Origin of the sequence: Allochromatium palmeri (assembly GCF_009720725.1) — a bacterium.
Classification (GTDB): Bacteria; Pseudomonadota; Gammaproteobacteria; order Chromatiales; family Chromatiaceae; genus Thermochromatium; species Thermochromatium palmeri.
Genome location: NZ_WNKT01000020.1, coordinates 1 through 57,671, shown reverse-complemented (window position 1 = coordinate 57,671; position 57,671 = coordinate 1). Strand labels below are relative to the sequence as shown.

The following is a 57,671-nucleotide window of genomic DNA, read 5'->3' as shown; positions in this document are numbered from 1 at the left end:
CTCATGTCCTTTCGCCGTGGCGGCCTCGACGAGGCGGCGCGTTGAATATAGCTTTGGGTTTCTAGATAAGATCGCGATCTTCATGAATAACCTCTGTCTCGGTAAATGCACACGCCGTTACTCAACCTTGATGGCGAAGGGCTGAGCGCGGGCTGTCTGTTGGCGGGTTGGCGGCATCAGCTGAGAACCCAGCTCGGGATGCGGCGGGGTTGATGCGGCCTAAGCGGGCGACCTTGGTGCGCACCGAGGTAAGAGTAAGGAGCCGTGCTGCTCCGCGCCTAGCTGAGTATGGTAGCAGCAGACGACCTCAAAGGCCGAACAGCGGCGGTTATATCGGCGCACAGCCGCCACTATGCGTCGGCAAAGTGGGCGTATAAAAAAAGCCCCGCCGAAGCGGGGCTTGGTCACGCTGGGCCGGGACGCGAACGTCCCGGAGCGCTCGGGCTTACATCATGCCCATGCCGCCCATGTCGCCCATGCCGCCGCCCGGCATCGCCGGCGCGTCGTCCTTGGGCTCGTCGGCGATCATGGCTTCGGTGGTGATCATCAGACCAGCAACCGAGCAGGCGTTCTGCAGGGCCGAACGGGTGACCTTGGTCGGATCCAGGATGCCCATCTCGACCATGTCGCCATAGTCGCCATTGGCGGCGTTGTAACCGAAGTTACCCGTGCCCTCAGCAACCTTGTGCATGATGACCGACGGCTCTTCACCGGCGTTGGCAACGATCTGACGCAGCGGCTCTTCCATCGCGCGACGGGCGATGGCGATACCAACGTCCTGATCGTGGTTAATGCCCGTGAGATCCTTGACCGCGGCAATCGCACGCACCAGCGCGACACCACCGCCAGGCACGATGCCTTCCTCGACGGCGGCGCGGGTGGCGTGCAGCGCATCTTCGACGCGCGCCTTCTTCTCCTTCATCTCGATCTCGGTGGCGGCGCCAACCTTGATCACGGCCACACCGCCAGCCAGCTTGGCCAGACGCTCCTGGAGCTTCTCGCGATCGTAGTCGGAGCTGGTCTCCTCGACCTGGGCGCGGATCTGCTCGCAACGGGTCTTGATGTCGATCTCGGAACCAGCACCGTCGATGATGGTGGTCTCGTCCTTGCCGACCTGGACGCGCTTGGCGGTGCCCAGATCGTTCAGGGTGGCCTTCTCCAGCGACAGACCGACCTCTTCCGAGATTACGGTCGCGCCGGTCAGGACAGCGATGTCCTGCAGCATGGCCTTGCGACGATCACCGAAGCCGGGCGCCTTGACCGCGCAGACCTTGACGATGCCGCGCAGGGTGTTGACGACCAGGGTCGCCAGGGCTTCGCCCTCGACGTCCTCGGCGATGATCAGCAGCGGCTTGCCGGCCTTAGCGACACCTTCGAGCACGGGCAGCAGATCACGGATGTTGGAGATCTTCTTGTCGTGCAGCAGGATGTAGGGCGCGTCGAGTTCGGCGCTCTGGCTCTGCTGGTTGTTGATGAAGTAAGGCGACAGATAGCCGCGATCGAACTGCATGCCCTCGACCACGTCGAGCTCGTTCTGCAGCGAGGTGCCGTCTTCGACGGTGATGACGCCTTCCTTGCCGACCTTCTCCATCGCCTCGGCGATGATGTTGCCGATCGAATCGTCAGAGTTGGCCGAGATGGTGCCGACCTGAGCGATGGCGCGGCTCTCGGTGCAGGGCTTGGAGAGCTTTCTGAGCTCTTCGGTGGCGGCCTCGACGGCCTTGTCCATGCCGCGCTTCAGATCCATCGGGTTCATGCCGGCGGCAACCGCCTTCAGACCCTCGCGAACCATGGCCTGAGCCAGCACGGTCGCGGTGGTGGTGCCGTCACCGGCGATGTCGGAGGTCTTGGAAGCGACTTCCTTGACCATCTGCGCGCCCATGTTCTCGAACTTGTCCTTGAGCTCGATTTCCTTGGCCACGGACACGCCGTCCTTAGTGACGGTCGGCGCGCCGAAGGACTTCTCCAGCACCACGTTGCGGCCCTTCGGACCCAGGGTGACCTTGACGGCGTTGGCGAGGATGTTGACACCCTCCATCATACGGACACGGGCATCACCGCCGAACTTCACGTCTTTTGCGCTCATGCTGCTAAATTCCTCGATTCAATAGATTTCTGTTGTGATTTGGACAGGCGTGGAGACTCAAGGAGCGGAAGGCGTTCAGCCCTCGACGACCGCCATGATGTCTTCTTCGCGCATCACCAGGAATTCCTTGCCGTCGAGCTTGACCTCGGTGCCGGAATACTTGCCGAACAGGACGCGGTCGCCGACCTTGACGTCGAGTGCGCGCACGTTGCCGTTGTCGAGGATCTTGCCGTGACCGACGGCGATGATCTCGCCCTGGATCGGCTTCTCGGTGGCGGAATCCGGAATCAGGATGCCGCCGGCGGTCGTGCGCTCCTCTTCCATGCGACGGACGACGACGCGGTCATGCAGGGGACGGATGTTCATGGATGGCTCCTCGATCAGGTTGAGAAGTGGATGATGGAGTAGCCGCGAGGCCGGTGTTGAGATCGACCTGTTAGCACTCACTGGAAACGAGTGCTAATGGTAGAGCTAAATTGTCGGCTGTCAAGTTCCAAACCGATTCCAAACGGCGTTTAGCGTCACGGTCGTGATCCAATCAGGAGCATCAGGGAGGTGAGCGTCCGCCACGGCGATCCCTGCACGGAGGCAGGCCCGGCCACATATAGCGTATGCTGTGTCTATAACGCAGAGGATCAACAGCTGTTACTCAACCGTCGAAAGAAGACTTCCAGCCCCCCGCTCGGCCGCTTCGGCGGGCTGCGCCCGTTCCGGCTGCCCGCTGTGATCCTGGCCATCGGACTCATGGTGACCGCTGGGCTTTGGTCGATCGCTCAGGCGCATGTGCGCCAGGACCGGGAGGAAGAACTCGGTGAGTTGGCGAGCAAGATCGCCGGCTTGATCGACGAGCGGCTCCGGGACAACGCCCAGTTGCTGCGTGGGGCGGCTGGTCTGTTCGATGTCCCCGAGTGGATCACGCACGAGCGATTCCGTCGCTATTTCGAGACGCTCCAGTTGAAGGATCAGTATCCCGGCATCCAGGGGATCGGCTTCTTGCTCCTGATCCCTGATGACGAGAAGGACGCCCGGGTCGCCGCCGTGCATCGGGAAGGTTTTCCGCAGTTCAAAATCCATCCGGCGGGAGAGCGGCCTTTCTATGCGGCGGTGCTCTATATCGAACGCTTCTCCGGTCGCAATCTGCGCGACTTTGGCTATGACATGGCCCCGGAACCGCTGCGCTGGGAGGCGGCGACCCGTGCTCGGGATCAGGCGACGGAGGCTCTGTCGGCTCGGGTGACCTTGATGCAGGAGGGTGCCACCGATATCCAACCGGGCTTCGTCTTGTTCCTGCCGGTCTATCGGGCCGTGGCTCCCCATGACAGCCTGGCCGAGCGGCGCGCAAATCTGCTCGGCTGGGTCTATTCGCCGCTGCGGATGCGTGACCTGATGCAAGACGTGCTGCGGCCTGTACAGTCAGACCTCGCGCGGCCCGGACTGCGGTTGGATGTCTACGACGGTGAGCGCCCGGTGCCCGAGCAGCGGCTGTTCACCTCAGGGCCAGCGGGGATCAGCCCGGAGGCCAATGGGAGCTTGCGCAAGATCCAGTTGGTGACCTTTGGTGGGCGTCAATGGTCGGTCGCGGTCACGGCCGCGCCCTCATTCGAGTACGCCCTAACCAGCGACATCGCGACATGGATCGGCCTGAGCGGACTCACACTCAGTCTGCTGCTGGCACTGATCTTCGTGGTGCAGACACAAGCGCAGCGGCGCGTTGCCACCGTCGTGGGCGCGTTGGAGCACACAAATCAGCACCTCGCCGAGCAGGAGCGGCTGCTGCTGTGGGCACAGCGAACCGCCCAGCTCGGAAGTTGGACCTTTGATCCGCGCACCAAACAGGCGAGCTGGTCGGAGGGCATGTTTCCGATCTGGGGCCTGGACCCCAAGGATGGCGCACCGAGCTACGAGGCGCATCGTCGCTATATCCATCCCGAGGATTGGGGCGCATTCGACCAGGCCGTCAGCCGGGCTGCGCAGCGGGGAGAGCCCTACCGGCTCAGGTTGCGCATCCGCCGCCCCGACGGTCAGGAGCGCCGGATGATCAGCCTCTGCACACCCCACCTGGACGCCCAGGGCAAGGTCGTCCGGCTCTCCGGCACCGTTCAAGACGTGACCGAGCACGAGCAAGAGGAAGCCGAACGGCGTCACCTGCAAACCATGCTCGCCCGCACCGAACAGCTCGCCCATATCGGCAGTTGGGAAATGGAGATCGAGACGAACAGTGTCACCTGGTCCGAGGAACTGTTTCGCATCTTCCAGATGGACCCGGCCGTGGGCGTACCGCCATTCACCGAGCATCACCGGCTCTTCTGTCCCGAAGACTTCGCGCGCCTCAAGACGGCGATGGACGCGGTGATCAACGAAGGCACCCCCTACGCCCTGGAGTTGTGCGCTCGACGCCGCGACGGCAGCACGCGCCAGTGTTTCGCGCGGGGGTATCCCGAGACTCGCTGGAGCCACAAGGTCACCCATGTCTACGGCACCTTCGAAGACCTCACCGAGCGCAAGCAGGCTGAGCGCGACTTGCGCCTCGCCGCCAGCGTCTTCGCGCACAGCTTTGAGGGCATCATCATCACCGATGCCGAGAACCGCATCGTCGACGCCAATCCCGCCTTCAGCGCCATCACCGGCTACGAGCGGGCGAGCGTGCTGGGCAAGGATCCGAACATCCTCGCCTCCGGTCGCCAGGATGAAGCCTTCTATCGCGAGATGTGGGAGGCGATCAGGCACCAGGGGTGTTGGCGGGGTGAGCTTTGGAATCGTCGCCAGGATGGCCAGCTCTACGCCGAGCTGTTGTCGATCTCGGCCGTCCTCGATGCCGAAGGCTTGGTCCAGAACTATATCGGCGTCTTCTCCGATATCAGCGATCTCAAGGCCCACGAGGGGGAACTGGACCATCTCGCTAACTATGATGCGCTGACCGAGCTGCCCAACCGGCGGCTCTTGGAGGACCGACTGAAACAGGCGCTGGCCAGAACCCGACGTTCGGGCCGGCCCATGGCGCTGTGCTATCTCGACCTCGACGACTTCAAACCGATCAACGATCACTATGGGCACGAGGTGGGCGATGAGGTGCTGATCAGCATTGCCGATCGGCTGCGCGAGCTGATACGGGCACAGGATACCGTGGCTCGACTGGGCGGCGACGAGTTCGTCCTGCTCTTCAACGACCTGGCGCGAGCGGAAGACTGCCACCTGCTCCTGGAGCGCGTCCTGGCCGCAGCCACGACGCCGATCCTCTTGCACGGCGTGACCCACCGCGTCTCAGCCAGTATCGGGGTGGTCCTGAGTCCGCCGGATGTCGCGAGCGCCGACACCCTGCTGCGCCACGCCGATCAGGCCATGTACCGCGCCAAGGCGGCCGGCGGGAATTGCTATCACCTGCACGACGCGGAGCAAGACCGCTGATGTAAGACCAGCAACTGAAGCTGGAGAAGGCGGCGGTCTGAGGCTCGCCGCCGGGAGATGGATCGGCGAGAATAGCGCCGGAGGCCCACTGTCCGGGGGTCCGAGAATTCGAGGGAGAGGCCGGCCATGAGCCCCACCGCCGCCAACAAAACCGTACTCATCGTCGAGGACGAGACCCCGCTCGCCGATGTGCTTGAGGAGTACCTGCGCGCTTCGGCCCTGGAGGTCGAACGCATCGAGGACGGTGCCGCCGTGGTGCCTCGGGTTCGCGCGGCCCCGCCCGATCTCATCCTGCTGGACCTGATGCTGCCGGGGCTTGACGGACTGGCGATCTGTCGTGAGCTTCGCACCTTCTCGTCGGTCCCGATCATCATGGTGACGGCCCGGGTGGAGGAGATCGATCGCCTGCTGGGCCTGGAGCTGGGTGCGGATGACTACATCTGCAAACCCTTTGCCCCGAGGGAAGTCGTGGCGCGGGTCAAGGCCCAGCTGCGCCGCGTCGAGATGCTGACCCGGCCGGCCGGCGAGGTTGATACGGACGGTAGCGGCGGGCTCGTGCTGGACGAGGACCGCTACGAGGCCCGCCTGGAAGGTCGCGCGCTGCGGCTCACCGTCGGCGAGTTCCGCCTGCTCGCCGCACTCCACCGACACCCCGGGCGCATCATGTCCCGGGCGCGTTTGCTCGAGGAGCTGTACGACGACCACCGCGTGGTGACTGATCGCTCGGTGGACACTCATGTGAAAAATCTACGCCGCAAGCTGGCGTCGGAATTCGATGGGCGCCAGTTCATCGAGTCGGTCTACGGCGTCGGGTATCGCTACGAGCCCGATTGAATCGGTTTAGGGCGGCGGGTGTCTCACGCACAGCTCACCAGTACCCCGACGAGCATAGGCGCCGGACCGTTCGATCACGCCGTGAAGCTAAACAGTCCGCCTTCTGGGGCACCCTTGGCAAGAATGTCCTTGATCTCGGTGAGCATTGATTCCCGCTCGCTGCCTTCAAGCGTACCGCTGCTGTACTCTTCCAAGAGGTCGTTGAGGCTGCTCATCATCTCGTCGCTCAGGTTCAACTGACCGACTTGTCCCCCTCCTCCGTGCCTCCCTCCACCCGGCGGTGGCCCCATCGGTCTAGATTGCTCCACGCCGGCCATCTCGCCCACCGCTTTCGCGTCGAACCCGAGATCCTTCATCGCCGACTCCATGGCAGTGCCCGGCCGAATGCCCGCTTCACTGAAGGACTTGGCGATGGAGGTGGCATCGGATGCGCTGAGGTTGTCGGCATCGAAGTTTGCCAAAGTGTCCTTGATGGTCTGTTGCTGCGCCTCAGACAGCGACTGCGACTTATCCATCCTCGGAGCTTGTTGCATGGCCGAAGCAACGTTGCTGTTGATCGAGTTGATCATTGTTCTCTCCAAGACTGCGTCAAAGCAAAAGGCTTCGTAATCAAATAAAACGCGCGGCTTCATGTGCGCCCGTCACGGATTGCAGATTCTTTATCGGCCTCCGATCATCGAACCATAGAGGCGAAATGCGAGGAGAATGTGAGGATGCATCGGCCACTACACACACGGGTGCAACACGGTGACGTCATCTTGTTAATGTATGCACAATAATCCTTGAATCGGTTTATTTTTGTACATACACTAATATCTATGAATATCACCTTTGATCTCGCCAAAGACCGCTTGAACATCGCCGCGCATGGCGTGTCCTTGGCCTTAGCTGAGAACTTGGAGTGGGATCAGATGGTGTGCCGTGAAGATGATCGGGAAGCGTATGGCGAGCTGCGCTTGCAATGCTTTGCTCCGATCGCCGACCGGCTCTATTGCGCGATCTGCATCGAAGAGGACGACCACTACCGAATCGTCAGTCTGCGAGAAGCGACGCCCAGAGAGGTCAGAAACTATGTACGTCACAGACAAGAATGGTAGGAAATACCACATTCCGACCGAGGAAGAGACCAAGCGCATTCGCGCAGGCATCGCGGCGGACCCAGACACCCATGAACTGACCGACACGGAGATGGCCGAGCTGCGTCCACTCGCGCGTCGGCCCGGACGCCCCAAAGCCGAGCACCCTAAAGAGCGCATCACGATTCGATTTGATCAGGATGTCATGGCAGCCTTTCGAGCGACCGGCCCTGGCTGGCAGACGCGCATGAATGACGTGCTGCGCGAGTACATTGAGCGGCAGATGTAGCCACCACTCGCTCAGGTTGTAATTGTTGCGTTGAGGTAGCTCCAGTCTAAGAGCCGACTGAGGCGTCGCTTTGAGCGAATCGTGAGACCTGGAATTCAGTCGTCCGACGCCGGTAGACGGATATCGATGGCCAAGCCCCCGGCGTCTGCGGCCCTGGCGAGGATGCGGCCGCGATGGGCCTCGATGATGTTGCGGCAGATCGCCAGGCCGAGCCCCGCGCCGCCCTTGGCGCGCGAGCGCGAGGCCTCGACGCGGTAGAAGCGGTCGAACAGGCGCTCCAGCGCCTCGGGCTCCACGCCGGGGGCCGTGTCCTCGACGCTCACCCGAATCCAGGCTCCCTCACGGCTCGCCACGACCCGCGTCTGCGCATCTATTTCGAGTCCCTCCATCGGGCCAGCCCTAGCCGCTGGTATCGAGCGTGGAAACCAGTTGTTCCGCCATCTGCGATGGATCGGGGCACGGCCGGTTGGCCATCGCCCCCATGCCCTGCATCATCGATGACAGACCGCCGAGACCGCTGAGCGCACCACTCATGGCCACCTCCGATCATCGCGCACCAGACGCACCGTATTGTAGATACGGATCGCATCACCCTGAGGACCGCGACCGGCGGGGAAGTTAGCTGGATCACCGGCTTTCGGATCACTGCGTTGTGCGCCCGCGCCGTGAATGTCGACCCATTGACCATCGATGAACCCCAGCGCGCGACCGAAGGCGACATAGGCGCCCGCCGAGCCGGGGTTTTCCGTCCAGTTGGCGTGGGTGGTGCTGCTCCAGTAGAAGGGGAAGTCGGTCTGGCCCGCTTCGTTGATGATGGCGGTGGCGTTGAAGCGCGGATCGATGGCGGCGCTCGCGGTGGTCTCAGGCGAGCGGCTATAGTCCACCAGACCTTGCAGCTCCTTGACGTTGGGCAGGCGCCAATCGCTGTAGCCCAGATACCGCGCTGTGTTCTGCGACTCGACCCAGGCCAGGGCTTGCTCCCAGTTGAGTCCGCTGGGGACGTCGCTGCCACTGTCGTCGCGTGCCCACATGAGACCGGTGGCGCGATCACTGATGGTGCCGTCGCCATGGTCGACGAAGTCGTTGTATCCGTAGGCTTCATGGCCACGCACGCAGAGGACCGGGAAGGTTTTTTCACGCCCAAACAGACTGAGGCCATAGCCCTTGATCCGCCCGTCGGCGAAATTGACGCCGAACAGGAGGTCGCCGCCGACATACAGGGTGCTGGAGGCATATTGGGCGTCGATGATGCGCTCCCCGGCACTGGTATCGCCATAGGCGAAATCGAAATAGGTCGTATCGATGAAGGGGATCAGGCCGGAGGTATCGGTCTCCTCGTAGCCGCTTGGATCCCGACCGCGGAAGTCGATCAGCGAATAGAGCGTTTTGATGTCAGGCAGTCGCCAGTCGTCCTGACCGGCCAGGCTCAAGTCTTCGCAATAGCTGAGTGCCTGGGTATAGCTGAGCTTGTCGGCGACGTTCAGTAAGCCGTCGCCATTGGTATCCGTGCTCTGCTGCCAGATGAGGCCGGTGACTCTGTCGAGAATGGTGCCGTCGCCGTTGTCGGCGAAATTGGGCGTGTTGCCCTGGTGCTGAGCATCCTGCCCGGAAAAGGTGCGTCCCTGGGCTGGACAGGCGATCGCATCGCCGCTGTCGGCATAGCAGGCGCTTTGCCCGGTGTCGACGATGGCATAGGGATCGGCGCTCCTCTGTGTCGAAAAGTTGGGCGCACAGACCAAGGACTCGTCTCCGTTTGGCGGCAGGATGCAGAGTCCTTCCACGGTGCCTCGTGGGCTGTTGAATTGACAGGCCTCCTGTGCATTCAGCTCGGCGCAGGCCTCAATGGCTTCAGGGGGCGGTGGCGGCCTGCGGTGCATACCGCCCGGCTCCCCGCCATGACGACCATTGGGCTGGGCGCTCACGCTGGTGACAGAAGCGCTGATGATGCAGAAGAGCGCGATGGTGGCGGTTTGAGAGGGTCGACTGATGGGCACCCGTATATCCTCGATCATTGTGACGTGCCACAGAGTTTGGCAAACAAACGAGGGGGAACCTGGTTGGAATCGTGTGGAATTTGTGACGTTTCTGTGGCGCCGGCTGTCGAGGTGGCCGCTGTACCGCGAGCGCCGACACCCTGCTACGCCACACCGATCAGGCCATGTAGGCGGGAATCGCTATCACCTGCACGACGCTGAGCAAGACCAGCGACTGAAGCTGGAGAAGGCGGCGGTATGAAGCTCGCCGCAGAGATATGGATCGGCGAGAATAGAGCCGGAGGCTCCACTGTCCGGGGGGCCGAAAATTCGAGGGAGATTCAGGCTGTCATGCGCCCCGCGACCAAGACCGTACTCATCGTCGAGGACGAAACCCCGCTCGCCGATGTGCTCGAGGAGTATCTGCGCGCCTCGGCCCTGGAGGTCGAGCGCATCGAGGACGGCGCGGCGGTGGTCGCTCGGGTTCGCGCGGCCCCGCCCGACCTCATCCTGCTGGACCTGATGCTGCCGGGGCTCGACGGACTGGCAATCTGCCGTGAGCTTCGCGCCTTCTCGTCGGTCCCGATCATCATGGTGACGGCCCGGGTGGAGGAGATCGATCGCCTGCTGGGCCTGGAGCTGGGTGCGGATGACTACATCTGCAAACCCTTTGCCCCGAGGGAGGTGGTGGCGCGGGTTAAGGCCCAGCTGCGTCGCGTCGAGATGCTCACCCGGCCGGCCGGCGAGGTTGATACGGACGGTGGCGGCAGGCTCGTGTTGGACGAGGACCGCTACGAGGCCCGCCTGGAAGGCCGCGCACTGCGTCTCACCGTCGGGGAGTTCCGCCTGCTCGCCGCGCTCCACCGACACCCCGGGCGCATCATGTCCCGGGCGCGTCTGCTCGAGGAGCTCTACGACGACCACCGCGTGGTGACCGATCGCTCGGTGGACACCCATGTGAAAAATCTGCGCCGCAAGCTGGCGTCGGAATTCGATGGGCGCCAGTTCATCGAGTCGGTCTACGGCGTCGGGTATCGCTACGAGCCCGATTGACCCCCGAGGCGGAAAGCCCCCTCCGGAGGACGGTCTGAACGCTTCAGACGAAGCCGTTACGCGATCCGTTGCCGCTTGATCTGCTCACGCTCACGGTGAACCTGCGCTTCTCGCATTCTTTCGGCGGCATTGGCGATTTCGAACAGAAAATAGGCGCCACCCTCATACAGCACATCATGCTTCAAGGCGCCCCCGATCTCTTCATAATTGGGAAAACCCCGCATGACCGCCTTTTTCTCCAGGCGATGCGCCAGGGCCTCGGTGTGAAAATTGCCGATGATCATGTCGTAGGCATCGCGCATGTTTTCGGCATCTTCGAGATCCCCGACGATCACCTGATCCGCTTCGATGTCGGTAAGGATGGGTGAATCAACCGTGGCGATCGCCAGGGTGACCTTGCCCCCGACCTCGCGCAATGAAGCGGCCATAGCGGCCAGATGATCGGGTTCCGCGACCAGCAGGAAACGGGTCTGCCCGATGGAAAAATGGCTGTCGAGCATGGCGTCCTGAAGCCGCTTGCGCCAGCGTTCCACGACCGCCGGAAGCGTGTCCCGGCCGCTCACCTCAAGCAGCCAGGCCACCAGTTCGTCGGTTCCGACCAGACCGCTTACATGATTGAAGTGCCGGTGCTGGATGGCCGGATTCTTGGCCTGCAAGGTCGCGCCGACGGGTTTGACGGAGGCCCCGACAGTGATGACGAAGGCGGCATCCGCCAACTGTTCGAGCTCGGCAACCGTCACCCCGCCGCTGCTCAGGGACGCCTGTTTCTCACCCAGATGATTGTCCAGCGAGGAGGACAGATCAGGAACGGCCACGACCTTGAAGCCGAATGCCTCGATCAGCTCCCGGAGCTTCTCCACCTCGATGGGCTGCATACTGACATGGGGGACCAAGACCAGCTTCTGTGCATCGATCCGGTCGCCGGGCGCGGTGAGCTGATCGATCAGCGCCTGGGTCGTCAGAGTCCAGCCGCTCTCCAGGCCGCCCTTGAAATCCGGGGTGTTGACATAGACCAGAGGCACGTCGATCTTGCTGGCGACGCCACGGATATCGTCCCCCTTGGTCTCGGTCAGCCCAGTGGTATACAGCCCAATCAGCTCCGGGATGAGCTTGTCGCGGATGTTCTTGATCGACTCGACAATACTGTAGTCACCGCCATCCAGCACGGCGATCACGTCGTTCACCGCCGTCGTCTGCAGGGCGATGGGCTCGCAGAAATGACGGGTGAACATCACCTTGGTAAAACTGGCGCAACCCTGAGCACCATGCATCAAGGGCATGCAGCGGTCGACGCCCAGGAACGCCAGGGTCGCCCCCATCGGCTGCGAGAGTTTATGCGGGTTCACCTGCAGCGGCTTGCCCGACTTGCGTCTTACTTCTGCCATGGTGCCTTCCTCTCGACCAGTTCGAAGACCGGATTCTGCAGTGAGTTCTTGAGGTCTTCGGCGAGGACGAGCAGACCGTCGTAACCACCGTAGCTTTTCTTCTTTTCCTGATTGACGTCGGTGAAGGCGATCCGCTTTTTGATCGCGGTATAGAGTGAACGACCACCGGCCAGGAGCAGATGGGCGCCTGTGTCATCGATGACCTTCGCCTGCTGGCTCGCCGGTTCGGTCATCAGAATGGCGTTCTCCCCAAGGTATTCTCGTGCCTTAGCCTTATCCGCCTCCGTCGACTTGCGCACCGATGTCGCCACCACCTCGATCCCCAGATCCTGCAACGCCGAGGCGATGGACCAGGCCTTGTTGCCGCCGGTATTGAGCACCGCCTTCTTCCCGGCAAAGATCGCTCGGTAAGGCATCAGCTGCTCTTCCAGCCGCGCCTCTTCGCGAGCGATCAGGGCGCGGGTGCGCTCAATCAAATCGGCATCGCCCAGAGCCTCGGCAATGGCCAGGATGCTAGCCGAGGTATCGGTCTTGCCGTAGAAGGAGCAGGAAATCCAGGGGATGCCATATTGCTCCTGCATCTTGCGGGTCATGGACACCAGGGACTTGGCACAGACAATCACATTGAGCTTGGCTCGATGGGCGGTGCGGATCTCGCTGATGCGCCCGTCGCCGCTGAAGGTCGAGAGCACGCGGATGCCGAGCTCTTCGAGCAGATGCCGGTAGCGCCAGAGCTCGCCGGTGTTGTTGTGCTCACCGATCAGGTTGATGTCGAAGGGAGTCGTGTATTCCGGCTCTTTGGTCCCGATCAGGTGGCGCAGCACGGCCTCCCCGGCGATGCGGCTGCCGAGGTTCTTGGCGCCGACGAACCCGGGCGCATGCACCGGCACACAGGGGGTGCCGTGTTTTTCACTCATCTGCTTGCAGACGGCGTCGATGTCATCCCCGGTCATGGCAGGGACACAAGTCGAATAGACGAACACGGCCTCGGGCGCATAGTTTGCGACGATATGGTTGATCGCCGCGGCCAGTTTCTTCTCGCCGCCGAAGACCACATCATTGTTATTGATGTCGGTGGCAAAACCGGTCTGGGTCAGGTCGCGCCCGGACCAGCTGGTCGGTGTCAGGCGCGTCTCCCAAGCCCCACCGACGCAGGACATGGGGCCATGGACCAGATGGGCGGCATCGGCAAAGGGAAAGAGGGCAATCTGAGCCCCGTCGAGCGCACAACCGCCGGTGGTCGCTCCGGGCTTGGGGGCATTGCACGACCCTTTCTTGTCTTTGTTGTGTTCGCAGGCGCTCTCGACGAGCAATTCTTTGATGTTCGGTTTGGACGACACGAGGCTTAGGTTTCCTTCGTATAGAGTTGGGACCGAATCGCTTAGGCACTGATCGAAATCCAAGTATCGCTCCATTTTCGACTTTAATACCTGATATTTTTCAACTGAAATTTCGCCCTTCTAGATGGTCTGCACGCTGAATTCCGCCAGGACCAGTGTCTGGGCCAAGGTGGCGAGGACGACCTGACACTGAACACAGAGACGCCTCATGGGGTCGTTTGGAGTCGCGTTGTCGCCGGGATCAGATCTGCCGACCAGGCGGGGATGCCATGATCGCCCTGGTTGCCCACCCCCACCAGCCCTGCCCCGATGTCCTCGCGGCCCGGCACGGCCAGCCGAAAGCCCACAGGCCCCTCCGTCTCGCTCAGCAAGCCGACGCTCTCGGCACGGATGGCACCGCCGAGCGCGGCGAGCCGATGCTGGCCCCGTTGGACCCAAAGACCGAGTTTGCCGTCCCAGTGGCGCTCATAGTGGCTGACCAGGTTGCCGCCCAAGGGCGACCCTAGCCGGACCCGCAGCCGGTCCCGGACGCCAAGCCCCAGCACGCCGGCCGAGGGGGCGTCGTCCCAGCCATGCCCCTGTTCGATCAGGGGCGTAAGGCCAAAGGCAAGGACGAAGGCATCCAGCGTCGGGTCTGTGGCACCGCCGCGCTGGTAGAGTGAGAACAGCAGGTCGTTGTGGCTGGCCAGGATACGCCCTCCCCGGTTGGAGACCAGCTCGGTCTCGCCATAGAGTCCGACCTTGACAGTCAATGTCCAGTCGCCCCCAGGCACGGCGAACCGCCACTGCCGTCCGGGTGCCAGTCGCAGCGCCTGGGTCAGACCCGCATTGGGTGTCGGGTTGGTGACGGCCGTGCCCTGCATCGGGTTGCCGTCCAGGACCAAGCGTCCGTCGTCGCCCACGAAGCCGGCGAGATGAAAGGGACGGGTCGGCGCCCCGAGCCAGTCGCCCCGCTGGACGTGGAGGTGCAGATGGGGTTGCGTCGAACGCCCGGAATTGCCAAGGCGGGCGACGGGCACGCCCGGCATAACCGGCTGTCCAGGGAGCACCAGGACACTGCCCTGGCGCAGGTGGGCGAGCAGGACGCAATCGCCGCCACCGATCCCGATCAGGACGTGATTGCCCCAGTTGTCCCGGACGTTGATCTCACCCGGGGCATGGTCGGGGACGTCGTTGCGGCAGGCGAGCACGGTCCCCCAGGCCGGTGAGACGACTGGCAGGTCGAAGGCATAGTAGTCGGTGAGCGCGGCGCCCTGTCCGCGGAAGCTCAGACCCCGTTCGGTGCGCACGAAGTCCAGGGCGTAGCGCCAGGGTCCGCGGTGGGTGTGGGCGCCGTCCATCGACTGAGAGACCTCCATGCGCCCGACGAAGGGTGGGCGCAGGGCGACACTGGCCGGGTCGACACCACGCGCCTGTTGCAGACGTCGAAGGCTCAAACCCTCCTCCGGGCGGGCGGGGAACGGGAGCCATTGGCGCGCCCAGAAGGCGCTGCGTTCCGGGCGCAGGGCGGCGCTCATCAGCCAGGTCGCCAGCAGGAAGGGGGCCGAGAGCGGTGGCAGGCCCAGGGGCCAGAGGGTCCAGAGCAAGGCCGCCGAGAAGGCGGTCGCGGCGACAACGCCTCCCGCCGTCACGGCCAGGCCGCGTCGCCCCAGGTGCGTCTGGGAGCCGAGGATCAGGGCCGTCAGGGCGCCGTTGAAGGCGGCCAGCATGGGCAATGTGCCTCCGGTCGCATCCCCAGCGACTGCGACCAGGCCCCAAGCCAGGCCGCCCCCGGCGAGGGCCAGCACCCCCAGCACGGGAGAGACGAGCAGCACCGCCGCCAGCACCAACATCCCCGACACCGGATTGGGGACATAGAACAGTGCACCCAGGGTGCTCAGCGCGGTCGCGAGCGGTGTTCCCAGCCAGTCCGGGGCCGACACAGCCAGGTCCCAAGTCTGCATCGGGATGTCGAGTGCCTTGGCCGCCGGCAACAGGGTCCAGGCCGCGCACAGGAAGGGCGCCCCCAACAGGGGCAGTTCCCGGGTCTGTCGCAGCAAGGGTTCCAAGGCCGAGGCCAGGACCACAACCAAGGCCCCGCCCAGGGCGGCCAAGACGAGCAATCGTCCATCGCCGCCGTGCAGGGCACCGAGCACCAGCCCGACGTAGATGGCATTCAGCACCTCCGCCTCGCCGGCCAGGGCCGGCAGGCGCAGCAGGGCGCGTGTCCCGAGCGCGGCCAAGCCTGCCGTCAGGCCGAGCAGTCCGACGCCCGGAACGATCAGTGTCGCGGCCAGAACCAAGGCCCCGGCCACCGGCCCCGGGGCCAGGAACAGTGCCCCGTAGGCGATCAACAGCCGCTTGGCGACGCCCCGGGGCGCGCTTAAACGCGCCATGTCAGGACACCGCCCGTAGCCCGATCGGCTCGATCGGATACAGCTGCGCCGGGTCGTGCTGGGCTCCAGTCACAGCCCCGATCAGACCTGGCTCGTCGGACCAGTTGCAGCGCAGACGGTCCGGCAGATGCTCATGGGCACAGAGGGTGTCGAGATCCTCGGCACGGCGGATCACACTGACCTCCTGGTCCCCGTGGACCATGACCACCGCCGGGCGGTATTCGATGAACTGCAACCACTGGGTCGTGTTGTAGGCCCCGACCGGGGAGATCACCAGCCGGTCGCCGAGCGCCAGGGGCGGCAGCTGCACTGAGCGGCGCACCACGTCGATGTTCATGCACAGCGGGCCGTAGAGCGCCGTGGCGCGCGGCTCGCCCCGTGGCGGTGAGGCCAGGCGGACCTGATGGTTGTACCAGAAGGCGGTGAACAGCAGGTTGACGCCGGCATCAAGGATCACCGCCGGATTCCCGTCCGGCAGTTCCTTGCGGCCGACCACGGAGGCGATCAGCACCTGAGCATCGTCCACCACCGCGCGCCCGCTCTCCAGGATCAGCCGCGGGCGCTCTTCGCCCTGGTCCAGCCGGTAGGCCGTGCCGGCGAGAAAGGCCGTGCAGATGGCCTCGGCATAGTCCTCCAGATCCGGGACCGCCTGTTCCGGGGGCAGGTAGGTTCCTTGCAAGGCATTGCGCGAGGGCAGACCGCCGCCGATGTCCAGGTAAGCAAGACGTGTCTGGCCGTCGGCTTCCACTTCCTGCATCAGGTCGCACAGTGTCTTGACCTGGGCGGCGTAGGCGCGGGGGTCGAGGATGAAGGTGCCGATATGGCTGTGCAGGCCCATCAGGGTCAGGTGCGGGCTGGCCTCGACCCGGGCGATGGCCTCCCGAGCCTGGCCGGACTCCAGGTTGAAGCCGAAACGGCTCCAGGTTTCGGTGAAACTGGTGTCGAAGTTCAGACGCAGCGCCACCGCCGCCGGAACCCCGCGGCAACGGGCAATGTCCTCGATGGTCGCCAACTCGTCGAAGTGATCCACGTGCAGGTGCGCCCCTTCGGCCAGGGCGCGCTCTAGGATGGCCCGCGGCTTGTGCGGCCCGTTGAACAGAATGCGCTCGCCGGGCACGCCCAGGCGGCGGGCCTTCTCATACTCGAAGCGCGACACGACCTCGGCCCAGGAGCCCTCCTGATGCAGGACGCTGCACACGGCGGCGTTGTAGTTGGTCTTGTAGGACCAGCCGTGGATGGGGTCCACCCCGCGCGAGACGAAGGCCTGGCGCAGCCGCCTGACATTGGAGCGCAGTCGATCCTCGGAGGTGACGAACAGCGGCGAGCCGAAGCGTTCCACCAGCGCCTCGACGGCGACGCCGTCGATGGCATCCTGAGTCTCGGGACGTGCCCGGCGCTGGCCGAATTTGTTGAGTCGGTTGAATTCCAGGGGGCGGATGCTGGGAGCGTCCCAATCGTTTGCGTGCATGTCGATGGTCCTCGACGATGATGGAATGACAGTCAGGCGGCGCGCCGGATCAGGCGATCAACCGGTGGCGCGGTTCTGCGGATTGACGCCGGGTGGCGCCCGTCATGGTCACGCTTACCAGGTCGTCCATCTCCACGATCAGATCGCGGGCATGGCGGATAAAGGTGACCCCGGGACGCGGCTCGGCCAGCGGCAGGTTCGCGGCGGCGGTTCCGTGCAGCAGGGCCAGCAGGGCGACCGGCAGATTGCGTCCGACCCCGTGGGAGAGGTAGACCCAGGCCGGGAAGCGCGGATTGATCTCGATCAGATGCAGGGTGCCGGCGGCGTCGCGCAGCAGCTCCAGCTCCAGAGGGCCGCGCCAGGCCAGCGTCCGCATCAGGCGCTCCCCGGCGGCGAGCAGATCGCTGTCGTCGATGGCCACCCCGGCCCAAGCCTTGCCCTTGTCGGTGACGGCCTGCTTGCGCATCATCACTGGCCCGATCAAGGCCCCGCTGCCGTCGCCCAAAGCAGTCAGGTTCACCTCCTCCCCGGCGACGTGCTCCTGCACCAGCACGGGGTAACCCCAGGCGTCGGCGATCTGGCGAAACCGCTCGGCGGCCTCCTCCGGGTCGTGCACCACGAAGGCATCGTAGAACACGCCCTTGACCACCAATGGCCAGGTCCAACCGCCCTCCTCGGGTTTGGTGCAGCGCTCGAAGAAGCGCAGGTCGCTGATCGGCCGCACCCGTGGCGTCGCCACCCCGGCCTGGGCGCACAGCGCCGGCAGCCGGTCCTTGTCGCGGCGGCGCAGTTGGGCCCGACTGGGAAGCAGCATGCGCACCCCCCGCCTGGCCAGGGTCGGCTCCAGGTCGATGAAGTTGGGCAGCTCGGCATCCAGGCTTGGAATGATGGCGTCGATGCGCTCGCAACTCAGGATGTCGTCGAGCCGCTCCAACAAGGCCTGGCTGCCGCTGGCGGGATAGGGTAGAAGGTAGCCGCCGGCACAGTCGTCCGGCTGATAGAGCCCGGCGTCGAGGGTCTCGTAGCCGAGACCCAGCACGCGTCCGCGAAAGCCGCTCGCTTCACTGAGGCAGCGCGCGACCGCGCAGCCCGGCCCCGGATTCTCCGGGCTCGCGTTGATGCCCGTCACGGCGAGGTTCCACTGGGACCAGGGTGACGCTCCGATACGCGCGATCATGAAAAGTACCTCCGAATCTGGCTATAGAAGGTCTCCAGTGCGGCGGCGGCCACCGCTGGGTGCTGGGCATAGCGTGCGGCGAGTTCGCCGATGACCTCTGGCCGCGGACGTCCGGCCTGGGTCAGCTCCAGGACCAGTCGGCCGGTCGGGTTGACGCAGAAGCTGCGGCCCGTCCTGCGGTCGAAGGCATGGCCGTCGTCGCTCAAGACCAGATCGTCGAGGCGCGGCAGTGCGGGCGCGTCGGATCGATCGTGGAGGGAATTGGTCGCGGGTTCGGTCATATCGGATTTCTGCTCGGGTGGTGGTCAGCTCACGCTGATGATGGAGGACGACCTGGGTGCGAAGAGGGGGAAACCTGGAGGAAATTGTGAGGCGAGACGCTATGCTCAGGACACTCAGCGGCGAGCAGGCATCCCTCCGCCGGGCCGTCCGAACCACAGCCGGGATTTGGCGATTCAGGTCGGGCGTCCCTGCCCGTGGGGGGAATGGTATGCCGGCGAGCCGATCAGCGACCGCCGTGCTGCGGGGGGCCGCCCTCCGGCACACAGGCGAACTGATCGCTGTCCGGGGGTGTGATGCAGGTGCCCGTGATGGTGTCGTCATGGCGACCGGTGAAACTGCATGAATCGTTTGTGCTCTTGCTATTGCACGCCGCGATCGCCTCGGGCGGCGGGCCGCGTCGGCCATCGCCGGGACCGGGCCTGGCGGACGCGGTCGTCGCCAGACCGGCAAGCAGCAGAACGAGGAGTGCCATCATGGCGTTGGTTCGATTCTTACGCATCTCAGACTCTCTGATTTCGTTGAGGTGGCTCCAGTCTAAGAGCCGACTGAGGCGTCGCTTTGAGCGAATCGTGAGCGAATCGTGAGACCTGGGATTCAGTCGTCCGACGCCGGTAGACGGATATCGATGGCCAAGCCCCCGGCGTCTGCGGCCCTGGCCTGGATGCGGCCGTGATGAGCCTCGATGATGTTGCGGCAGATCGCCAGGCCGAGCCCCGCGCCGCCCTTGGCGCGCGAGCGCGAGGCCTCGACGCGGTAGAAGCGGTCGAACAGGCGCTCCAACGCCTCGGGCGCGACGCCGGGGGCGGTATCCTCAACGCTCACTTGAATCCAGGCTCCCTCACGGCTCGCCACGACCCGCGTCACACCCCCGGAATCGGTGTAGCGCAGGCTGTTGCCGAGCAGGTTGTCGAGCACCTGGCGCAGGCGTCCGCGATCCCCGTCCATCGGCAGCGCGTCGTCGCACTCCAGACACAGCGCGATGCCTTGGCGCGCGAAGGCGTCCTCCATCTGCGAGATCGCTGCCTGGACGGTCTCGCCGAGATCCAGCGGTGAGAAGCGATAGGCCAGCGCGCCCGCGTCCGACAGGGCCAGGTCGTAGAGGTCGTCCAGCAACCGCACCAGTGCCAGGAGCCGACCCTGGACCTGCTCCAGGTTCGCTTTGTTGCAGGGCCGGATGCCGTCGATCAGGGCGTCCAGCTCGGCACGGGCCACGGCGACCGGGGTGCGCAGCTCGTGGGACACATCGGCCATGCTGCGGCGCCTGAGTTCCTCGTTGCGCTCCAAGGTCGCAGCCAGACGATTGAAATCTTCAGACAGGGCGCTCAGCTCGTCGTGGCCCTGGTCGAGGATGCGGGTGCCGAAGTCCCCACCGGCCAGCTGACGCGACCCGCGCGCCAGGTTCTGGATGCGCCGCAGGAGCCCCTCACCGAACACCCAACCGACCAGGAGCGCCAGGGCGAGCACGCCGACCGAGATCCAGGCCAGCGAGCGATTGTGCTGGCTGTTGAAACGCTGGGCGAGATTGTCCTCGAACCACTGCGGGGGCGACAGCAGCAGCCAGCCGATCACGGCCCCGTCCAGCTCGATCGGCAGGCGTAAGGGCTCTTGAGCAATCGGCGACGCGCCGGCCACCTGGCGGCCCTGGGCATCCAGCAGGTGGACTCGCAGACCCAAGAGTTCTCGCGGCGGGGGCGGCGGGGGCCGCCCCGGACCCGGAGCCGGACCTGATAGGTGACGCGGCGGCCCTGGCTCGTGCGGTGTTGGGGCGTCCTGCACATGCGGACCTGGGGGCGATTCCTTGCCGGACTCATTCGGTGCCCCAGGAGGTGGCCCTGGGGGGCGTCGCGCGCGATCCGGCTTGAGGCTGTCATCGACGAAACGCGGCCAGGCACGGGGGGCATGCTCGAAATACGCCCAGGATCCGTCACGGGCATAGATGGGACGCAGCACCTCGCGCAGCGGAGCGATTCGCGCAAGCTCCTGCTGGCCCAGGTAGTCGAGAAAGCCGTGCTGGAAGCTCCAGCGGGCCGCGAGCGCCATGGCCAGCACCGACACCAGGCTGGTGACGCCGAGCATGAGCAGGAGCTTCGCCGTAAGACCGATGCGCATCTATTTCGAGTCCCTCCATCGGGCCAGCCCTAGCCGCTGGTATCGAGCGTGGAAACCAGTTGTTCCGCCATCTGCGATGGATCGGGGCACGGCCGGTTGGCCATCGCCCCCATGCCCTGCATCATCGATGACAGACCGCCGAGACCGCTGAGCGCACCACTCATGGCCACCTCCGATCATCGCGCACCAGACGCACCGTATTGTAGATACGGATCGCATCACCCTGAGGACCGCGACCGGTGGGGAAGTTAGCTGGATCACCGGCTTTCGGATCACTGCGTTGTGCGCCCGCGCCGTGGATGTCGACCCATTGACCATCGATGAACCCCAGCGCGCGACCGAAGGCGACATAGGCGCCCGCCGAGCTGGGATTGTCCGTCCAGTTGGCGTGGGTGGTGCTGCTCTCCAGTAGAAGGGAAAGTCGGTCTGGCCCGCTTCGTTGATGATGGCGGTGGCGTTGAAGCGCGGATCGATGGCCGCGCTCGCGGTGGTCTCAGGCGAGCGGCTATAGTCCACCAGACCTTGCAGCTCCTTGACGTTGGGCAGGCGCCAATCGCTGTAGCCCAGATACCGCGCTGTGTTCTGCGATTCGACCCAGGCTAAAGCCTGTTCCCAGTTGAGTCCGCCGGGGATGTCGCTGCCACTGTCGTCGCGTGCCCACATAAGACCGGTGGCGCGATCGCTGATGGTGCCGTCGCCATTGTCGACGAAGTCGTTGTATCCGTAGGCTTCATGGCCACGCACGCAGAGGACCGGGAAGGTCTTTTCACGCCCAAACAGATTGAGGCCATAGCCCTTGATCCGCCCGTCGGCGAAGTTGACGCCGAACAGGAGGTCGCCGCCGACGTACAGGGTGCTGGAGGCATATTGGGCGTCGATGATGCGCTCCCCGGCACTGGTATCGCCATAGGCGAAATCGAAATAGGTCGTATCGATGAAGGGGATCAGGCCGGCGGTATCGGTCTCCTCGTAGCCGCTCGGATCCCGACCGCGGAAGTCGATCAGCGAATAGAGCGTTTTGATGTCAGGCAGTCGCCAGTCGTCCTGATCGGCGAGGCTCAAGTTTTCGCAATAGCTGAGTGCCTGGGCATAGCTGAGCTTGTCGGCGACGTTCAGGAGACCGTCGCCATTGGTGTCCGTGCTCTGCTGCCAGATGAGGCCGGTGACCCTGTCGATAATGGTGCCATCGCCGTTGTCGGCGAAATTGGGCGCCTGGCCCTGGTGCTGAGCATCCTGCCCGGAAAAGGCGCGTCCCTGGGCTGGACAGGCGATTGCATCGCCGCTGTCGGCATAGCAGGCGCTTTGCCCGGTGTCGACGATGGCATAGGGATCGGTGCTCCTCTGTGCCGAAAAGTTGGGCGCACAGACCAGGGTCTGGTCTCCGTTTGGCGGCAGGATGCAGAGTCCTTCCACGGTGCCTCGTGGGCTGGTGAATTGACAGGCCTCCTGCACGGTCAGCTCGGCACAGGCCTCGATGGCTTCAGGGGGCGGTGGCGGTCTGTGGTGCATACCGCCTGGATCGCCGCCATGACCACCATTGGGTTGGGCGCTCACGCCGGTGACAGAGGCGCCGATGATGCAAAAAAGCGCTGTGGCGGCGGTTTGAGAGTATCGACTGATTGACATGTGGATGTCCTCGATCATTGTGGCCTGCCAACGAGTGTGGCAAACAAACAAGGAGGAACTCGGTGGGAATCGTGAGGAAGTTGTGACGTTTCTGTGGGGCCGGCGGCTGAAGTGGCCGCTGTACACCAACGCTGAAACGCGTCGGACGATCAATGGCGGATGAAACACCACGCCCACAGACCATGTCGTCTTGCAGTGCTCCAAGCTGGAGTCGAGTCTGGAACCACAAAGACGCCAAACACGCCGGTACGCCGACCGGCTTTTAAAGGCTCAGTCGATACATGACGGACCTTCGCGCGCTTGGCGCCTGTGTGGATTAAGGCGCATCAATTGTTTTTGGCACCCTGGGTGATCCAGGCCTCGATCACGGCAATCTCGGCAGTAGGCAGTGGATCCTTGCCGTGCGGCATGCGAATGGATTCATCGACCTCACCGGCCACTAAGCGATAGAGACTGCTCGACACCGCGTCCCCCGGAACCACTACCGGACCGAACTTGGTGCCCTTCATCAGGCTGTCATAGGACTCGACCAGAAAGCCACTGGCGGCATGCCCCTGCCCGTTGGGTAAATGGCACTCAGCACAATGTTTGCTGATAATAGGCTGCACGTCCTGTGAGAAACTCACCTCGGAGGATCGATTACACCCACTCAGGGCAACCAGGATCAAAGGCAGGCCAACGGTCGCGAAACGGGACATGTGCTTTTTCATTTTGTATCGATCTCGTTATTAGTGGGAAACAACTCGCCTTGCAAGCCGATCCTTGCTCAGCTCAGTCAACAGCACGCCCGCTTTCCAGTATCCATGAGCGATGTGTGGAAAAGGGGGCACTGACGACCTAAACATAGACCCAACCGGGTCCATGAAACCATGATCTAGGCCAAGATTTCGTGCAACTCTGTCCCGGATCGATCCGCGATTCAGCCGGCCCGCCGCCAGGTCGTGCCCTGGGGGCCGTCTTCCAGTACGACGCCCGCCGCCGTGAGCGCCTCGCGCATCCGATCCGCTTCGGCCCAGTCCTTGTTGGCGCGCGCGGCGCGGCGCTGCTCGATCATGGCCTCGATCTCGGCGTCGCTCGGCCCCTCCGCGTCGACGCCGCCGCGCAGATAGACCTCGGGATCGTCCTGGAGCAGACCCAGGACAGCGCCCAGCTCGCACAGCAGGGCGCCGTGTGCAGCGGCCTGCTGGTCCGAACCATCGGCACGGAGCCTGTTGATCTCGCGCGCCAGCTCAAAGAGCACAGCGAGGGCCACTGGAGTATTGAAATCATCGTCCATCGCCGCCTGAAAGCGCGCGCGGAAGGACTCGCCCTCGGCGGGCGCCGACTCAGGCAGTCCGCGCAAGGCGGTATAGAGCCGGGTCAGGGCCGCGCGCGCCTGCTGGAGCGCGCTGTCGTCGTAGTTGAGCGGACTGCGGTAGTGGCTGGTGAGGATGAAATAACGCACTTCCTCGGGCCGGTAGAGCCGCAGGATCTCGCGCACGGTGAAGAAATTGCCCAGCGACTTGGACATCTTCTCCTCGTTGACGCGCACGAAACCGTTGTGCATCCAGACATTGACGAACGGCTCGCCCGTCGCCCCCTCGGACTGGGCAATTTCGTTTTCGTGATGCGGAAACTGGAGATCGGCCCCGCCGCCGTGAATATCGAAATGGTTGCCCAGACAGCCGGTGCTCATGGCCGAGCACTCGATGTGCCAGCCGGGGCGACCTAGTCCCCAGGGCGAGTCCCAGGACGGCTCGCCGGGCTTGGCCGACTTCCAGAGCGCGAAGTCGAGCGGATCGCGCTTGGACTCGCCGATTTCGACCCGCGCCCCGGCGCGCAGATCGGCCGGATCCTTGCCCGAAAGCTTGCCGTAGTCGGGAAAGCGGCTGACGGCATAGTAGACGTCGCCATTGTCGGCGACATAGGCGAGCCCCTTGTCGATCAGGGTCTGGACCATGGCGACGATCTCGCCGATGTGCGCGGTGGCGCGCGGCTCATCGGTCGGCGGCTGCACACCAAGCGCCGCGCTGTCCTCGCGCATGGCCGTGATGAAACGCTCGGTCAGTGCCTGGAACGGCTCGCCGTTCTCATTGGCGCGGCGGATGATCTTGTCATCGATATCCGTGATATTGCGGATATAGGTCACCTCGTAGCCAAGCGCGCGCAGATAGCGATAGACCACGTCGAACACCACCAGCACCCGTGCATGCCCGAGATGACAGTAGTCATAGACCGTCATGCCGCAGACATACATCCGGACCTTGCCGGGTTCGATGGGTTGAAACGGGGCTTTTTGACGAGTCAGGCTGTTGTGGATCTGTAGCATCGCGATGGCTTGGGTTTGAAATGACCGACATTGAGTCCCCATGGTAGCAAAGGCGCGGGCTCGGGAGGCGATCGATCTTCGACGGTCTACGATCGGTTGGGCAGTTCCGCGACGATTGCACTAAGATAAGCCGCTTGTCACACGATAGCCGCCAGAGACCATGCCACATCGCACCCTGACCGATTCCGGCGTCGGCGCGCACCGACGTCCTCTCCTGGACTTGATCGACAGCCCGACCGACCTGCGGGCGCTGCCCGAGAGCCAGCTCACTGAACTTGCCAGCGAGCTGCGCTCCTTTTTGATCGAATGCGTCTCCAAGACCGGCGGACACCTGGCGGCCGGGCTCGGCGTGGTGGAGCTGACGCTCGGGCTGCACTACATCTTCGATACACCCGATGATCGCTTGGTGTGGGACGTCGGTCATCAAGCCTATCCGCACAAGATCCTCACCGGACGGCGCGAGCGCATGTGCACCCTGCGCCAGAAAAACGGCGTCTCCGGTTTCCCCAAACTCGGCGAGAGCGAGTACGACACCTTTGGCGTCGGACACTCCAGCACCTCGATCAGCGCCGCACTCGGCATGGCGCTTGCCGCCAAGCAGAAAGGCGAGCGGCGAACCGTGATCGCCATCATCGGCGATGGCGCGCTCAGTGCCGGCATGGCCTTCGAGGCGCTCAACCATGCCGGCTCGATGGACATCGATCTGGTCGTCATCCTCAACGACAACGAAATGTCGATCTCGCCGCCGGTCGGCGCGATCAGCAACCATCTGGCGCGTCTGCTCTCGGGCAAGCTCTACACCAGCGTGCGCGAGGGCAGCAAGCATGCCCTGGCCGGGATGCCGCAGTTGCGCCATCTGGTCGGGCGCTGGGAAGAGCACATGAAGGGCATGCTGATGCCCAGCACGCTGTTCGAGGAACTGGGTTTCAACTACATCGGCCCGGTCGACGGACACGACATGGATGGACTGCTGCGCACCCTGCGCAACATCAAGGGCATGCCGGGCCAGCGTCTGCTGCACGTCGTGACCAAGAAGGGACGCGGCTTCGAGCCGGCCGAGGGTCAGCCGGTGGCCTATCACGGCGTCACGCCCTTCGACCGCCATACGGGGCAGTTGCTCAAGGCCAAGAGTTCCGCCCTGACCTATACGCAGATCTTCGGCGGCTGGCTCTATGACACCGCCGAGGCCGATCCGCGTCTGGTCGGTATCACGCCGGCCATGTGCGAAGGTTCGGGGTTGACCGCCTTCTCCAAGCGCTTCCCCGAGCGGTATTTCGACGTCGGCATCGCCGAACAGCATGCCGTGACGCTGGCCGCCGGGATGGCCTGCGAGGGGCTGAAGCCGGTGGTGGCCATCTATTCGAGCTTCCTGCAACGCGCCTATGACCAGCTCATCCACGACGTCGCGCTGCAAAACCTGGACGTGACCTTCGCGGTCGATCGCGGCGGGTTGGTCGGGCCGGACGGCGCGACCCACGCCGGCAGCTTCGATCTGAGCTTCTGCCGTCCGATTCCGAACCTGATCATCCTGGCGCCCTCGAACGAGAACGAGTGTCGGCGGATGCTCAAGACCGCCTATGAGTACGAGGGGCCGGCGCTGGTGCGCTATCCGCGCGGCGGCGGTCCAGGCGTCGCGATCGATCCAAACGCTCCGGCGCTGCCGCTCGGCCGGGGCGAGATCCGGCGCGAGGGATCACGGATGGCGCTGCTCGCCTTCGGCCCGCTGGTCAAGACCGCGCTGGAAGCCGCTGAAGTCTTCGATGCCACGGTTGCTGATATGCGCTTCGTCAAGCCACTCGACGAGGCGCTGATCCTGGATCTGGCCGCGCGCCACGAGATCCTGGTTACGCTAGAGGAGAACGCCATCGCGGGCGGCGCGGGCAGTGGCGTGGCCGAGTTGCTGGCGGCGCATGGCGTGGTCAGGCGCTGTCTGCATCTGGGTCTGCCGGATCGTTATATCGATCACGCCGAACACCATGAACAGCTCGCGAGCATCGGACTCGATGCGCCCGGCGTCATCGCCAGTCTGCATGCCGAGTTCGCGCGGCACGAACACACAGGCTGACACCATGCTCGACGTCCAACCGATCCCGGCCTTCGAAGACAACTACATCTGGCTCCTAACCGAAGGGAGCGGCAACGCAGTTGTGGTCGATCCGGGCGATGCCGAGCCGGTGCTGGAGCGACTCAGTGCCGAGCGTCTGACGCTGACCTCGGTGCTGATCACCCACCATCACGCTGATCACACCGGGGGACTTGAGGCGCTGCTCGCCGCCGTCCCGACGCTGGAGATCAACGGCCCCGATGACGACCGCATCCGCGCCCTCAGCCACCGCCGAGGCGAGGGCGAGACCTTCACCCCGGCGGGACTCACGACGCCTTTTCAGGTGCTGGAGGTTCCGGGCCACACGTCCAGCCACATCGCCTATCTGGGCGCCGGCTGTCTGTTCTGTGGCGACACGCTGTTTGCGGCCGGTTGCGGGCGGGTCTTCGACGGCACCTTCGAGCAACTCGCCCATTCACTGGAGCGGATCGCCGCCCTGCCCGCTGACACGCGCTGTTATTGCGCGCACGAATACACCCAGGCCAATCTCGGCTTCGCCGAATGGGTCGAGCCCGACAGCCAGGCGCTCGCCGAGCGCGTGCGCCAGGTCCAGTTGCAGCGCTCCAGGGGACAGCCGACCGTCCCCTCGCGTCTGGATCTGGAGCGCGCGACTAATCCCTTTCTGCGTACCTGCGAACCGAACGTCATCGCCGCCGCCGAGCATCAGGCCGGCCGGCGACTCACCACCAGCGCCGAGGTCTTCACCGCCCTGCGACGCTGGAAGGATGAGCACTACGACTGAGAGGCCGGCCGCTGGTTGCCCGCGCTCTGCTCGCCGCCCCTGGCGGACATGTCGCGACAAACAGCGCGCTTGCGCCTTGCAAGCCTCCTGGATGACGTGTCTAATCGCCCCTCCGCGCCCCGAACGAGTCCCCTCTCATGTCTTCACCCGAGCTGGCGTCGCTCCCTGACCAACCGGGTCTGGTCGATGCTTATCTCCCGTTGCCCGACTGTTACGACGAGATGCGCACGCCCGAGGGCGAGGTGCGTCCACACTGGCAGTATCTGCTCGATGCCCTGCGCACTCTTGGTCCGGCCGGGATCGAGGAGCGCTGGGGCGAATCCAGACGCCTGATCCGCGACAATGGGGTCACCTACAATCCACACGGCGACCCGCGCGGCATGTCGCGCCCCTGGGAGCTGGATCTGCTGCCGCTGCTGATCCGCAGTGACGAATGGGCCGAGCTGGAACGCGGCCTGATCCAGCGCGCCGAGCTGCTCAACCTGATCCTGCGTGATCTCTATGGCGCGCGCGATCTGGTCCGGCTGGAGCTGATCCCGGCCGAGCTGATCGATGGCTATCCAGGTTATCTGCTGCCCTGCAAGGGGGTGGACTTCGCGGGCGGACGACCGCTGGTGCATTACGCCGCCGATCTCACACGTTTGCCCGATGGACGCTGGCAGGTTATCAGCGATCGCGCTCAGAGCCCACTTGGCGCCGGCTATGCGCTGGAGAATCGCGTGGTGCTCTCGCGCGTGCTGCCGAGCGTCTTTCGCGACTCGCACGTCCATCGGCTGGCCGGGTTCTTCCGCTCGATGCGCCGCGCATTCACGCGGCTTGCGCCCCAGCATGGCGAGGAACCGCGCGTGGCCGTACTCACGCCCGGCCCGCGCAACGAGGCCTATTTCGAGCACGCCTATCTGGCCAACTATCTGGGCTACACCCTGGTGCAGGGCGGGGATCTGTCGGTGCGCGACGGGGCGCTGTGGCTGCGCACGCTCGGGCGCCTGGAGCGCATCGATACGGTGCTGCGCCGGCTCGACGACGTCTGGTGCGATCCGCTGGAGCTGCGCGAAGATTCGCTGCTCGGTATCCCCGGACTGGTACAGGCGACACGCCTGGGCAATGTCACCCTCGCCAACGCGCTCGGCAGCGGTGTGCTCGAACATCCGGCGCTCATGGCGTTTCTGCCCGCACTCTGTCAGCACCTGCTGGGCGAAGAGTTGGCGCTGCCGGGTGTTCCGACCTGGTGGTGCGGCGAGGATGAAGCACGCGCGCGGGTGCTCGACGAACTCGACCAGCTCGTCGTGCGCGGCGTCCATCCGTCAACCGAGTCAAACCCGATCCAGCCGGGGACGCTGAAGCCGGCCGCGCGTGAGCAGTTAGTGCGCGCCATCCAGGCGCGTCCGCGTCACTATATCGCTCAGCAAATGGTCGAGCCGGCGACCGCGCCGGCCCTGATCGGCCAACATCTGGAACCGCGTCCGACCACTCTGCGCACCTTCCTGATCGCCGAGGAAGAAGGCTATTCGGTGATGCCGGGCGGTCTGGGTCGGGTGCATCTGACCCCCGAAGCCGCCTCGCCGGTCTCCGGGCAGCTCGGCGGACTCGGCAAGGATGTCTGGGTGCTGGCCTCCGAGCCTGAGCGCCGCGAGACCCTGATGACACTCTCTGAGATCACGCCGGCCGTGATCCAGGAAAGCGCTGTTTCCAGCCGTGTGGCCGACAATCTGTTCTGGATCGGACGCTATGCCGAGCGCGCCGAGGGTCTGGTGCGCCTGCTGCGCATCACCATTTTCAAGTACGCCGAGCGCAGTGACTATCCGCTCTCGCCGGCCAGCTCGTCCTGTCTGCGCGCCTTGCTGGAAGCCCTGACTCATCAGACCCAGACCTTCCCCGGTTTTCTCGGCCCTGACGCCGAGGAGCAGCTGAACGATCCGGTTCCTGAACTGCTGTCGCTGATCTCGGACCGCAGTCGTGTCGGCAGTCTGCCGCAGACGCTGGAAGCGCTGGGTCAGGCAGCCTACTCGGTCCGCGACCGGCTCTCGACCGACACCTGGCGCATCATCGGCGACATCGAGACGCTTCAGGCCAGTCTCGCCGATCATCCGCCGCGCGTGCTCTCGCAGGCGCTCGACGAACTCGATCCCCTGGTGACCTCGCTGGTGGCCTTCTCCGGCCTGACGCAGGAGAACATGACTCACAACGAGGGCTGGCACTTTCTGGAGACCGGACGCCGGCTGGAGCGCGGCACCACCATCGCCAGTCTGTTGCGCTCAACCCTGGTGCCCGTGGCCAGCGAGGCCGACGAGAACATGCTCATCGAAGCCGTGCTGGGCGTGACCGACAGCACCATCACCTATCGACGCCGCTATCGGGGCGGGACACGCGTCGGCGCCCTGCTCGATCTGGTGTTCCAGGACGAGGGCAATCCGCGCGCCCTGGCCTATCAGCTCGCCATGCTCGGGCGGCTGGCGACCGAACTGCCGCACGGCGATCTGGCGGTCGGACGGGCGCCGGCCGAGAAACTCTCGCTCAAGAGTCTGACCGACATCCGGCTGGCCGAGATCAACCAGCTCATCCAGATCGACGACAGCGGCCAGCGCCGGGCACAGCTCGACACCATGCTCGGTGACTTGAACGATCAGCTCGCGGCCATGTCAGATGCCATCACCGCCCAATACTTCCGCCACGAGGAGCAGCCGCACAGCCTGCTGTCGCGTGTCGCCGAGATGCCCGTATGAGATACAAGGTCCAGCATGTGACCCGCTATGACTATGCCGATCCGGTGTCGCTCTGTCACAGCATCGCGCATCTCAAGCCGATCGACACCCGCACTCAGCATTGCCTGAGCGCCAGTCTGCGTGTCGATCCCTGGCCGGCGGTCAGCCGCGAGCACGAGGACTTCTTCGGCAATCGGGTGAGTTATTTTTCGATCCAGCAGGCGCATAGCCTGTTGGAAGTCACGGCCCTGAGTGAAATCGAGATCACGCCTGTGCCCACGCCGGCGCCTGAGCGCACGTCGCCCTGGGAGCTGGCCGTCGAGCGACTCTATGACCGCGGCGACGGACTCATGAACGATGCGCGCATCTTCACCCTGCCTTCGCCCCAGGTGCCGCTCGACGCGGACGCGCGGGCGTTTGCCGCCCTCTCTTTCAAGCGCGGACGCCCGATCCTGGAAGCGACCCTGGATCTGATGGGCCGCATCCACCGCGAGATCGAGTATGACCCGACCGCGACCACGGTCGCCACGCCGGTGGCTGAAGTGATGCGCCAGCGCCGAGGTGTGTGTCAGGACTTCGCCCATATCGCCATCGCCGGTCTGCGCGGGCTGGGGCTGGCGGCGCGCTATGTGAGCGGCTATCTGGAAACGCTGCCACCGCCCGGCCAGGTCAAGCTCCAGGGCGCCGATGCCTCGCATGCCTGGTTCTCGGTGCTGATTCCGGATCATGGCTGGATCGACTTCGATCCGACCAATGACTGCATCCCGATCGAGCAGCACATCACCACCGCCATCGGGCGCGATTTCCAGGATGTCACACCGCTGCGCGGCATCTTCTATGGCGGCGGGCAGCATGATCTGAGTGTGGCGGTCGACGTCAACCGGATCGGCGAGGCCGCAGACCAATAGGCTTTCGTGCAGCCACCTTGGATCCTGTATGTCATGCGTTTTTTGCTGAACGGTTTGCTATGGGTTGCGAGTCTTGGACTGTTCGCGACACTCGTCCTGGGACTGGCCCTGGCGCTGGACCGCGGCCCCCTGGTCGCCGAGCCGGCGCCGCCGAGTCCAGCCGAACAGACCTGGGCCGCTGATTGGCTCGCCAAGCAGCGGGCGCATCATTCGCGGGCGGCTTCCAGCAACCGGCTCGAACTCACCGAGCCGCAGGTCAACCTGCTGCTCAATGCCCTGCTCGGACGCAGTGGACAGGGGCAGGCCCAGGTGCGTCTCGGCGCGGGCCGGGCGAGTCTGGCCCTCTCGCTCAAGCTGCCGCTCGATCAGCTCGACGGCTATCTCAATCTGGAACTGGAACTGGTCGAGGACGGTCCGCTGCCACGGGTCGAGTCGGCGCGGGTCGCCGGACTGCCGATTCCCGGCGCTCTGGCGCAGGCGCTGGTCGAGCAGGCGCTCCAGGCACTCGATCGCGCGCAGATGGTGCATGAGGTCCGTTTCACGCCCGAACGGCTGACGCTCGATTACGACTGGCATCCCAACATGGTCGAGCGGTTCAGCGGCGGCATGATCGCGTCCGATGAACTGCCCCTGGTGCTGGCCGCTCAGGAGGCGCTGGTCCAGTATGCCGCGGCGCAACCTGGGCGCAAACCGCTCCCGTTGCCGGATCTGCTCGCCCATCTGCTGCTGGAGACCGCCGGCGCGGGCGCGGATCCGGTCGCCAGTCATCGTGCGCTCATCCTGGCGCTGGCGGCCTATGTCAACGGCCAGTCCATTCGCGCTCCAGACGACGATTCGACTGAGCCGCACGCGCGACCGCGTCTGGTACTGCTGCGCGGTCGGGTCGATCTGAGTCAGCACTTCATGACCTCGGCGGCGCTCGCCGTCCAGGGCACGGACGCGCTCTCCAGTCTGGTCGGCTGGTACAAGGAGATGTCGGACGCCAATGGCGGCAGCGGCTTCAGCTTCGCCGACATGACGGCCAACCGCGCCGGTATCCGTTTCGCGCGGTTAGCCACCGAGAGTGCAGCGAGCGCCCGGCGGCTTCAGTCCATCGCGCGCAAGGGGTTGCGCGAGGACGACTTCATGCCGCGCATCGACAGCCTGCCGGAGGGGCTGAGCCAGGCGCGTTTCGAGGATCGTCTCGGCGCAGACAAGCGCGGTGAGTATCAGCGTCTAATCGAGCAGATCGACCGGCATATCGAGTCGTGTCGGCTGTATCGCCAGCCGCCAGGCTGAATCCACGCCTGAGATTACAGGGTCCGCGCTACGGCCCAGACATCGACCCGCGCGGCGCCGGCGTCGATCAGCACCTGACTCAGCTCGGACACCGTGCCGCCGGTCGTCATCACATCATCGACGATGGCCAGATGCCGTCCCTTGAGATCGGTCGTGGCCTTGAACGCCCCCCGGATGTTGCGTCGTCGGGCGCGTGCCGTCAGTCCGACCTGGGGCGGCGTGGCCAGAGTGCGGGCAACGAGACGCGGTTCGACCGGAATGGACAGCGCGCGCCCCGTGACGCGCGCGATCTCCAGCGCCTGGTTGTAGCCGCGCGTGCGCTGGCGTCGCGGATGCAGCGGCACCGGGAGCAGCGCCTCGGGCCAGTCGCACTCGCCTGCCGACTCACGCACATGCTCGGCCAGACACTGACCCAGCAGACGCACGGCATTGAGCCGTCCACGGAACTTGGCGCCCGTGATCAGAAAGGGTACCGCCCCCTCGTAGCGAAAGGCCGTCAGACAGGCTTCGAACGGCGGTGGGCGGCGCTCGCAATCGCCGCAGATCGCCCCATCCGACAGCGCGATGAGGAAGGGCCGCGCGCAGCGGGCGCAGGCGCTGAGGTTGTAGGGTAGATCGAGTGCGCAACCGTCGCATAGATCGCGGCCCTGATCGCCGGGTGCGCCGCAGAGCAGGCAGGTCGGTGGGAACAGGAACTCGATGAGTGAACTTACCATACCAGGGTGCCAAGGTGATCTATCCTGACATCTCCGCTGTAAACTCAAAAGCCCAAAATCAGTTGACAACGCAGTCAACCCCCTTAAAGTAACGGGTTTTGCCACCTCGGAACCCACGCCTCCGAGTACCACCGGTTCTCCCCGCCCATGTCACAGATTCAGACCACCGCCTTCCAGTCACAGACCGCACTCCGTCACGATTGGTCGCTCGACGAGATCGAATCGATCCTCGACCAGCCGTTCAACGATCTGCTGTTCAGCGCCCAGGGCATCCACCGCACCCACTTCGATGCTAATACCATTCAGGTCAGCACGCTGCTGAGCATCAAGACCGGCGCCTGTCCCGAGGATTGCGGTTATTGCGGCCAGAGCGCGCGCCATGCGACCGCCGTCGAACCCGAGCGTATCCTGCCGCTCGACACCGTGCTGGAGACCGCGCGCACCGCCAAGGCCCAGGGCGCGACCCGCTTCTGCATGGGCGCGGCCTGGCGCAACCCGAGCGATCGCCATCTCGAACAGGTGATCGCCATGATCGAAGGCATCCACGCGCTCGGGCTGGAAACCTGTGTCACCCTCGGCATGCTGACCGCCGAACAGGCACGCCGGCTCAAGGACGCCGGACTCGACTACTACAACCATAACCTCGACACCTCGCCCGAATACTACGGTCAGGTCATCAGCACCCGCACCTATCAGGACCGGCTCGACACCCTGGAACACATCCGCGCGGTCGGACTCAAAACCTGTAGCGGCGGCATCCTCGGCATGGGCGAGTCGCGCCGTGATCGTGCCTCCATGCTGCGCCAGCTCGCCAACCTGCCGGCGCATCCTGAGTCCGTCCCCATCAATTTGCTGGTCCAGGTCGAGGGCACGCCGCTGTTCGGCGTCGACGCACTCGATCCCTTCGAGTTCGTGCGCGTGGTGGCGGCGGCGCGGATCATCATGCCGCGCTCGCATGTCCGCCTCTCGGCCGGACGCAGTGAGATGAGCGACGAGTTGCAGGCGCTTTGTTTCCTAGCCGGCGCCAACTCGATCTTCTATGGCGAGCGACTGCTGACCGCGCCCAATGCCGAGTCCGACCGCGACCGGCGACTGTTCGAGCGTCTGGGGCTGAGCTTCGAGCAGGTCGAGGCCGAACGCACCGAGCCGGGCGCCTGCCACAAGACCACCGAGCACAAGATCCGGCTCTGAGGCGCGAGACATGGAGCGACCGCCGTCCAGCCGCCCCGGCCCCGAAACCGAACTGCGCCCGCGACTCGACGCGCTCAAAGCGCAGTCGCTCTATCGGCGCCGCCGGCTCCAGGACAGCCCACAGCAGCCCCAGGCGCGGGTTGATGGCCGACCGATGCTGAGCTTCTGCGGCAACGACTATCTGGGACTGGCCAATCACCCCGAGGTGATCGCCGCCCTGCGCGACGGCGCTGAACGCTGGGGTGTAGGCAGCGGCGCGGCGCATCTGGTCAACGGTCACAGCCGCGCGCATCAGGCTCTGGAGGAGGCGCTAGCTGAGTTCACCGGACGCCCGCGTGCCCTGCTCTTTTCGACCGGCTACATGGCCAATCTGGGCGTCATCAGCGCCCTGGCCGGACGTAACGACACGGTGTTCGAGGATCGGCTCAATCATGCCTCGCTGCTCGACGGCGCCCTGTTGTCACGCGCCCGACTGCGCCGCTATCCGCACGCCGATGCCCAGGCGCTCAAACGCCTGATCGACACCGACCCTGCGCGGCTCATCGTCACCGACGGCGTGTTCAGCATGGACGGTGATCTGGCCCCATTGCCTGGGCTGGCCGCGATCGCGCGCGAAGTCGGCGCCTGGCTGATGGTCGACGACGCGCACGGTCTGGGTGTACTGGGACGCGACGGACGCGGCTCGCTGGATCACTGTGGACTCGGCCCTGAAGACGTCCCCATCCTGATGGGCACACTCGGCAAGGCGTTCGGCACCTTCGGCGCCTTCGTCGCCGGTTCCGAGGAACTGATCGAGACCCTGATCCAGAGCGCACGCAGTTACATCTACACCACCGCCACCCCACCGGCCCTGGCTGAAGCCACGCTCGCCAGCCTCGACATCACCCGACGCGAACACTGGCGACGCGAACGGCTCGCCGAGTGGATCGACCGCTTTCGCACCGGAGCGACCCGAATCGGACTGAACCTGATGGACTCGCCGACACCCATCCAGCCGATCCAAGCCGGCAGCGCCGAACAGGCACTGGCCTGGAGCGCCGCGCTCGAAGCCGCCGGCCTCCTGGTCACCGCCATCCGCCCCCCAACGGTTCCCGAAGGCACGGCGCGGTTGCGGGTCACACTCTCAGCCGCGCACACTGCCGACGACATCGACCGGCTGCTCGCGGCCCTAGCTAGATTACCGACCTAGCTAAACCCGCGCCCAACCGCCCGCGATGAGGCCGACAGGTGGTTCGGGGTGCCGTTGGCGGGGGTGTCGACCGCATGGAGGCGGTCGTCAAGCCTCCAGGGATGGATTCACGGCGTCCCCCGCCAGCGGCGCCCCGAACCACCCACCTACCGAGTCAAACAACCACACCGAAACCACAACCGATGTCGAACCAATCCGCCCCACCGCACACTCCAACCCCTGAAACCACAGATGACCTAGTCCTGCTCCACGGCTGGGGCATGAACTCGGCCATCTGGAACGGCATCCCCGAGTCCACCTGGAACGGCCTGACCCAACACCGCATCGACCTGCCCGGACACGGCGACAGCCCCTTCCCCACCGGACGCGATTACCTCTGGGGCTGGGCCGAAGCCTGCCTGGACGCCGCCCCCAAGCGCGCCGTCTGGGTCGGCTGGTCGCTGGGCGGACTCATCGCCCTGGCCGCCGCCCTGCTTGCACCCAAGCGCGTCGCCGGCCTGATCCTCCTGACCGCCACCCCACGCTTCACCCAGGCGACCGACTGGACGCCCGCCATGCCCGAAGCGACCCTCGCCCAGTTCCACGACGGCCTGCTCGCCGACCCAAGCGTGACCCTGAGCCGCTTCCTGGCCCTGCAAACGCGCGGCAGCGACACCGCCCGCGAGACGCTGCGCATCCTCAAACAGGAACTGGCCGTACGCCCCGAACCCCAGCCCGCCGCGCTGGCCCTGGGCCTGGATCTGCTGCGCGAGGAAGACCTGCGCCCGCAGCTCCCGGACATCCGCTGTCCGACGCTCTGGCTGTTCGGCCAGCACGACACCCTGGTTCCGGCACGGGTCGCCGAGCGCATCGAACTCTTGATGCCCGAAGCAAGGGTCGAGATCATCGAAGGCGCGGCCCATGCGCCCCATCTCTCGCACCCGATCGCAACCAGTCGCGCCATCCAGACCTTTCTGGATGCGCTTTGAACACTACGACGCCAGAACCGACATCATGCACCTGATCGACAAGACGCGCGCCCGGCTCAGCTTCGAACGCGCCGCCGCCGACTATGACCGCGTCGCCGTGCTCCAGCGCGAGATCGCCGACCGGATGCTCGAACGGCTCGACTATATTCGACTCGCGCCCCAACGTATCCTCGATCTCGGCGCCGGTACCGGCTACGCGATCGACGCCCTGACCCGCCGCTATCCCAAAGCGCGCGTGCTGGCGCTGGACTTCGCCCACGGGATGCTGCTCCAGGCCCGCCGGCGCGGAAGCTGGTGGCGTCGACCGCACTGTGTCTGCGCTGATGCCGAAGCGCTGCCGCTGGCCGCTGGTTCGGTGGATCTGATCATCTCCAATGCCGCACTCCAGTGGTGCAACGACCTGGAGCGCACCTTTGGCGAATGCCGGCGGGTGCTGCGTCCGGGCGGACTGCTGCTCTTCACCACCTTCGGCCCGGACACGCTCAAGGAACTGCGTGCGGCCTGGAGTCAGGTCGACCGGCACACCCATGTCAGTCCCTTCCTGGACATGCACGACATCGGCGATGCCCTGGTGCGCGCGCGCCTCGCCGATCCGGTAATGGACGCCGACCGCCTGACCCTGACCTATGACGATGTCCAAGGTCTGATGCGCGATCTCAAAACGCTCGGCGCGCGCAATGCCACGGACGCGCGTCCACGCGCCCTGACCGGACGCGCGCGGCTGACCGCACTCACCGACGCCTACGAGACCCACCGGTGCGACGGGCGCCTGCCGGCCAGCTACGAGGTGCTCTATGGACATGCCTGGGCGCCCGAGCCATCCGTACAAACGCGCGGCGGCGGCGAAGTCGCCATCCCACTCTCAGCGATCGGCGGACGGCGCCGGGCGGTCGAGCCATGAGCGGATTTTTCATCACAGGCACGGATACCGGCTGCGGCAAGACCGAGATCACGCTCGGTCTCATGGCCGCCTTGCAGGCAGGCGGACAGCGGGTGCTGGGCATGAAGCCGGTCGCGAGCGGCTGTGACCAGCATCCAGAGGGACTGCGCAACGCAGATGCTGAACGGATCCAGGCTCAGGGTACGTTCACGGTCACCTATGCCCTCGTCAACCCCTATGCCTTCGCGCAACCAATCGCACCGCATGTGGCCGCTGAACAGGCCGGCGTCTCGATCGAACTCGACTGCATCCGCGCGGCGCATACCGAGCTGACGCAACAGGCCGACTGGGTGCTGGTCGAGGGCGTGGGTGGCTGGCGCGTTCCACTGGGGCCTGAGTGCTTCGTCGGCGATATTCCACGCACGCTGGGGCTGCCGGTGATTCTGGTGGTCGGACTCAAGCTCGGCTGTCTCAACCACGCTATATTGACAGCCGAGTCGATCCAGTCCAGCGGACTGGAGCTGGCCGGCTGGATCGCCAACCAGGTCGATCCGGACATGCTGGCCCTGGAGGCCAACCTGGAGACGCTCCGCCGGCTGATCCAGGCGCCCTGTCTCGGTGTCGTGCCCTGGATGGCTGAGCCAGACCCAGGCGCCATCGCCGCCTGCCTCCCGCTGGATCGCTAAAGCTCGCTTGACGACTGTCATTCCGGGCCGGGTTCACATCCAGGATTGCGGTATGCTGTCTGTCGTCCATCCACTCTAGACCATGGCTGCCATGATCGCCCATCGCACTCCCTTGCTCACACTGATCGCTGCACTCTGGCTCGGTCTCGCGCATCCGGCCCTGGCCGATGATCCGATCGCTCAGGTGCGCTCGCTCCCCCACGCCAGTCTGCTGGCCAGGGAGCGCGGCCAGGATCGGATTGCCTATCAGCCCGAGGTCGCGCGTATCCCGGCGTCAACCATGAAGCTCCTGACCGCCTACGCGGCGCTCGAAACCTGGGGGCGCGACCATCGTTTCCACACCGACATCTTCCAGGATGACTCAGGCTGGCTCTGGGTCAAGGGGTCCGCCGATCCCTACCTGGTCTCCGAGGAACTCGATCGTCTGGTCGCGGCCCTCAAGGGTCAGGGCATACGTCAGGTCGCCGGGATCGGTCTCGACGACAGCCTCTTCGATCCGGACGTCGAGATCGCCGGACGCTCGACCTCGAACAACCCCTATGACGCACCGGTCACGGCGCTGGCGGCGAACTTCAACACCCTCAACCTGATTCGCGAGGGCGAGCGCCTGCGCAGTGCTGAGCCGCAGACCCCCCTGACCGCGACCGGCGAACGTCTCGGCCGCGCCGGAGCCGCCGGCAAGCAGCGCATCAATCTGCGCGAGCGCGAAATCGCCCTGCGCTATTTCGGCGAACTGCTGGCCGCCAAGCTGCGAACCGCCGGTATCGATGTCGGCGATCAACAACGGATCGCCCCCACGCCGAGTCGCGCCCGGCTTGTCCTCAGCCATGCCAACAGCCGCACACTCGCTGAGATGGTCGCGCCCATGCTCGACTATTCCAATAACTTCATCGCCAACGCGCTCTTTCTGCGTCTGGCCGTGCCGGATGGACAAGGCCGGATCAGTATGGTCCAGGCCAAGCGCGCCATGACCGACTTCGCCCAGCGTCGTTTCGGCTGGACTGGGTTCAAGATCGACGATGGCGCCGGCCTGTCGCGTGCCAATCGGCTGAGCGCGCGCCAGCTCGTTGATCTGCTCGACGCCTTCGCGCCCTATCGCGATCTGATGCCTCGTCAGGGCGGCGACCCCCATGTCCGCGCCAAAACCGGCACCCTGCGCGGGATCAGCAGCTATGCCGGCTATGTGCAGCGCGGCGGCGTCTGGGAGCCGTTCGCCCTGCTCATCGAGCAACCCGTGGACTATGACCTCAGACGCCGGGTCGCCAGCCAACTGGCGCGCTGAGCCGGATTCATGCCTGTCCGATTCAGGGCAAGAGCGCGATTTTGCGGTTGCGGCATGGTTTGCACTCCTGGACGGACTGCTCTAGAGTTCGGGGCACACGCGGTTCATCGATACTGACAGGGTTATAGCTTCGAGAAGCGTCCAATGGACAAGACAGAAACGGCCCAGCCGGACTCAGCGAGCCAGACCACGGCGACGACCAACATGGACGGCGCAACTGACGCCCCCCAAACCACGAGCGGCCCAGAGCGTTCAGGTGGCGCGGCCGATGTGCTCCAACGCTATCTCAAGGCGCAGGCCACGCAGATCTCCCGGATTGCGGCCAGTCTCAATCAGCATCGACAGGACGTGCAGAAACTCGAGGTCGCGCTGATCGCACGCATCGCCGATGTCGACGACGACCGGCGTCATGCCGCCACACGCTTGCAACGCACCCTTCAGACACAGCGCGATGAACTCGACGAGCGTCTGAAACGCCAAGGCTCGCTCATGGCGATGCTGCTCTTGGTGTTCAGCCTGCTGGTCGCCGGTACCCTGGTCTTCTTCCTATTCAAGCTCAATGCCACGCAGGAAGCGTTCGAGACGCAGATCAGCGATCTGCAACAGACGCTGGAGCAGATCGAGCCAGCGTCGCTAACTGAACCCGATCCACAAACGCACGCACAACTCGAACGGCTGTCGGCGGCGCTGGCCGGAATCTCCAAGTCCATTGAGCGTCTCAGCGAGGAGGCGACCACGACTCCGCTGGATCTCGACCTGCATCTCGAACCTGAACCAACGCTCCCGGCGGCCCAACCCGAGCCGGAACCTGAGCCAGAACCTGAGATTGAGCCCGCACCGGAAGCAGAAACGGCTGCGGAATTAGAGACAGCGCCGGTTGTGCCAACAGCCATATCGCCCGCACTCGATCCAGAACCTGAGCTGGAGTCCGAGCCAGAGCCAGAGCCAGAACCAGAACCATTGGTGCCGGACGCCGCGCCCAGCGAACCCGCCACCGAGCAACCACCGGCCGAGCTGGAGCCGACGCCCGCGAGCACCGAAGTTGAATCTTCGCCTGTCGAACAAGAAACGCCGCTCGTCGAGGACGCGCCATCCGCGCCCAATCCAGAGGAGGCCGCCGTCCCGGCCACAGCGGACTCAAGCGCGTTCGATCCGCGCTCACTGATGATCAATTCGGTCCCGGTCGGCGACCGACCGTTCACAATACAGTTGATCGGTTTTCATACCTTGCAGGCACTTGAGGATTTCGCAGCGGACAGTGCGCTGCCGATGGTCTATTACTATCGCGAGGAAACCTATCAGGGACGCCCCTGGTTCGTCTTGATCTACAGTCTGCACCAGACCCGCGAAGACGCCGAGGCCGTCGTCGCCAAACTGCCACCCGAGTTGGCCAATCTGAACATCTGGATCCGCCGGCTCAAGCCTGAAACGGAACTCTTCGAGGTGCGGCGTCTCGGGAGCTGAGTGCGTCCGCCGGGCAGATAACGATTTCGCGGACCTGTGCTCGGTTTGGACGCTGAGGTCTGGATATACTCGTCATCCAACGCCCCCGGCTCATCGTGTCACGGAGCTTCTGCCCATGGCCAAACAGTTCCAGAAAACCAGTGTTCAATTCGACAGCGACCTGGATGCCATCCTCGATCGCGTCTATGGCAACAAATCCGATTCGACCTTCGATCGTTCACGCACGGCCATCCCGCAAGCCTTCAAACGCAATGAACAGGGCTCAAAAGAGTTGAAGGACGCGCTCACCGAGCTACGCAACCGACGCGAACGCGCCCAGGGCAGCATGCGCATGCAGGAGGAAATCGACTATCTGCGCGAGCAGATCGATGCGCTCCGAGACCTGAGCAATGAAATCGATCGACTGCGCCAGCACATCGGGGTCGGAGCGGGCCGAAGCTGAGTCCGGATAACTGCAACGATCACGACCGGAGCCGCTCAGGGCGCGCTCTGAAATCGAAAGGGCGCGGCAAGTAGTCCGTCCGGCGTCTGGATCAACACGCGCGCCTCCCAGGTCATGCGCTCGCTGGTACAGACCGGGATCATGCCATGTCCGGCATAGCGCCCGTCTCCGAGTGCTTCCAGCGTCACGCGGTTGAAGCCCATGTACATTTCGACGCCAACGAAGTCGACTTCGACCGACTCGGCCATGAGTCCCGAGAGTTCGACTTCGAAACGCAAGGGAGCTGCGACCGGGATGGTGCGCGGCTCAATGCCGAAGCGCACCCGCCCACCGCTGCCGAAGCGCGATTCGCACGGCTCGGCGCGCAGATTACAGCGCGGATCGAGCGGTGCGATTTGAGACAGCGACGGATGCAACAGCGGCCAGACGTGATGGACAATGGTGAACAGCGAGCCGAGCAGCAGCACGGCGCCAAGTCCCACCCAGAGCCAGAGCCAGCGCACCCGCTGGCGATGATTAACCGCCAACGACTTCACTCACCGCACCTGCCGCCACCAGTGGTCGATGATATCGGCCACGTCCAGATCCTCGGGGCCATCCATCCAACTCTGGGAGAGCGGCGCATCGTTGCTCGCCGGCGGCGGATCAGGCCGATAGCCCTGGATACGCACCGGAAGCATGGCGGCATCGCCCACGGCCAGCACCTCGCCGCGACGCAGCGATGAAAGCATGTCCGCCAGGTTCTTCGCGCCCTCAGGCAGCAGGCGGCGCACATACTCCTGGTCATCAGCGTTGGAGATGCGCAGACAGAGATAGTTACCGCATTGCGAGAGCACAGTCTCGGAGAGTTCGGTTGGACGCTGGCTGACGATACAGAGCGTCACGCCGTACTTGCGCCCTTCCTTGGCGATGCGCTCCATCGAGCGCCGCGTACCGACGAAGCGGGTATCGGACTCGCGTGGAATGTACTGATGCGCCTCCTCGCACACCAGCAGCAGTGGGAATTCGTGCCGACGCGGATTCCAGTAGTTGAACTCATAGGCCAGCCGGCCAATCTGGGCCGAGATCACCGGACGCAGATCGACCGGGATCGGACTGAGATCGATCACGGTCACCTGACGCTTGGGCTCGCCCAGTCCGACAAAATCGCGCAACAGTCCTTCCAGGCTGGCCGAACTTCTGTTCTTGCGCGGGTGCATGAAGAAGTCATAGCGCCCATCGTTGTAGAGCGACAGAAAACGCACCAGAAAATCGTCGAAGGCACCGAACAGCGGCCCCTTGACCTTGCCGAATTCGAGCTTTTCCTCGTTGGCCTTCTTGAAGCACTGATAAAGCTCGTCGATCGGAAAATAGACCGGTGAATCGACCGAAAGCCGGTCGATGCCGGCATGCTGATTGGACTGCTTGCGCAGTTTGTAGACGGTTTCGCGCAGAAAGGCGATCTGGAGCGTGGCATTGGCATCCGCGCGATCGATGAACAGATCGACCAGTTCCGAATAGGTCAGCAGCCAATAGGGAATCTCCAACTCGCGCGCATCGAGATAGCGCGCCGTGCCGGGTGGAAAGATGCCCTCGACGGTACCATCAGCGCGCTTCCAGCCATATTCGCCATGCAGATCGAGCAGCACGATGTGCGAGCGCGGCATGGTCTTGACCACGCACTGCATCAGACTTGCAAGCGTCCAGGATTTGCCGGCGCCCGACTGGCCGAGGATGGCCAGATGCCGCCCGAACAGGGCTGTCGGCTCCAGGGTCGCCTTGAGTGCCGGGCGCACCGACAGGCGTCCAAGCTCCAGCGCCACCTGGGCCTGGCGTGACAGTAGACCTGACAGACGTGTCGTCGGAATCAGATGCACGGCCGCACCGACCACCGGATAGCGGCTCACGCCGGGTTCGAGCCGGCCTTCGTCGTTGATCTCGCCGAGCGCGGTCAGCTCCAGCCGGCGCTCGCGCACGGTCACCTGACGCGGTGCGGCATTGGCCTCGCCCTTGACGGCGCGCGTGCCGACGGCTTCCTCATGACTGCGGGCGATTTCGGCGAGAATGTGTCCGGCACGGTCCTTGATCTCGACCAGGCTGCCCAACTGGCCGACCGGAAGCGACTCGTCCTCGATGCTTTTGGCGGAAGGGAAGCCGTCCTCGGACGGATAGAGCGTGGCGATCAAACGCCCGCCCTGGATGTCGATGACGCGACCGATGAGCGTGGGATCTGGCGTGGACATGAAAACCGAACTCCCTGTGGCTGGGTGGGAGTTCGATTATCGCGCGATTGTCCGCGATGTGTCGCGAGCTGGCGTGGATCGATCGACATCCGGGTCGACGGAATGGCCAGCACTGTGACGATTCCATCGACTCGGCGGGCCGAATCGCGATGAGGAGCGGTCTTATTCGCCCGGTTCGACCGCCTTCATGCTCAGACGGATACGGCCCTGCTTGTCGACTTCCAGCACCTTCACGCGCACCACGTCACCTTCCTTGAGCTTGTCGCTGACCGACTGCACGCGCTCCTCGCAGATCTGCGAGATGTGCACCAGACCGTCGCGTCCTGGCAGAATGGTGACGAAGGCGCCGAAATCCATCAAGCGCGCAACCTTGCCCTCGTAGACCTTGCCGACTTCGACATCGGCCGTGATCAGACGAATGCGGCGCTTGGCCTCTTCGCCGGCGGCCTTGACCACCGAGAAAATCTTGACCACGCCATCGTCGTTGATGTCGATGGTCGCGCCCGTCTCCTCGGTGATGGCGCGGATGACCGAGCCGCCCTTGCCGATGACGTCGCGGATCTTCTCGGGATGGATCTTGAGCTCGATGATGCGCGGGGCATGTTCGGACATCTCGATGCGATGCGAGTCGATGACCTTGTTCATCTCGCCGAGGATGTGCAGGCGGCCGTCTTTGGCCTGCGCCAGCGCGATCTCCATGATCTCCTTGGTGATGCCCTCGATCTTGATGTCCATCTGCAGCGCATTGATACCGGTGGCGGTACCCGCGACCTTGAAGTCCATGTCGCCGAGATGATCCTCGTCGCCCATGATGTCGGTGAGGACGGCAAAGCGCTCGTCTTCCTTGATCAGACCCATGGCGACACCGGCCACCGGCGCCTTGATCGGCACGCCTGCGTCCATCAGCGCCAGACTGGTGCCGCAGACACTGGCCATGGAGCTGGAGCCGTTGGACTCGGTGATCTCGGAGACCACGCGCACCGAATAGGGGAATTCCTCGATGCTCGGCATCACCGCCAGCACGCCGCGCTTGGCCAGACGTCCGTGACCGATCTCGCGCCGCTTGGGGCTGCCGACACGACCGATCTCGCCGACGCAGAAGGGCGGGAAGTTGTAGTGCAGCATGAAGTGCTCGCGCCGCTCGCCTTCCAGCGCATCGATGATCTGCGAATCACGCTCGGTGCCGAGCGTAGTGATGACCATCGCCTGGGTCTCGCCGCGCGTGAACAGCGACGAGCCGTGGGTGCGCGGCAGCACGCCGGTGCGAATGGTGATCGGACGCACGGTCTTGGTGTCGCGTCCGTCGATACGCGGCTCACCGGCCAGGATCGACTCACGCACCGTACTCGACTCCAGTGCCTCGATGGCGGCCTTGACCTGGGACTCGGTCCAGGCCGGTGTCTCGCCGGCGCAGAGTTGCTCGATGATGGCGGTACGCGCGGTGCCGAGCGCGACATAGCGCGCCTGCTTTTCCTTGATGCGGTAGGCGGCCGCGATTGCATCGCCACCGGCCAGACGCACAGCCTCGGTCAGAACCGGGTTGGCCACATGCGGCGTCCACTCCATCGCCGGCTTGCCGGCTTCGGCGGCCAGCTCGCGGATCGCTTCGATCACGACCTGCATCTGCTCGTGCCCGAACAGCACCGCACCGAGCATGATGTCTTCCGACAGACCACGGGCCTCGGACTCGACCATGAGCACGGCCTTGTCGGTGCCCGCTACGACCAGATCCAGATCCGAATCCGGATTGAGACCGGTCATGGCCGGATTGAGGATGTATTCGCCGTTTTTGTAGCCGACCCGCGCGGCAGCGATCGGCCCATTGAAGGGCGCACCGGAGAGCGCGAGCGCGGCCGAGGCGCCGATCAGCGCCGGCACTTCGGGATTGACCGCCGGGTTCAGCGACTTGACGGTGGCAATGATCTGCACTTCATTGCAGAAGCCCTCGACGAACAGCGGACGGATCGGACGGTCGATCAGACGCGCGGTGAGGATTTCACCCTCGCTCGGACGGCCCTCGCGCCGAAAAAAGCCGCCGGGAATGCGTCCGGCGGCGTAGGTCTTTTCCTGGTACTCAACCGTCAGGGGCAGGAAGTCGCGCTCCGCGCCCGGTCGCTTGTCGACCACGACCGTCACGAGGACCACGGTGTCATCCATGCTGACCATGACAGCACCATCGGCCTGGCGCGCGATCTCGCCCGTCTCCAGCCTGACGGTCTGGTTTCCGAATTGGAACTGCTTAACGATAGGGGTGGGAATCACAGATAAATCCTCGGGGTGTTTGGGCCGCCGGCGCGACGGACCCGGGTGCACTCCAAACCTTCGGCTCGGGCCAGCGAGAACGGGGATGGCAGCGCGGGGCTGTCGGCTCGCGGTGCGTCCAACAGGACGCACCAGGGGGCGGACGAACGAGCGACCGGCGGCCGACCACCCGTTCGCCGGGGCGCGAGGCGGATGTTAGCGACGCAGACCCAGGCGCGCGATCAGATCGCGATAGCGGTCGAGATCCTTGCGCTTGAGATAGTCGAGCAGTTTACGCCGGGAGTTGACCATGCGCACCAGGCCACGACGTGAGTGGTGGTCCTGCTTGTGCTCTTTGAAATGGTCGGTCAGTTGCAGGATGCGCGCCGTCAGCAGCGCGACCTGGACCTCAGGCGAACCCGTGTCGCGCTCGGCGCGCGCGTATTCGTCGACAACCTTCTTCTTGTCAGCCGCAGTCATTGTCATTGGAGAGTTCCTCGAAATGGTTGATGCACAAAAAATAAAAGACCTGTGTCAGACGAACCATCCCCAACAATGACTTCAGGGATGGTTCCATTCAGGTCGGACATGGAGACGAATGAATCAAATCAATCGTTTGGGTTGGACTTTTCCGTCGTCGCGGATCTCGCCGACACCCAAAAAGTGCGACGAGGGATCATAGAGCCGGACCAGACCGTCGGTCGGCGCCTGGGGCACCAGCACCGCCTGACCCTGCCCGAGATAAAACGCCGTATCCGCCGAGAGCTTCAGCGCCGGGCAGTGCCCGAGCGCGCTGTCGAGCGGCAGCAGCAGGGCGTCGAGCGCGGCGAAATCCTCGGCTTCGGCGAGCGCGGCGATCTGTTCGCCGGTGACGAAGGTCACATCAGGCTCAGCATAGGGACCGACACCGGTCCGGCGCAGCGCGCTCACATAGGCACCACAGCCCAGCTCACGACCGATGTCCTCGGCCAGGGTGCGGACATAGGTGCCCTTGGAACAATGCACGTCGAGCTCGATTTCGGGCAAGTCCATCGACAGCAGTTCAAGCGCATGGATCTCGATTTGACGCGGCTGGCGCTCGACTTCCAGGCCCTGGCGCGCCAACTGATAAAGGCGCTGACCCTGATGCTTGACCGCCGAGTACATCGGCGGCAGCTGATCGATGGAGCCAAGAAAGCCGGTCAGGACATCGCGCAGACGCGCCTCAGTCACGCCATCGATCGGCGCCCGCTCCAGCACCTCGCCCTCGGCATCCCCGGTGGCGGTGGTCTCGCCCAGACGCACACGCACGCGATAACGCTTGTCGGCATCCAGCAGGAAGGCAGAGAACTTGGTCGAATCACCCAGGCAACAGGGCAGCAGTCCGGTGGCCAGCGGATCCAGACTCCCGGTATGCCCCGCCTTGGCGGCGCGATAATAGCGCTTGACCCGTTGCAGGGCGTCGTTCGAGGACAGACCGAGCGGCTTGTCCAGCAGCAGGATCCCGGTCACGGGGCGTCCCGAGTTACGGCGGCGTCCCATGATCTCAGTGCTCCTCTTCGCTCGCGGGTCGATCCTGAGCGACGGCTTGTTCGATCAGGCTGGACAGATGCTCGCCCTGCGCGATCGATTCATCATAGACAAAGTGCAGCTGCGGCATGATCCGCAGGCGCACTTCCTGTGCCAGGGCATGGCGCAGAAACCCGGCGAGCTGCTTGTTGAGCAGTCGTTCCTGGGCCTGAGTGTCTTCGTCAGACGGGAAACAGGTGAAATAAACCTTGGCATGGGCCAGGTCGCGCGTCACCCGTACCTCGTGCACCGTGATGTTAGCCAGACGCGGATCCTTGACCTGATCGCGCACCAGCACCGCGAGCGCGCGCTTCATCTCGGCACCGATACGCTCGGTGCGGTCGAATTCACGCTGGTTCACAGGACACGAGCCCGCTCGGTGCGCTCGAAGACCTCGATCTGGTCGCCGGGCTGCACGTCGTTGTAGTTCTTCACGCCGATACCGCACTCGGTGCCATGCTTGACCTCAGGGACGTCGTCCTTGAAGCGGCGCAGCGATTCGAGCGCGCCCTCGTAGACCACGACATTGTTGCGCAGCACGCGAATCGGATTGTTGCGCTTGATGACGCCCTCGACCACCATACAGCCGGCCACCGCTCCGAACTTGGACGAGCGGAACACATCGCGCACCTCGGCCAGACCGATGATCTCTTCGGTGACGATCGGACTCAGCAGACCCGAGATCGCCTGCTTCACCTCATCGATCAGCTCGTAGATGATGCTGTAGTAGCGCAGATCCAGGCCCTTCTCTTCGACCACGCGGCGCGCGGCGGCGTCGGCACGAACATTGAAGCCGAGCAGGATGGCGTTGGAGGTCACCGCCAGGTTGGCATCGGACTCGGTGAGTCCGCCTACACCCGAAGCGACGATCGCGACCTTGACCTCGTCGTTGGTGAGCTTGAGCAGGCTCTCTCGGAGCGCTTCCAGACTGCCCTGCACGTCGGCCTTGAGAATGAGGTTGACCGCCTTTTGCTCGCCGTCCTTGAGCTGGGTGAAGAGCTGATCGAGGCTCACACCGCGCTGCTCGTCGAAACGGCTCTGACGCGAACGGGCGGCGCGGAACTCGGCGACCTCGCGTGCGCGGCGCTCATCGCTGACGGTGATGACGTCGTCACCCGCGTTCGGCGTGCCCGAGAGACCCAGCACCTGCACCGGAATCGAGGGACCGGCCGACTCAACCGGCGCGCCCGCTTCGTCGAACATCGCGCGCACACGGCCATATTCGCCGCCCGAGACGATGATGTCACCGCGCCGGAGCGTACCGGACTGCACCAGCACCGTCGCCACCGGGCCGCGACCCTTGTCGAGACTCGACTCGACGATGGCGCCGCGCGCCGGGCCGGAGACCGGGGCCTTGAGTTCGAGCACTTCGGCCTGGAGCAGGATGGCATCGAGCAGCTCGTCGATGCCGGTTCCGGCTTTCGCCGAGACCTTGACCATCATGGTGTCGCCGCCCCACTCCTCGGTCAGCACCTCGTACTGGGTCAGCTCCTGCATCACCTTGTCGGGGTTGGCCTCGGGCTTGTCCACCTTATTGATAGCCACGATCAGCGGTACGCCAGCGGCGCGCGCATGCTGAATGGCTTCGGCCGTCTGCGGCATGACGCCGTCGTCGGCAGCCACCACCAGGATGACGATGTCGGTGACCTTGGCGCCACGGGCACGCATGGCCGAGAAGGCCGCGTGGCCTGGGGTGTCGAGGAAGGACACCGTACCCTTGTCGGTCTCGACGTGATAGGCGCCGATGTGCTGGGTGATGCCGCCGGCCTCGCCGGAGGCGACACGGGTGCGACGGATGTAGTCGAGCAGCGAGGTCTTGCCGTGGTCGACGTGGCCCATGATGGTGACCACGGGCGGACGCGACAAGGACTCGAACTGGCCCTCCTGCTCTTCCATCTCGTCGAGCAGGGTACCCTCGGCATCGCGTTCGTCGGCGACCAGTGCCCTGTGGCCCATCTCTTCGACCACCAGGATCGCCGTGTCACGGTCAAGACTCTGGTTGATGGTGACCATCATGCCCTGCTTGAACAGCTCCTTGATGACCACGGACGCCTTGACCGACATCCGATTGGCCAGATCGGCCACCGTGATGTTCTCAGGGATCTCGACCTCGCGCGTGACCGGCGATGTGGGACGCTGGAAGACGTGCTTGTCCTGGAGCTGCGGCTTGGAGGATTTCTTGCGTCGCCGTGGACCGCGACCACCGCCGGCGCCCTCGACGTCTTCGTAATCGCCACGACCGGCCGCCGCGACATCGCGAACACGCACCGGCGCAGCCTCCTTGCGGACGACCTTCTTGACCGGGCGTTCCTTTTCCTTCTCGACGGATTCGGCGGCCTTTTTGACGGCTTTCTTCGGCTTGGCGGATTCGGTGCGACGTGCCGGGGTTTCAGGCACGTCGGTATCCGTCACGGCTTCGGCGACGTCAGACGTATCCGATGCCTTGCTCACCTGACGCTCGGCGGCTTCACGCTCGGCCTGCAGGCGTGCATCTTCTTCAGCTCGACGACGCGCTTCTGCGGCCTGACGACGCTCTTCCTCGGCGCGTACTTCTTCCGCACGAGCAATGCGTTCTTGTTCTTCCTGCTCGGCCAGACGACGTGCCTCCTGCTCAGCACGCATGGCTTCCAGGGCGGCGCGGCGACGTGACTCATCGATCACGGCACTGGTGGCCGCCGCGCGCTCGCGGCCGGCGCGGCTGCGATCATTGGACTGCCGGCGTGGCGCGGGCGTAGTTCCCGTAGCCGGCTCGTCAGCACGCTTGACATAGGTGCGCTTGCGCCGGACTTCGACACTGACGGTCTTGCCACCGCCACGCGGGGTCGGCGCCGGTCGCGAGCCAGGCGGGTTGGTGCGCGGCGCCGCGGTTGGAACGCGCAGCTCGCTGACCGATTTGCGCTTGATGGTGACCTGATCGGGCGCACCATCCGCCGCACCTTCGTCCTTGCCGTGACTGCGGCGCAGATAACCGAGGAGTTGGATCTTTTCCTGCTCCGTCAAGGTGGCATCCGCGCCACTGGCGCTGATGCCAGCCTCTTTCAACTGGGTTAGGAGTCGCTCGACCGGAATGCCGACCGTTGAGGCGAGTTGCTTGACCGTGACTTCACTCATGGACTGACCTTTGTACCTCTATTCCTCTGGGGCATTCGCGAACAATGGCTCGCGCGCCTGCATGATCAAACGGGCGGCCCGCTCCTCGTCCATCCCCTCAATTTCCATGAGGTCATCGACCGCGAGGTCGGCGAGATCTTCCAGGGTCGCGATACCGCGCTCGGCGAGCGTCTCAACGAGTTCTTCGTCCATGCCCTTCAGCGCCGACAGACTCGGACCACTGACTTCGTCGACTTCTTCGGTGGCGATGGCGCGCGTAACCAGCACGTCATTGGCGCGCTCGCGCAACAGCTCGATGGTCTCTTCGTCGAGTTCATCGATGGCGCGCATTTCATCAAGCGGCACATAGGCCACCTCGTCGACGCTCGAAAAACCTTCTTCGACCAGGAGCGCCGCCAGCCCCTCGTCGATGCCTAACTGATCCATGAACACCTGAGCCGAGCGATTGGCTTCCTGCTCGCTCTTCGTGGCCGCGTCCTGTTCGTTCATGACGTTGAGTTCCCAGCCGCTCAACTGGGTGGCCAGACGCACGTTCTGGCCGAAACGGCCGATGGCCTGGGCCAGATTCTCTTCCTTGACGGCGACATCCATGCTACGCGCTTCCTCGTCGATGACGATGGAGACGACATCCGCCGGCGACATGGCATTGATGACGAATTGTGCCGGGTTCTCATCCCACAGGATGATGTCGACCCGCTCACCATTGAGTTCGTTGGAGACGGCCTGCACGCGCGAACCGCGCATGCCGACACAGGCGCCGACCGGATCGATGCGCGGATCGCGCGTGCGCACCGCGATCTTGGCGCGCACGCCTGGATCACGCGCCGCACCCAGGATCTCGATCAGTCCTTCGCCGACCTCGGGCACTTCGAGCTTGAAGAGTTCGATCAACAGCTCAGGCGCGGTGCGGCTGACAAACAGCTGCGGCCCCTTCTGCTCGGAGCGCACATCATAGAGATAGCCGCGCAGCCGATCACCTGGGCGCACCGATTCGCGCGGGATGACATGATCGCGCGGGATGAACGCCTCGGCGTTGTTGCCGAGATCGAGCAGGATGGTGTTGCGCTCGGCTTTCTTGACGATGCCGGTGACGAGCTGACCCTTGCGCGAAGCAAAAGCGTCGACGATCTTGGCGCGCTCGGCATCGCGCACTTTCTGCACGATGACCTGCTTGGCGGTCTGGGCGGCGATGCGGCCGAAGAGTTCGGACTCGATCTCTTCTTCCATGAAATCGCCGAGACCGAGATGAGGCTCCAGGATCGCCGCCGCCGAGGCCGTGATCTGACGCGACGGCGCCTCCAGCACCTCACCGTCTTCGGGATCGGAGACGATCTCCCAGCGCCGGAAACTGTGATAGTTGCCCGTCTTGCGGTCGATGGATACGCGCACGTCGATCTCGCCGCCATGCTTCTTACGGGTCGCTGAGGCGAGCGCCGCCTCGATCGCCTCGAAGATCACGCCTTCGGGGACGTCCTTCTCGTTAGAGACGGCTTCAACGACATTTAAGATCTCTTTGCTCATTCCACCAATATCCAGCTTGAACTGCGGCCAGAGTGAAAAACGATAGTCGTCATCGCGGATTGGAGTCCCGAGACGCGCGAAAATCAGGAATCAGTCGGGCCGATTCGAGACTCGTCAGAGGAATCTCCCAGTCACGCCCCTCGGCCTGCAGCTTGACGACACCGGGCGGCTCCAATCCCAGGAGCAGGCCGTCGAGCTTGCGCCGCCCCTCGACTTTTTCAGCCAGACGGAGCCGCACCCTGGAACCGGCAAAGCGCTCGAAGTGCTCGGCGAACACCAGGGGGCGATCCAAACCGGGTGAGGAGACTTCCAGATCGTACTGATCGGAGATCGGATCCTCGACATCCAGCACGCCGCTGAATTGATGGCTGACCGCTGTACAGTCATCGAGCGTGATGCCGTGCTCATGATCGATATAGATCCGCAGCGTCGCCCCGCCGCCCTTCTGGAAGTATTCGACGCCAACCAGCTCATAGCCCAGAGGCTCGATGACGCGACGCGCCAGAAGTGTGAGTTGGCTGTCAGCCGGCTGCATGTTTTGCGCCCCGTAGAAACAAAAATTGGGCCATAGGCCCAACCGCTAACCCTGCTCGAACGTCCAAAAGGCCGATCGGCGCCATTTTGCGAGCGATAAAAAAACCCCATAACGGGGTCTCATGACGACGACACAGGATAATATCTGGATCCGCCTTCTCCTTAAGAGAGGGAACTATACGCGCGAACCCGGATGATTTCAAGGACCACCGCGATGCGGCGGTCGGATGCGCTCTGGATCGCACGCCCCGCTCGGGGGCGCGCGATCAGTCTGCCCAATCAGCGCGGCGGACCATAGACGCCCGGCGCATAACCCGGAGCATAGCCAGGCATATACCCTGGCGCGTAACCGGGATAACCGTAGGGAGCGGCCATGGGCATGGCCTCACGCCTCTGCTCCCAATACTGACGCATCCGCTGGTCGGCCTCGCGACGCATGGCCTCGTATTGAGCCATCATCTCGGCGCGCTGCTGCTGACGCATAGCCGCCCAGTCGTTGGCCGACATTCCGGCCGCTGGTGCCGATTCGACCGGGGCTGGCATTGCCGGAGCCGGCGCAACGGGTGCAGGCTGAGACGCCACCGGTGCCGACATCTGGAGACGGCTGGGCTGAGCGGACGGTGCCTCAGCAACCTGAGCCGGGGCGGCCTTCTCGACTGGCGCCGGGGCGGTCTTCTCGGCTGGAGCTGGAGCCGGCTCGCTGGCCGGCTTCATGGCCACAGCGGCATAGGTGGCTGGTGGCGGCGGCGCGGCCTTGGATACCTCTGTCTGATCGCTCACGAGCGCGCGCGTGAAGGCGGCTGATTCGGTCTGAGCCACCGGCTTGGCGGTCTCGGCCGGCGGAGCCTCCTCGGTCTTGGCGACCTCGACCGGCTCAGCGGCGCCTTCTTCCTGGTCGGAGAAGCCTGGGATCGATGACAGTGAAATCGGACTCAGCTTAGCGACTGAGTCAAGCAGCGATGAGGCCGTGGTTCCACCGCCCTCACGATCGACCGAGCTGAGATAGACATAGCCAAAGGCGATGACTGCACCCCAAAGGATGAGTTTCGGAAACCACCCGAGGCCGGAGCGAGACGGTTTTTGTTCTTCCGAGCTAGCCATTCTGTATTACTCCCGCGGAGAGACGCGCATGTTGTAGATGTTCGATCAGTGTTTGGACCAATGTCCGTCGAGTCCCGGCCCTGAATACTTCAGTCAGTGACCGCTATGGTCTCCAGAACCGCCAACACCCGATCGACGCACAAGGCCAGATTTTCCTCGATCTCCTTCATGGTAATAATGCTGCCACTCTTACCGGCGGCCCAATTGACGACGAAGGCCAGGCTGGCATAACAGAGACCGAGTTCGCGCGCGAGACTCGTCTCGGGCATCCCAGTCATGCCAACCATGTCGCATCCATCCCGTTCATAGCGCCGGATCTCGGCGGCCGTCTCCAGTCGCGGTCCCTGAGTCGCGCCATAGGTTCCCTGCGCAATCGCGACCTCGCCCACGCGCGTGCAGGCTTCGATCAGCGCCTGGCGCAATGACTCGCAGTAGGGTTCGGTGAGGTCGATGTGATCGACACCGCCCGAGATTCCGTCATGGATCGTGTGCTCGCGTCCGTGGGTGTAATCGATGACCTGATCCGGGACTGCCAGCACGCCTGGACCGAAGTCCGGCGTGATCCCGCCGACGGCGGCCAGCCCGATGACACGCTCGGCGCCCGAGTCGCGCAGCGCCCAGAGATTCGCGCGATAGTTGATGCGATGCGGCGGCAGATGATGCGACGGCCCATGGCGCGGCAGAAAGAGCACCTCGCGCTCGGCGAGCCGCCCGCGCGTCACCGGAGCCGAGGTCGCGCCATAGGGCGTCTCGACCGGCTTGGATTCGAGCAATGTCAGAGACGGCAGGCTCGTGAAACCCGAGCCACCGATGATCGCGAGAAGACCCATGCACCCACCACAACGGTAAAGCTCTAAAGTCTACCGGAGACGGCGCGCGAAACCAAACCCGCGAATCTGCCGCCAGATGTCGCTGTCAAGGCACTGCCGGGCGCGGAAACCGCGCGATGACCCAGGCCGGGAGCCTGGCCTGATTGGCGTGATAGAGCGCGTCGGACTCGATCATGACCAGCACCAGCAGCGTGACCATCATCGGCAGGATACCGATGCCGATCACGAGCGCGATGGCGGCTTCCTTGATCATGAGTCCATTGGCGTAGCCCAACCCGCCCAGCCCTGCCACGACCAGCAGCAGACCCAGCATCGCCATGAAGATCCGGCTGCGGCGCGCGCACAGCTGCCAGTGACACATTACATACCAGGAATCACGCTGGCGCGACCGGCGCGCGCGCCAGAGCGTATAACCGAGAATGCCGAAGGAGACGAGCGGCACGATCATCATGGCCCAGGGGAGGCTGCCGAAGAGTCCGCCGAGCGCGACAGCCATCAGGATATGGTTGCCGACCAGATTGGTGAGAAACAGCTCGTGCGGGATGTTGGCCTGTTTGATCTCGGCCGGACTGACGTCACAGTGGATAGACACGGTCGGCTCCTCAGAGGGCGGTGGAGGGTCTGACGTTGGCGGATCCGGCGCACACCGGACAGGCGGGATCGGGACGCAGCCGGACTTCGCGCCATTCCATCCGCGCTGCGTCGAGCAGGAGCAGGCGCCCGAACAGCGGCGTGCCGAGTCCGGTCAGGATTTTGATCGCCTCGGCGGCCTGGATACTGCCGATGATCCCGACCAGCGGCGCCAGCACGCCATTGGCGGTGCAGGTCTCGTCACTGGTGCCTTCGTCGGGATAGAGACACCGATAGCAGGGACCGCCCGGCTGGCCGCTGAAGGCCGTCACCTGCCCTTCCAGCCGAATAGCCGCGCCTGAGACGAGCGGGACACGCGCGGCCTGACAGGCGGCGTTGACGGCAAAGCGAGTGGCGAAGTTGTCGCTGCATTCGACGACGAGATCCACCTCGGCGACCTGCTCGGCCAGGTTTTCGGGTGTGAGCGAGGTCTCGACCGTGACCAGTTCGACGCCTGGATTGAGCGCCCGGAGTGCATGACGGGCCGATTCGGCCTTGGTCTGGCCGAGGCGATCCGTGGTATGCAGGATCTGACGTTGCAGATTGGACAGATCGACGCGGTCGAAATCGGCCAACAGCAAGCGCCCCACCCCAGCCGCCGCCATATAGAGCGCCACCGGCGAGCCGAGTCCGCCGAGTCCGACGACCAGCACGCTGGACTCGCGCAAACGCTCCTGGCCCTCGATGCCGAACTGGGGCAGCAGGATCTGGCGGCTGTAGCGCAGCAGGTCGTCGTCGGTCATGAAGGCTCACTCAGGGCGGAACATGGCACGCATGTTAGGACGCGGCCGGCCTCAGTGTAAAATCATTCCCTTTTGCAGCCGTTGGACCCTTCCATGTCAGACTCGAATTCATCCGCCAAGCCCTGGGCGGGGCGCTTCAATGCCCCGACCGATGCCTTTGTCGAAGCCTTCACCGCCTCGGTCGACTTCGACCGCCGGCTCTATCGCTACGACATCCAGGGCTCGATCGCCCATGCCACCATGCTCGCGCGTCAGGGCATCCTGACCGAGGCCGAGCGCGACGCCATCGTCGCTGGCTTGGAACGGGTGCGTGCACGCATCGACGCCGGTGAATTCGAATGGTCGATCCCGCTCGAAGACGTGCACATGAACATCGAATCGGCGCTGACCGCTGACATCGGCGACGCGGGCAAGAAGCTCCACACCGGACGCTCGCGCAACGATCAGGTCGCCACCGATGTGCGTCTGTGGCTGCGCGACGAGATCGATACCATCCGCGCCGAGATCCTCCGTCTGCAAACCGCGCTGCTGGATCTGGCTGAGCGCGAGGCCGACACCATCCTGCCCGGTTTCACCCATCTCCAGGTCGCCCAGCCGATCACCTTCGGTCATCACATGCTGGCCTGGTTCGAGATGCTGGAGCGCGACCGCGAGCGTCTGGCCGACTGTCGACGTCGCATGAATGTCCTGCCGCTCGGCGCCGCCGCGCTGGCCGGGACCACCTACCCCATCGACCGTCACTACACGGCCGAGCGGCTCGGCTTCGACCGCCCGGCCGAGAACTCGCTCGACGCGGTCTCGGATCGCGACTTCGCCATCGAGTTCACGGCGGACGCGGCCATCCTGATGATGCATCTGTCGCGTTTCTCCGAAGAACTGATCCTGTGGTCCTCGGCCCAGTTCGGCTTTGTCGAACTCTCGGACAGCTTCTGCACCGGCTCCTCGATCATGCCGCAGAAGAAGAACCCCGACGTGCCGGAACTGGTACGCGGCAAGAGCGGACGCATCTTTGGTCATCTGATGGGGTTGCTGACCCTGATGAAGTCCCAGCCGCTGGCCTACAACAAGGACAATCAGGAAGACAAGGAGCCGCTGTTCGACACCGTCGACAATCTCAAAGGCTCGCTCAAGGTCTATGCCGACATGATGGCGCATGTCAGTTGCAACCGCGAGCGGATGCGCGCCGCCGCCAAGCAGGGGTTCAGCACCGCGACCGATCTGGCCGATTATCTGGTGCGCCGGGGCATCCCCTTTCGCGACGCGCATGAGATCGTCGGCAAGGCCGTAGCGCTCGGCGTGCGCGAGGGGCGTGATCTGGCCGAGCTGACGCTCGATGAACTGCGCCAGTTCTCGGACGCCATTACAGACGATGTCTTCGCCGTGCTGACGCTCGAAGGCTCGGTCGCCGCGCGCGATCATATTGGTGGCACCGCACCGGCCCAGGTGCGCGCAGCGATCGTGCGTGGACGCCAGCGGCTGGCCGAGTCGGCGCAGGGCGCTTGAATAGCGAGCATTGACACGGATCACGACCGTTGCGCGTTCCAACGCTAAACCTCGACTAGGCCGGGATGCGTAATTTCTCTTCCTCTGGATCGAGCGTAGTTTTGGTCCAGAGTCGGTCAGCGATGGCGAAGGGATCGGCATTGATGGTGTGAACAAAGTGGTTGACCCGTTGAACCAATTCCTCGGCCGTGGCGTGACAATGATGGTAGGTGACCTCCTCGCGTAACCATCGCCACAGCGCTTCCACCGGCATGAAGTCTGGGCTATAGGCGGGCAACGGTTGGAGGGTGATCGACAGCTCCTGAGCGAGCTCGCGCACGGCCCCGGCGCGATGATAGGAGGCGCCATC

52 protein-coding genes (1 of these 52 running past the window's edge) are annotated in these 57,671 nt (G+C 64.5%); 19 read left to right on the top strand and 33 right to left on the bottom strand.

The genetic code is table 11. The features are described from left to right. From rimK to groES, 3 genes are all read right to left on the bottom strand, one after another. On the bottom strand, positions 1-84 hold the 5' portion of the coding sequence (rimK, locus tag GJ668_RS10760; protein WP_155450151.1) for a 30S ribosomal protein S6--L-glutamate ligase. 822 nt of this gene lie to the left of the window's left edge; 84 of the gene's 906 nt are visible here — the first part of the coding sequence; its start codon is at positions 82-84; the stop codon falls past the left edge of the window. A gap of 361 nt (positions 85-445) precedes the next feature. Then, complete coding sequence (gene groL / locus GJ668_RS10755) at positions 446-2,086, bottom strand: chaperonin GroEL (protein ID WP_155450150.1); 1,641 nt, start codon at positions 2,084-2,086, stop codon at positions 446-448. A 75-nt stretch (positions 2,087-2,161) separates the two neighbouring features. After that, a complete protein-coding gene (gene groES, locus GJ668_RS10750; protein ID WP_155450149.1) occupies positions 2,162-2,452 on the bottom strand; it encodes a co-chaperone GroES in 291 nt (96 codons plus the stop codon). 357 nt (positions 2,453-2,809) lie between these two features. Here groES and GJ668_RS10745 point away from each other — a divergent pair, with 357 nt between their 5' ends. After that, positions 2,810-5,491 carry a CHASE domain-containing protein gene (locus GJ668_RS10745; RefSeq protein WP_155450148.1) on the top strand — a complete coding sequence of 894 codons (2,682 nt, stop codon included), beginning with the start codon at positions 2,810-2,812 and terminating at the stop codon, positions 5,489-5,491. A gap of 126 nt (positions 5,492-5,617) precedes the next feature. Continuing rightward, positions 5,618-6,325 (top strand): response regulator, encoded by a 708-nt coding sequence (locus GJ668_RS10740; protein WP_155450147.1) that lies wholly within the window; start codon positions 5,618-5,620, stop codon positions 6,323-6,325. A 74-nt stretch (positions 6,326-6,399) separates the two neighbouring features. Here the strand turns inward: GJ668_RS10740 and GJ668_RS10735 are convergent, their stop codons facing one another. After that, complete coding sequence (locus GJ668_RS10735) at positions 6,400-6,894, bottom strand: hypothetical protein (protein ID WP_155450146.1); 495 nt, start codon at positions 6,892-6,894, stop codon at positions 6,400-6,402. Between the two features lie 249 nt (positions 6,895-7,143). On the opposite strand from GJ668_RS10735, the gene GJ668_RS10730 reads away from it, so the two are divergent. Further along, positions 7,144-7,422: a BrnT family toxin gene (locus GJ668_RS10730; protein ID WP_155450145.1), complete on the top strand. Its 279-nt coding sequence runs from the start codon at positions 7,144-7,146 to the stop codon at positions 7,420-7,422. Further along, positions 7,397-7,690, top strand: a complete 294-nt coding sequence (locus tag GJ668_RS10725) for a BrnA antitoxin family protein (protein WP_155450144.1) — start codon at positions 7,397-7,399, stop codon at positions 7,688-7,690. Before GJ668_RS10730 ends, GJ668_RS10725 begins: the two co-directional genes overlap by 26 nt. A 95-nt stretch (positions 7,691-7,785) precedes the next feature. Here GJ668_RS10725 and GJ668_RS10720 read toward each other — a convergent pair whose 3' ends face one another. Genes GJ668_RS10720 through GJ668_RS10715 form a run of 3 tightly spaced genes read right to left on the bottom strand, consistent with a single transcriptional unit; the run spans position 7,786 to position 9,684 of the window. Next, positions 7,786-8,079, bottom strand: coding sequence for an ATP-binding protein (locus tag GJ668_RS10720; protein WP_155450143.1), 294 nt, complete (start codon positions 8,077-8,079; stop codon positions 7,786-7,788). Positions 8,080-8,089: 10 nt separating this feature from the next. Then, positions 8,090-8,224 carry a hypothetical protein gene (locus GJ668_RS20930; protein ID WP_281350208.1) on the bottom strand — a complete coding sequence of 45 codons (135 nt, stop codon included), beginning with the start codon at positions 8,222-8,224 and terminating at the stop codon, positions 8,090-8,092. Next, positions 8,221-9,684 (bottom strand): Lcl C-terminal domain-containing protein, encoded by a 1,464-nt coding sequence (locus GJ668_RS10715; RefSeq protein ID WP_343032206.1) that lies wholly within the window; start codon positions 9,682-9,684, stop codon positions 8,221-8,223. The genes GJ668_RS20930 and GJ668_RS10715 overlap by 4 nt, the downstream gene beginning before the upstream one ends. 330 nt (positions 9,685-10,014) lie before the next feature. Between GJ668_RS10715 and GJ668_RS10710 the strand changes: the two genes are divergently transcribed. Next, positions 10,015-10,716 carry a response regulator gene (locus GJ668_RS10710; RefSeq protein ID WP_155450142.1) on the top strand — a complete coding sequence of 234 codons (702 nt, stop codon included), beginning with the start codon at positions 10,015-10,017 and terminating at the stop codon, positions 10,714-10,716. Between the two features lie 56 nt (positions 10,717-10,772). On the opposite strand, the gene nifN is transcribed toward GJ668_RS10710, so the two are convergent. The 11 genes from nifN to cysS all read right to left on the bottom strand — a co-directional run bounded on the left by nifN (position 10,773) and on the right by cysS (position 24,786). Then, on the bottom strand, positions 10,773-12,101 hold the full coding sequence (nifN, locus tag GJ668_RS10705; protein WP_155450141.1) for a nitrogenase iron-molybdenum cofactor biosynthesis protein NifN: 1,329 nt from the start codon (positions 12,099-12,101) through the stop codon (positions 10,773-10,775). Next, the gene (gene nifE / locus GJ668_RS10700) at positions 12,089-13,504 is read right to left on the bottom strand and encodes a nitrogenase iron-molybdenum cofactor biosynthesis protein NifE (protein WP_246194787.1); all 1,416 of its coding nucleotides are present in this window, start codon (positions 13,502-13,504) and stop codon (positions 12,089-12,091) included. Before nifE ends, nifN begins: the two co-directional genes overlap by 13 nt. Before the next feature lie 143 nt (positions 13,505-13,647). Beyond that, on the bottom strand, positions 13,648-15,816 hold the full coding sequence (locus GJ668_RS10695) for an urea transporter (RefSeq protein ID WP_155450140.1): 2,169 nt from the start codon (positions 15,814-15,816) through the stop codon (positions 13,648-13,650). 1 nt (position 15,817) lies between these two features. Further along, positions 15,818-17,284, bottom strand: coding sequence for an alanine racemase (locus tag GJ668_RS10690; RefSeq protein WP_155450139.1), 1,467 nt, complete (start codon positions 17,282-17,284; stop codon positions 15,818-15,820). A 49-nt stretch (positions 17,285-17,333) separates the two neighbouring features. Further along, positions 17,334-18,461: an ATP-grasp domain-containing protein gene (locus tag GJ668_RS10685; protein WP_155450138.1), complete on the bottom strand. Its 1,128-nt coding sequence runs from the start codon at positions 18,459-18,461 to the stop codon at positions 17,334-17,336. Next, on the bottom strand, positions 18,458-18,742 hold the full coding sequence (locus GJ668_RS10680; RefSeq protein WP_155450137.1) for a PqqD family peptide modification chaperone: 285 nt from the start codon (positions 18,740-18,742) through the stop codon (positions 18,458-18,460). The genes GJ668_RS10685 and GJ668_RS10680 overlap by 4 nt, the downstream gene beginning before the upstream one ends. Positions 18,743-18,966: 224 nt before the next feature. Further along, on the bottom strand, positions 18,967-19,242 hold the full coding sequence (locus tag GJ668_RS10675; RefSeq protein WP_155450136.1) for a hypothetical protein: 276 nt from the start codon (positions 19,240-19,242) through the stop codon (positions 18,967-18,969). A gap of 95 nt (positions 19,243-19,337) precedes the next feature. Then, complete coding sequence (locus tag GJ668_RS10670) at positions 19,338-20,852, bottom strand: ATP-binding protein (protein ID WP_155450135.1); 1,515 nt, start codon at positions 20,850-20,852, stop codon at positions 19,338-19,340. Continuing rightward, the gene (locus GJ668_RS10665) at positions 20,853-22,478 is read right to left on the bottom strand and encodes an Lcl C-terminal domain-containing protein (RefSeq protein WP_186343032.1); all 1,626 of its coding nucleotides are present in this window, start codon (positions 22,476-22,478) and stop codon (positions 20,853-20,855) included. 326 nt (positions 22,479-22,804) lie between these two features. Next, entirely contained in the window at positions 22,805-23,104 is a 300-nt protein-coding gene (locus tag GJ668_RS10660; protein WP_343032205.1) for a c-type cytochrome domain-containing protein, read from the bottom strand. A gap of 293 nt (positions 23,105-23,397) precedes the next feature. After that, on the bottom strand, positions 23,398-24,786 hold the full coding sequence (gene cysS, locus GJ668_RS10655; protein ID WP_155450132.1) for a cysteine--tRNA ligase: 1,389 nt from the start codon (positions 24,784-24,786) through the stop codon (positions 23,398-23,400). Between the two features lie 160 nt (positions 24,787-24,946). Between cysS and dxs the strand changes: the two genes are divergently transcribed. From dxs to GJ668_RS10630, 5 genes are all read left to right on the top strand, one after another. Next, positions 24,947-26,851 (top strand): 1-deoxy-D-xylulose-5-phosphate synthase, encoded by a 1,905-nt coding sequence (gene dxs / locus GJ668_RS10650; protein ID WP_155450131.1) that lies wholly within the window; start codon positions 24,947-24,949, stop codon positions 26,849-26,851. A gap of 4 nt (positions 26,852-26,855) precedes the next feature. Beyond that, positions 26,856-27,632 carry a hydroxyacylglutathione hydrolase gene (gene gloB, locus GJ668_RS10645; protein WP_155450130.1) on the top strand — a complete coding sequence of 259 codons (777 nt, stop codon included), beginning with the start codon at positions 26,856-26,858 and terminating at the stop codon, positions 27,630-27,632. Between the two features lie 137 nt (positions 27,633-27,769). Beyond that, entirely contained in the window at positions 27,770-30,355 is a 2,586-nt protein-coding gene (locus tag GJ668_RS10640; protein ID WP_155450129.1) for a circularly permuted type 2 ATP-grasp protein, read from the top strand. Beyond that, positions 30,352-31,242 (top strand): transglutaminase family protein, encoded by an 891-nt coding sequence (locus GJ668_RS10635; protein WP_155450128.1) that lies wholly within the window; start codon positions 30,352-30,354, stop codon positions 31,240-31,242. The genes GJ668_RS10640 and GJ668_RS10635 overlap by 4 nt, the downstream gene beginning before the upstream one ends. Before the next feature lie 33 nt (positions 31,243-31,275). After that, positions 31,276-32,520, top strand: coding sequence for a YfiM family lipoprotein (locus GJ668_RS10630; protein ID WP_155450127.1), 1,245 nt, complete (start codon positions 31,276-31,278; stop codon positions 32,518-32,520). A gap of 14 nt (positions 32,521-32,534) precedes the next feature. Here GJ668_RS10630 and GJ668_RS10625 read toward each other — a convergent pair whose 3' ends face one another. Next, positions 32,535-33,236, bottom strand: coding sequence for a ComF family protein (locus GJ668_RS10625; protein WP_155450126.1), 702 nt, complete (start codon positions 33,234-33,236; stop codon positions 32,535-32,537). A 147-nt stretch (positions 33,237-33,383) separates the two neighbouring features. Between GJ668_RS10625 and bioB the strand changes: the two genes are divergently transcribed. The 8 genes from bioB (at position 33,384) to GJ668_RS10585 (ending at position 41,338) form a co-directional block, all read left to right on the top strand. Beyond that, positions 33,384-34,427, top strand: a complete 1,044-nt coding sequence (gene bioB / locus GJ668_RS10620) for a biotin synthase BioB (RefSeq protein WP_155450125.1) — start codon at positions 33,384-33,386, stop codon at positions 34,425-34,427. Between the two features lie 10 nt (positions 34,428-34,437). Continuing rightward, complete coding sequence (bioF, locus tag GJ668_RS10615) at positions 34,438-35,616, top strand: 8-amino-7-oxononanoate synthase (protein WP_155450124.1); 1,179 nt, start codon at positions 34,438-34,440, stop codon at positions 35,614-35,616. A 182-nt stretch (positions 35,617-35,798) separates the two neighbouring features. Next, a complete protein-coding gene (bioH, locus tag GJ668_RS10610; protein WP_155450123.1) occupies positions 35,799-36,584 on the top strand; it encodes a pimeloyl-ACP methyl ester esterase BioH in 786 nt (261 codons plus the stop codon). Further along, on the top strand, positions 36,574-37,485 hold the full coding sequence (gene bioC, locus GJ668_RS10605; protein ID WP_246194785.1) for a malonyl-ACP O-methyltransferase BioC: 912 nt from the start codon (positions 36,574-36,576) through the stop codon (positions 37,483-37,485). Before bioH ends, bioC begins: the two co-directional genes overlap by 11 nt. Then, positions 37,482-38,150 carry a dethiobiotin synthase gene (gene bioD / locus GJ668_RS10600; RefSeq protein WP_155450122.1) on the top strand — a complete coding sequence of 223 codons (669 nt, stop codon included), beginning with the start codon at positions 37,482-37,484 and terminating at the stop codon, positions 38,148-38,150. The genes bioC and bioD overlap by 4 nt, the downstream gene beginning before the upstream one ends. An 82-nt stretch (positions 38,151-38,232) precedes the next feature. Further along, positions 38,233-39,432 (top strand): D-alanyl-D-alanine carboxypeptidase, encoded by a 1,200-nt coding sequence (locus tag GJ668_RS10595; RefSeq protein ID WP_155450121.1) that lies wholly within the window; start codon positions 38,233-38,235, stop codon positions 39,430-39,432. 144 nt (positions 39,433-39,576) lie between these two features. Continuing rightward, positions 39,577-40,896: an SPOR domain-containing protein gene (locus GJ668_RS10590; protein ID WP_155450120.1), complete on the top strand. Its 1,320-nt coding sequence runs from the start codon at positions 39,577-39,579 to the stop codon at positions 40,894-40,896. A 115-nt stretch (positions 40,897-41,011) separates the two neighbouring features. Next, positions 41,012-41,338: a hypothetical protein gene (locus tag GJ668_RS10585; RefSeq protein ID WP_155450119.1), complete on the top strand. Its 327-nt coding sequence runs from the start codon at positions 41,012-41,014 to the stop codon at positions 41,336-41,338. A 35-nt stretch (positions 41,339-41,373) separates the two neighbouring features. Here the strand turns inward: GJ668_RS10585 and GJ668_RS10580 are convergent, their stop codons facing one another. From GJ668_RS10580 to GJ668_RS10520, 13 genes are all read right to left on the bottom strand, one after another. Then, positions 41,374-41,865, bottom strand: a complete 492-nt coding sequence (locus tag GJ668_RS10580; RefSeq protein ID WP_155450118.1) for a hypothetical protein — start codon at positions 41,863-41,865, stop codon at positions 41,374-41,376. A gap of 9 nt (positions 41,866-41,874) precedes the next feature. Beyond that, positions 41,875-43,560, bottom strand: a complete 1,686-nt coding sequence (locus GJ668_RS10575) for an ATP-binding protein (RefSeq protein ID WP_155450117.1) — start codon at positions 43,558-43,560, stop codon at positions 41,875-41,877. A gap of 162 nt (positions 43,561-43,722) precedes the next feature. Continuing rightward, a complete protein-coding gene (gene pnp, locus GJ668_RS10570; protein ID WP_186343031.1) occupies positions 43,723-45,822 on the bottom strand; it encodes a polyribonucleotide nucleotidyltransferase in 2,100 nt (699 codons plus the stop codon). A 195-nt stretch (positions 45,823-46,017) separates the two neighbouring features. Continuing rightward, the gene (gene rpsO, locus GJ668_RS10565) at positions 46,018-46,287 is read right to left on the bottom strand and encodes a 30S ribosomal protein S15 (RefSeq protein ID WP_155450116.1); all 270 of its coding nucleotides are present in this window, start codon (positions 46,285-46,287) and stop codon (positions 46,018-46,020) included. Positions 46,288-46,404: 117 nt separating this feature from the next. Continuing rightward, positions 46,405-47,322, bottom strand: coding sequence for a tRNA pseudouridine(55) synthase TruB (gene truB, locus GJ668_RS10560; RefSeq protein ID WP_155450115.1), 918 nt, complete (start codon positions 47,320-47,322; stop codon positions 46,405-46,407). A gap of 4 nt (positions 47,323-47,326) precedes the next feature. Further along, a complete protein-coding gene (gene rbfA, locus GJ668_RS10555; RefSeq protein WP_186343030.1) occupies positions 47,327-47,710 on the bottom strand; it encodes a 30S ribosome-binding factor RbfA in 384 nt (127 codons plus the stop codon). Continuing rightward, positions 47,707-50,460 (bottom strand): translation initiation factor IF-2, encoded by a 2,754-nt coding sequence (infB, locus tag GJ668_RS10550; protein WP_155450114.1) that lies wholly within the window; start codon positions 50,458-50,460, stop codon positions 47,707-47,709. Before infB ends, rbfA begins: the two co-directional genes overlap by 4 nt. A gap of 18 nt (positions 50,461-50,478) precedes the next feature. Further along, positions 50,479-51,981, bottom strand: coding sequence for a transcription termination factor NusA (nusA, locus tag GJ668_RS10545; protein WP_155450113.1), 1,503 nt, complete (start codon positions 51,979-51,981; stop codon positions 50,479-50,481). A gap of 49 nt (positions 51,982-52,030) precedes the next feature. Continuing rightward, the gene (rimP, locus tag GJ668_RS10540; RefSeq protein ID WP_155450112.1) at positions 52,031-52,516 is read right to left on the bottom strand and encodes a ribosome maturation factor RimP; all 486 of its coding nucleotides are present in this window, start codon (positions 52,514-52,516) and stop codon (positions 52,031-52,033) included. A 278-nt stretch (positions 52,517-52,794) separates the two neighbouring features. Next, positions 52,795-53,616, bottom strand: coding sequence for a hypothetical protein (locus GJ668_RS10535; protein WP_155450111.1), 822 nt, complete (start codon positions 53,614-53,616; stop codon positions 52,795-52,797). Positions 53,617-53,705: 89 nt separating this feature from the next. Beyond that, complete coding sequence (locus tag GJ668_RS10530; RefSeq protein ID WP_155450110.1) at positions 53,706-54,446, bottom strand: S-methyl-5'-thioinosine phosphorylase; 741 nt, start codon at positions 54,444-54,446, stop codon at positions 53,706-53,708. 85 nt (positions 54,447-54,531) lie between these two features. After that, entirely contained in the window at positions 54,532-55,038 is a 507-nt protein-coding gene (locus GJ668_RS10525; RefSeq protein ID WP_343032204.1) for a hypothetical protein, read from the bottom strand. A 10-nt stretch (positions 55,039-55,048) separates the two neighbouring features. Continuing rightward, complete coding sequence (locus tag GJ668_RS10520; RefSeq protein ID WP_155450109.1) at positions 55,049-55,819, bottom strand: HesA/MoeB/ThiF family protein; 771 nt, start codon at positions 55,817-55,819, stop codon at positions 55,049-55,051. A 93-nt stretch (positions 55,820-55,912) separates the two neighbouring features. Between GJ668_RS10520 and argH the strand changes: the two genes are divergently transcribed. Continuing rightward, complete coding sequence (argH, locus tag GJ668_RS10515) at positions 55,913-57,322, top strand: argininosuccinate lyase (protein WP_155450108.1); 1,410 nt, start codon at positions 55,913-55,915, stop codon at positions 57,320-57,322. Positions 57,323-57,377: 55 nt separating this feature from the next. On the opposite strand, the gene GJ668_RS10510 is transcribed toward argH, so the two are convergent. Then, on the bottom strand, positions 57,378-57,671 hold a 294-nt coding region (locus GJ668_RS10510), incomplete at its 5' end, for a transposase (protein ID WP_186343029.1).

Excerpts from the sequence above, each read along its gene's own strand:
- groL (WP_155450150.1), bottom strand. The coding sequence starts at position 2,086 with ATGAGCGCAAAAGACGTGAAGTTCGGCGGTGATGCCCGTGTCCGTATG.
- groES (WP_155450149.1), bottom strand. The coding sequence starts at position 2,452 with ATGAACATCCGTCCCCTGCATGACCGCGTCGTCGTCCGTCGCATGGAA.
- GJ668_RS10740 (WP_155450147.1), top strand. The coding sequence starts at position 5,618 with ATGAGCCCCACCGCCGCCAACAAAACCGTACTCATCGTCGAGGACGAG.
- GJ668_RS10735 (WP_155450146.1), bottom strand. The coding sequence starts at position 6,894 with ATGATCAACTCGATCAACAGCAACGTTGCTTCGGCCATGCAACAAGCT.
- GJ668_RS10730 (WP_155450145.1), top strand. The coding sequence starts at position 7,144 with ATGAATATCACCTTTGATCTCGCCAAAGACCGCTTGAACATCGCCGCG.
- GJ668_RS10725 (WP_155450144.1), top strand. The coding sequence starts at position 7,397 with ATGTACGTCACAGACAAGAATGGTAGGAAATACCACATTCCGACCGAG.
- GJ668_RS10720 (WP_155450143.1), bottom strand. The coding sequence starts at position 8,079 with ATGGAGGGACTCGAAATAGATGCGCAGACGCGGGTCGTGGCGAGCCGT.
- GJ668_RS20930 (WP_281350208.1), bottom strand. The coding sequence starts at position 8,224 with ATGAGTGGTGCGCTCAGCGGTCTCGGCGGTCTGTCATCGATGATGCAG.
- GJ668_RS10710 (WP_155450142.1), top strand. The coding sequence starts at position 10,015 with ATGCGCCCCGCGACCAAGACCGTACTCATCGTCGAGGACGAAACCCCG.
- nifN (WP_155450141.1), bottom strand. The coding sequence starts at position 12,101 with ATGGCAGAAGTAAGACGCAAGTCGGGCAAGCCGCTGCAGGTGAACCCG.
- GJ668_RS10695 (WP_155450140.1), bottom strand. The coding sequence starts at position 15,816 with ATGGCGCGTTTAAGCGCGCCCCGGGGCGTCGCCAAGCGGCTGTTGATC.
- GJ668_RS10690 (WP_155450139.1), bottom strand. The coding sequence starts at position 17,284 with ATGCACGCAAACGATTGGGACGCTCCCAGCATCCGCCCCCTGGAATTC.
- GJ668_RS10685 (WP_155450138.1), bottom strand. The coding sequence starts at position 18,461 with ATGATCGCGCGTATCGGAGCGTCACCCTGGTCCCAGTGGAACCTCGCC.
- GJ668_RS10680 (WP_155450137.1), bottom strand. The coding sequence starts at position 18,742 with ATGACCGAACCCGCGACCAATTCCCTCCACGATCGATCCGACGCGCCC.
- GJ668_RS10675 (WP_155450136.1), bottom strand. The coding sequence starts at position 19,242 with ATGCGTAAGAATCGAACCAACGCCATGATGGCACTCCTCGTTCTGCTG.
- GJ668_RS10670 (WP_155450135.1), bottom strand. The coding sequence starts at position 20,852 with ATGCGCATCGGTCTTACGGCGAAGCTCCTGCTCATGCTCGGCGTCACC.
- GJ668_RS10665 (WP_186343032.1), bottom strand. The coding sequence starts at position 22,478 with ATGTCAATCAGTCGATACTCTCAAACCGCCGCCACAGCGCTTTTTTGC.
- cysS (WP_155450132.1), bottom strand. The coding sequence starts at position 24,786 with ATGCTACAGATCCACAACAGCCTGACTCGTCAAAAAGCCCCGTTTCAA.
- dxs (WP_155450131.1), top strand. The coding sequence starts at position 24,947 with ATGCCACATCGCACCCTGACCGATTCCGGCGTCGGCGCGCACCGACGT.
- gloB (WP_155450130.1), top strand. The coding sequence starts at position 26,856 with ATGCTCGACGTCCAACCGATCCCGGCCTTCGAAGACAACTACATCTGG.
- GJ668_RS10640 (WP_155450129.1), top strand. The coding sequence starts at position 27,770 with ATGTCTTCACCCGAGCTGGCGTCGCTCCCTGACCAACCGGGTCTGGTC.
- GJ668_RS10635 (WP_155450128.1), top strand. The coding sequence starts at position 30,352 with ATGAGATACAAGGTCCAGCATGTGACCCGCTATGACTATGCCGATCCG.
- GJ668_RS10630 (WP_155450127.1), top strand. The coding sequence starts at position 31,276 with ATGCGTTTTTTGCTGAACGGTTTGCTATGGGTTGCGAGTCTTGGACTG.
- GJ668_RS10625 (WP_155450126.1), bottom strand. The coding sequence starts at position 33,236 with ATGGTAAGTTCACTCATCGAGTTCCTGTTCCCACCGACCTGCCTGCTC.
- bioB (WP_155450125.1), top strand. The coding sequence starts at position 33,384 with ATGTCACAGATTCAGACCACCGCCTTCCAGTCACAGACCGCACTCCGT.
- bioF (WP_155450124.1), top strand. The coding sequence starts at position 34,438 with ATGGAGCGACCGCCGTCCAGCCGCCCCGGCCCCGAAACCGAACTGCGC.
- bioH (WP_155450123.1), top strand. The coding sequence starts at position 35,799 with ATGTCGAACCAATCCGCCCCACCGCACACTCCAACCCCTGAAACCACA.
- bioC (WP_246194785.1), top strand. The coding sequence starts at position 36,574 with ATGCGCTTTGAACACTACGACGCCAGAACCGACATCATGCACCTGATC.
- bioD (WP_155450122.1), top strand. The coding sequence starts at position 37,482 with ATGAGCGGATTTTTCATCACAGGCACGGATACCGGCTGCGGCAAGACC.
- GJ668_RS10595 (WP_155450121.1), top strand. The coding sequence starts at position 38,233 with ATGGCTGCCATGATCGCCCATCGCACTCCCTTGCTCACACTGATCGCT.
- GJ668_RS10590 (WP_155450120.1), top strand. The coding sequence starts at position 39,577 with ATGGACAAGACAGAAACGGCCCAGCCGGACTCAGCGAGCCAGACCACG.
- GJ668_RS10585 (WP_155450119.1), top strand. The coding sequence starts at position 41,012 with ATGGCCAAACAGTTCCAGAAAACCAGTGTTCAATTCGACAGCGACCTG.
- GJ668_RS10575 (WP_155450117.1), bottom strand. The coding sequence starts at position 43,560 with ATGTCCACGCCAGATCCCACGCTCATCGGTCGCGTCATCGACATCCAG.
- rpsO (WP_155450116.1), bottom strand. The coding sequence starts at position 46,287 with ATGACAATGACTGCGGCTGACAAGAAGAAGGTTGTCGACGAATACGCG.
- truB (WP_155450115.1), bottom strand. The coding sequence starts at position 47,322 with ATGGGACGCCGCCGTAACTCGGGACGCCCCGTGACCGGGATCCTGCTG.
- infB (WP_155450114.1), bottom strand. The coding sequence starts at position 50,460 with ATGAGTGAAGTCACGGTCAAGCAACTCGCCTCAACGGTCGGCATTCCG.
- nusA (WP_155450113.1), bottom strand. The coding sequence starts at position 51,981 with ATGAGCAAAGAGATCTTAAATGTCGTTGAAGCCGTCTCTAACGAGAAG.
- rimP (WP_155450112.1), bottom strand. The coding sequence starts at position 52,516 with ATGCAGCCGGCTGACAGCCAACTCACACTTCTGGCGCGTCGCGTCATC.
- GJ668_RS10535 (WP_155450111.1), bottom strand. The coding sequence starts at position 53,616 with ATGGCTAGCTCGGAAGAACAAAAACCGTCTCGCTCCGGCCTCGGGTGG.
- GJ668_RS10530 (WP_155450110.1), bottom strand. The coding sequence starts at position 54,446 with ATGGGTCTTCTCGCGATCATCGGTGGCTCGGGTTTCACGAGCCTGCCG.
- GJ668_RS10520 (WP_155450109.1), bottom strand. The coding sequence starts at position 55,819 with ATGACCGACGACGACCTGCTGCGCTACAGCCGCCAGATCCTGCTGCCC.
- argH (WP_155450108.1), top strand. The coding sequence starts at position 55,913 with ATGTCAGACTCGAATTCATCCGCCAAGCCCTGGGCGGGGCGCTTCAAT.